Genomic DNA, 57671 nt, shown 5'->3' on the forward strand with positions numbered 1-57671 from the left:
CCATTTTAAATCATAAACGCTGTCAACTTCTTGGATATACATTGCTAATCTTTCTAGACCATATGTAATTTCTCCTGTTTCAAGTTCACATTCTATACCACCAACTTGTTGGAAATATGTAAATTGAGTTATTTCCATACCATCTAACCATACTTCCCAACCAAGTCCCCAAGCTCCAACTGTAGTTGATTCCCAGTTATCCTCAACAAATCTTATATCATGTTCATTTGGATCTATACCGATAGCTTTTAAGCTTCCTAAATATAATTCTTGAATGTTATCTGGAGATGGCTTTAATATAACTTGGAATTGGTGATGTTGATATAATCTATTTGGATTTTCACCATATCTACCATCAGCCGGTCTTCTAGATGGTTCTACATAGCAAACCTTCCAAGGTTCTGGCCCTAATGATCTTAAAAAAGTGTTAGGATTCATTGTTCCCGCACCTTTTTCTACATCGTAAGGTTGCATCATTATACATCCTTGTTTAGACCAATAATTTTGCAATGTAAGTATCATATCTTGAAAATTCATAATAATACCTCCTTTAATAAAATTGCTTAATATAACAAAGCCTTTCGTCTACACGAAAGGCCTTTAATAGCTATTTTCTAACTTTTAGAATATCAAATTAAACAATATTTGTCAATGTAAATGGTAATCCTATTTATTTAAATTCTCATCATCTTCATTGATAAGTTCGTCAGTTATATCTTTATCATCTTTTTTATTATCTACTACAACATCTTTTACTTCTTTGGCTGTGTTAACTAGCATTTGCTTTAACATATTAAGTTTTTCTTCATTTAGTTCACCTAAATCAACTATACTGCCATCATCTTCATTTTGTATTTTTATTCTACACTTTCCTATAACTGCTGCAGATAATCCAACTAATGTATAGATAGGAAGTAATGCTACACCTACTACACCTACTGTTAACGGTATATTCATTATAACTTTATTATTTCTATCAATTATAACTCTTATTACACTACTTCTTTTAAGTAATTCTTTTGCTTGTTCTTTCATTTCTTTAAAATCTTCACTATCTTTAGAAAACATATCCTCTACTGCTTTTTTAGCTTGTTTAGTCTTCTTTGATAAATTACTTTCTATTGTAGTTTTATTAGATTCTAGTGCTATTATAGATTCTATAACATCTCCATTATGATCTATAAGTGCTTGTTTAGCCTCTGCATATGTTGCACTAGGCACTCTTTGTATTACTGCATCAATCTTTTCTATTGTAATTTCGTTACTCACCCTTATCAGCTCCCTTAATATTTTCTATATCTTTTAAGAAGTATAACGATTTAAAGTTTACATTATCAATATAAACATTTAAATATTGCTTTAGAACTTTTTCTAGTTCATAAGTTATATACTTAGATACTTTAGCCTTGCTACATGTCAATATATCATTATTTAATATATATTCCATTAGCTTTATAGTTGTTACATCTAATTTTATATTTTCTTCAGTATTTTCACTACATAAATCACATAACAAGCCACCTTCATATATATTGAAAATTGCTGACTTTATACTCTTACTTCCACAGCTACTACATCTGTTCACAACTGGTCTAAAGCCTATATAGTCTAGAAATTTTAATTCAAAGGCCCTTGTTATAAACTTTTTATCTGTATTTTCTTGTGTATATAAGTATAGAGTCTGGGCAAGTAGTATAAATAATCTATTATTAGTTTGATTCTCGCATGTAGAACCTTCTACAAGTTTAGTAATATAGGTAGCATATGAAAATGCCTCTATATCATATGAAATATCATAAAAACTTTTTATTGTGTCACTTTGATTTACTGTATACATATTTCCTTTTCTTTTTAATGTATAGTTTGCATAAGAAAAAAGTTGCGCTGATGAAAGCAATGAACTTTTATTTCGTTTTGCTCCCTTAGCTATTGCAGATACTTTTCCTAATTTACGCGTAAATAAAGTTAATATAACATCATTTTCTTTGTACCTTACTGCTTTAAGTACTATCCCCTGGGTGTTCAGTATTATCATCGGTGTTATCTATCTCCCTTAACTCATCAGTTTCTTCATGCAAGTTTTTACAGTCACTTAAATATAGATATGCTTCTATACTACCCGTCTTTTTAAAAACTTCCCAACATAAATTGTTCATTTTTAAAAAACCCCCTTCTCACGGTTATAATTATATTCTTAGTAAGAAGAGGGTAAATAATACATTAAGTTATTAAACAATTTTTGACAATATTATAGTTGTTGTTACTAAGTATATTGTTATTCCTGTTATATCAAGCACTGTAGCTATAACTGGGGCTGATATAATTGATGGGTCTGCATCTAATTTTTTAAATAATATAGGCATAAATCCACCTATCATAGCTCCAACAATCATATTTATAAATAACGATACAGTCACAACTAATACTATATTTATATCTTTTATAAATATAAATACTATTATACTAACTATTAAGCTACATATTATACCTGTAATAATTCCTACTACAGCTTCTCTTATAACATTATTAAATTCTAGGTCTTTATTAGATAAACTCATTACAGCAAGAGCTGATGATTGAGTTCCTATATTTCCTCCCATACCTAAAACCACAGGTATAAAAAATACTAAAGATGCATATTTAGGATTCATTATAAAGTCTAAGTTTGAAAGTATTGCACTTGATAAAAGACCTGCTAATAAAGTAATTATTAGCCATGGTATTCTCGCCCTTACAGATGAAAATATTTGCTCTGCTGGTGTTTTATTTACATTTTGTGCTATATCTATTTCGTGTTCTGAAGTTCCTGCAAACTTATACATATCTTCAGTTGCTTCTTCTTCCATTACATCTATTATATCATCTACTGTAATTATACCTTTTAATCTGTGTTCTCTATCTATAACAGGTATTGCTATTAAATTATATTTTGAAACTAGTCTAACTGCTTCCTCTCTATCTTCATCTACAAAGACAGATATTATATTCTCACTCATTAAATCTTTTACTATACTACTATCTCTAGCAAGTATTAATTCTCTTAGCGATAAAACTCCTACTAATCGTTCTTCATTGTCAACTACATATACATAGTATATAGTTTCTGCATCTTCTGCATATTCTCTCATATGAGATATTGCCTCTTTAGCTGTCATATATTCATTAATTTGTATATATCCAGTCGTCATTATTCCGCCAGTTGATTCTTCTTCATATATTAATAGTTCTTTTACATCATCGGCATCTTTTTCACTTAAAAGTTCCATTATGTTTTCTCGCTCATCTTCTTCTAACTGACTTAATATATCTGCCATATCATCAAGAGACATTAATTCTAATATATTTTTTTTATTTTCTGTATCTAGTTTTGATAATATATTACTAAAAAACTCAACATCACTTTCTTCTAATATAGAAGCAGCCATATCTAAAGGAAGTACTTCAAATAGTTTTATTTTTTCATTTTCTTCTAGATTTTCCATTATCTCGAATATATCTATTATATGATATTCTTCAAGTAACTCTCTAAGTTCTAGTATTTTGTTATTTTCAATTAATATTGTTACTTCATTTAATAAATCTTTGGAAGCATCCTGTTTCCTATCCATATAATTCACCTTTATTTTTCAGTATATCCAAAATTACTTACATAATTTTGTAAGTTTCTCCAATTTTCTTTTACTTTTACCCATAATTGAAGATTTGCTTGAGATCCTAAAAGTAATTCTATATCAGCTCTTGCTGACTTTCCTATACCTTTTAATTTTCTACCATTCTTACCTATTATTATACCCTTGTGTGAGTCTCTTTCACAATATATTACAGCTGATATATCAACTATTTCTTTATCTTTTCTTGATTTCATTCTTTCTATTTCAACTGCAACTCCATGAGGTACTTCATCATGTATATAATGTAGCACTTTTTCTCTTATAAGTTCTGACACTAATACTCTTTCTGGTTGATCAGTTATCATATAATCAGGGAAGTACTGAGGTCCTTCTTCTAAATGTGATTTTATAACTTTTAAAAGCTCATTTATATTTCTTCCTTTTAATGCTGATATTGGCACTATTTGTTCAAATACACCTTCAGCATTATACATTTTCATTAAATCAAATAACTCTTCCTCATTTAATTGATCAATTTTATTTAAAACTAAAACAACTGGAGTTTTTATATTCTTTAAGTCATCTATTATTTTTCTATCTCCAGGTCCTATTTTTTTAGATTCATCTACAACGAATAATACTAAATCTACGTTTTTAAATGCATCTGTCGCAGACTTAACCATAAATTCACCTAATTTATTTTTAGGCTTATGTATTCCAGGTGTATCTAAGAACACTACTTGTGCTTCTTCATCTGTGTATACTGCTTGTATTGTATTTCTTGTAGTCTGAGGTTTATCACTCATTATTGCTATTTTTTCTCCAACTACATTATTCATTAAAGTAGATTTTCCAACGTTTGGTCTTCCTACTATACTAACAAATCCTGATTTAAACATGTTGCATTTCTCCTGTCTCAATAAATTAATTTATTTTATATCTATAAACCTATATTATAAAAAAATCATAATAAATATTCTTATATTAATATAATTTATTATTTTATTTAGTATCTTACATTATAACATAAAAAAAGAAGTCGTGAAGGCTTCTTTTTTATCTCATTAAAGTATTAAGAATAAAATATTTATTTTAGGTATTAGTCTAAGCGTTATACTAATAGTTGAATTTGGAATACTAATATAGTTATTAATGTACCTAATAATCCACCTGCAACAGTTTCCCAGAAGGTATGTATATTCCCCTCTATCCTACTTTGTGCAACTAATACTGCCATTAAATATGCTAAAGTTGAAGCTACTACTTTTTCTCCTAAAAAAGTTATAGCTGTTGCTGTAGCAAATGCAAGCGCAGTATGACCACTTGGCATCCCACCCCTTAAAGGTGTTCCTGTTGATGTCATAGCTTTTACAACTACAACAGCTATTAATACTAAAACAATACAAATTAATGTCAAATGTATTTGTGATTGTCTTATAGTATTTAGCACTGAATCAGATAACTCTGTTAACTTATTATAAAATAATAAATATCCTACTACAGCAGAGTTTAGTGCTGCTATTAAAACGCCTCCTGCAGCTACATCTTTAGCAATTTTAGCTAATACATGATACTCATCAGTTATCATATCTATAGTTTTTTCTATAGCTGTATTAAACATCTCTGCTATTACAACTAAACTTATTGCAAATACCAATAGTATCATTTCTAATCTTTTCAAACCTAAAAATAAACTTGCTGTTAATACCACTACAGCTAAAAAATAATGTATTTTCATATTTCTTTCAAATTTAAAAGTATATATTATACCTTCTATAGCTGCATTAAAAGCTTTAATTATACCTTGACGAGTTTTAGTTTTTTTCATAAAGCCTACTCCCTCGTTATGTTTAGCTTATTTAATATATATTCTTCCTTTTCTCTCATCTGTTTTGTATTTTCTTCTGTATCATGATCATACCCTAAAAGATGGAATGTACTATGGCAAACTAAAAAACATACTTCTCTTTCAAAACTATGATTATATTCTTTACTTTGCTCAAATGCTCTTTCTAAAGATATTACTATATCACCTAGTGATTCTTCCTCTAATTCTATATCAAAATCATCACTTAACATAGGAAATGATAATACATCTGTAGGTCTATCTATCCCTCTAAACTGTTTATTTAATTCATGTATTTCTTTATTATCTACAAAAGATAAACTTACCTCATAATCATCATCATATCCTTCATAATCTAGACATTCAATTATTATATCTTTTATTTTTTCTATTAATTCCTCGCTTACATTTAGCTTATCTTGTCTGTCATCTATTATAAGTTCCATTGTTTCACCTTTTTTCCTTTGTTTATTTTTTCTTAGTATTTTTTTCTTTGTGCTTAGTTTTTATTTCTTCTTGCTTTTTATCATATTTATCATAAGCTACTATAATTCTTTGAACTAAAGCATGTCTAACAACATCCCTCTCAGTTAAATTTATACTTCCTATTCCTTCTACACCTTTTAGTACATCTCTAGCATGAAGTAGACCACTTTTCTTATTATCAGGTAAATCAGTTTGAGTTAAATCTCCAGTTACCACTGCCTTAGATCCAAACCCTAATCTAGTTAAAAACATCTTCATTTGTTCTCTAGTTGTATTTTGAGCTTCATCTAATATAATAAATGCATTATCTAGGGTTCTACCTCTCATAAATGCAAGTGGAGCTACTTCTATCAATCCTCTTTCTAGATATTTATTAAATTTATCTGCGCCTAACATATCAAATAATGCGTCGTATAATGGTCTTAAATAAGGGTCTACTTTATCCTTTAAATCTCCTGGTAAAAAACCTAGGTTTTCTCCAGCTTCAACTGCTGGTCTTGTAAGTATTATTCTACTAACCTCATCTCTTTTAAATGCCTTTACAGCCATAGCTACAGCTAAATATGTTTTACCTGTACCAGCTGGACCTATACCAAAAGTTATATCATTATTTTTTATTAAGTTTATGTATTCTTTTTGACCTAAAGTTTTAGGCTGAACTGCTTTTCCCTTTTGAGTTAAAACAATTGTATCTTCTAATTCCTTTATTCTTTCTTCACTTCCTTCAAGCAATAAAGATAATGAGTAAGAAATACTTTGTTTATCTAGATTTTTACCATTTGATACACTTTGATGAAGCTCTGTCATAAGTTTCAACGCTTGATTAACATTTTTTTCCTCTCCCATTAAAACTATATTTCCTTCTCTTAAAATAACATCAATTTTTAATGTATCTTCTATTAGTTTGATATTTTCATCAAAATTGCCAAATAACTCTCTTTCAAATGTTTCTTCTTTAACTATAAAATTCTTTTGTACTATCAATTGTACAGTCCTCCTTAGTTAAAATAATAATTATCAATTCGTATTTTGATCCTTATTATCCTCTTCTTTATTATTAGTATTTTCAAATTCATTTCTAATATCATTTATAGGTCTTTTTTCTGGATTAGATGGTACCACTTCTTCGCCTTCTTTAGGAGTATTTTGCTCTCTAATCATATTCTCAGCTTCTGCTTTGCTAAGAGAATATACATTTGCTATATTTTCAGATGTTTGTACAGTTATTGTATATTCTAATATGTTTTTATTAACTTTATAATCATGTTTAGAATCTACTATTCGTGCAGATGCTGGAATTATATAATCTAACTCTTTTAAAGTTTTTTCTTTTAATTCTTTCTTTACTTGTTCTTTATCTTTTTCTATTTTTTTATCTTCAGTTTCATAGAAAGTACTTACCTTTAATTTTAATGGAAATGTATAATTTCCTAAAGATAATTTATATTCTTGATTTTCAATAACATAATCATTATACTTAATATTTCTTCTTATAGTATATTTATTATCATAAAAGCTTAGAGTATATACATTTTTTTTATTTCCTGTCTTTTCTTTTACTACTTCTTCATAACTTGCACTCTTAGAAGCTTCATAAAATGTAGTAGCCCATACCTCTGGTATTGATTTATTATTAGATCCATTTATTAAAACGTCTCCTTTTCTAACTATATCACCTTTTTGAACTACAGAATTTCCACTTCTTGCTATTACCTTTTCTATTATACCATCTTTCTTAGCAATTATATTACAATAATTTGACTGTTCTACAGATTTTAATGTTTCTGCTTTTTTAGTTACTGTTACAAATATATTTGTCCCCTTAACATTTATAGATAAATACGCCACATCATTAAACTTTAGCATTATATGGTCTCTTATTTCTTTTCTATCTATACTTTTTTTATAAACTCCTGGCTTTAATCCTACCTGATATAGCTCTTTTCTAATATCTTCTTTTTTTATTCCCTCTGGTACTTGTATATATATATCTGTTACAAATTGAGATGTCATAATAAGTAAGAATAAAGATATAACTCCACATATCCACATTCCTTTATTCTTATATATCCTCTTTAATATAAATGGTAGTCCTGTGCTTTGTTTTATTTTTACTTGAAAATTACTACCTCTATATACATTTTTAAATGCTTTAATATCTTCTCTATCTAAATTAAACTCAATCTTTGTACTACTTATTTTCTTTACATTATATACTTTTATACCATTTCTCATTAAATGATTTAAAAATCTTTCTACCGAAACACCTTCTACCGTTATAACATAGTATCCTCTTATATAACTTATCACTTGTATATCCCCCTAATCTACATACTCAATACTGTATATAACTCCTTTTATACCAATTTCACCCTCTGTAATGTACTTTAATAAAAGCTTATCTCCTAATATTTTTATTGTTTTAGCTTTTGTTTTTACTCTTATCAAATCATTTTCATACTCTAGTATTGATAAATAATTCTCTACACTTACAAATGTATTCCCTATAGTTGTTACAGTTGGTTGATTAACCTGCAAATCATTTGATATCTCTAACATCTACATACCTCCTAAATACATCTTTAATCCTTACATTAACCCTCTAACTTTTTACACATAGTATAGTATATATTTGATATATTATTTTAGTGCATAAGTTCTAAATCCATCTTATACATGCTAAATTCAGTTCCTAGACTATAAATATCCTAAAATATATATGTAAACTTCTATTCTATCTAAGAATAGAATAAATATTATAAAACTTTCAGAAAGGATGGTTATATGAAAGATGACCTAATATTTATAGTTCAAGAATGTATATGCATAGATTTCTTAATTAATGCAATAATGACATCTAATATATACAAACATCTAAATTTTTTTAGTGATCTCAAAAAAGAAAACTTAAAAAATATAAAAGTTATATGCAATTTATACAAACGTACTTATAACGATGATTTATTAATTAAAGATACCCCCAGTATAAAATTAGATAGAAACCCTCAAAATAATTTAAATACACTTTTAGAATATAGTTTAAATCTATTAACTAGAGTTGATGTACTAAAAAAACAATATTCTAATTCTTGTTATAACAAGTTATTCCAAGGATTGTATAATAGTTATTTCGATTTAATTTCTTACATTCACTGCTTTTGTCCCTTATCTTCTAATAATTCTTTTAATTTAAAAAGTGAAAAATCTGATATTTTAAGCTTAAACTCTAATAATCATTTTTCTACATTTTTCAATATCTTAAGTTCTCCTACTTTAGATTTTTCTAATAAAGAAAATAAAATTGAATTAATTAGAGATATTTGTATAGAAGCTATATATATATTCTTTGATTATTACTTAGTTGAAAACTTAATTATTGATGAATATTATGAAATATTCTTTGAAAATAATCCTGAAAACAAATTTTATCAATTCTTCTTTAAATCTAATGATAGAAGTTTTAAAGTACGTGTATATGACAAATCTTTAATTGTATTTTATATATACCAAGTTAATGAAAGTATTCTAAGTATATCTCCACCTTTAAATAAAGTAGATAGCAAACTAGCTGTTGATATGTATTTAGAAGAAAAATTTAAAGGAGAGTTTAATAATTTATTTTACGATGAAAATTATATAAATTCGTCATATTATAAAAATAATATTGAATCATATAAGTTTAAATATAATTATAATAATAGAAATATAGAAAAGTGTCTTTATGTATCTATAGATGTTAACTCAAGAATTATACAAGAGATATATTTGATTTAAGATTTTCATCATTACTATAATTAAATAAATTTGTATCACATTAATATTTAAAAATACTGAGGATTTATTCTCAGTATTTTATCTTATATAAATAAATTAAATAATCCTAATTTATTATATTTTAAATTTATCTATTTATCATCCATATAAAATAATTTAAAAATGAAGCATAAAATAGCCATATTAAATATCCTATATTAAGATACATTGCTTTTTTATCTATCTTAGAAAATTTATACATCATAATCGAAACAACTATTATTAGCAATACTATAGTAACTAAAGCCGTAAATCTTAAGTCTAGTCCAAAAAATAGTATGCTCCATACAAAGTTTAAAGCAAGTTGTAACCAGTAGTAAAACATCGCATCCTTTACTTTAGATAAATCATATCCTTTTTTTAAAATTTTATATGCAGATATACCCATAAGCACATATAATATTGTCCAAACTATAGGAAATATAAAGCTTGGTGGTGCAAAGCTTGGCTTTATTAACTGTGAGTAATATGTAGATGTTGATATACCTGATAATAAACGTGATAAAACGTTACTTAAATAACCTACTATCAAAGGTATTAATATACTTATTATAAAATTTCTAACCTCTTTAATTGATATAATCAATTCTTTCTCCCCCTCTTTTAAATCTCATTTAGTTAATAAATATGTACAAGACTATGCTATTATTACAACTTTTATTTATTATAAGTAAAAAAGCCTAGAGATATCTCTAGGCTTTTAATCTATTGTAAGTTAGCTTTAACTAACTCATTTATTAGTTTACCATCAGCTCTACCTTTTACTTTAGGTCTTATAACTGACATTATTTTTCCCATATCCTTCATTGAAGTTGCTCCAACTTCAGATATAGTAAGTTTTACTATTTCATTTAGCTCTTCTTCGCTTAACTGTTGAGGTAGGTACTCTTTTAAAACTTTGATTTCAGCCTCTGTTTCACTTATTAAGTCTTCTCTATTAGCTTTGGCGAATTCATCTAAAGCATCTCTACGTTGCTTTAATTGCTTAGATATTATATCTATAATTCCTTCGTCATCAAGTTCAACTCTATTGTCAACTTCATATTGCTTTATAGAAGCTCTTATTAAAGTTACTACAGATTTCCTTACTGTATCCTTGTTCTTCATTGAAGACTTTAAATCTTCTTGTAACTTTTCTTTAAGGGACATTCCCTTCACCTCTTTGTTATATATTACTATTTCTTAGCGTTTTTTCTTCTTGCTGCTTCTGCTTTCTTCTTACGTCTAACGCTTGGCTTATCATAGTGCTCTCTTTTTCTAACTTCAGACATGATGCCAGACATAGCACATTGACGCTTGAATCTTCTTAAAGCGCTGTCTAATGTTTCATTTTCTCTTACTCTTACTTCTGACATTTCTTTTTCCCTCCCTCCGATAGCGCGAATTATGCTTAGGACTGTAACGATTATTCTGCAAAAGATGCATTACAATCTCACACTTTGTTTATTATAAACTAATTTTATTTTTTTTTCAAGTATTTTTCACTAAGAAGGTACTATTTTTAACTAGTTTATTTTTCCATAGCTTCATATAAAGGTAATTTTTTACCTGCTAGTACATGATAATGAATATGTTTAACCTCTTGTCCTCCATCATGTCCACAGTTATTTATGATTCTAAATCCTGTTTTATCAAAACCTTTATCTCTAGCTATCTTATTCATAACATTATGAATATGTGCTATTATATCCATTTCATTTTCTGGTACATCAATTATACTTTCATAATGTTTCTTAGGTATAACTAATATATGATATGGTGCAACTGGATTTATATCATTAAAAGCTAGTACTTTATCATCTTCATAAACTTTGCTAGATGGTATCTCTCCACTTATTATTTTGCAAAATATACAACTCACTAAAATACACCTCCTTCTATATAAAATTTTTCTTCGATCTTTTTGCATCGATATATCAGTGCTTTATATATAGATACATTCATCACTTAAAAGTAGTTATTTCTACAGATTATACTAAAGTTCCTTCTACATATTCATCTTTTATATCTGTTAACTTAACTTTTAAGATTTCTCCATGTATCTCTCTGTCACTTTTAACTATAACTCTTATATAGTTAGGAGTTAATCCTTCGTAAGTATTTTCTGCTATACTTTGTTCAAATAAAACATCTATTTCTTGTCCAATAAACTTACCTGCAAATTTATTGAAGTTTTCTTTATTTAAATTTAAAAGTTTTTCACTTCTAAATTGTTTCATTTGTGGATCTATTTGATTTTCCATAGTAGCTGCTGGAGTACCTTTTCTTGGCGAATACTTAAACACATGCATTTGTGATAATTCTATTTCTTTTAAGAATTCATATGTTTTATTGAATTCATCATTAGTTTCCCCAGGGAATCCTACTATTACATCAGTAGTTATTGCTACATTAGGTATATTTTCTCTTAATCTATCTACTATTTCCTTGTATTCTTTTGTAGTATATCTTCTATTCATTCTCTTTAACGTTTCATCACATCCACTTTGTAGTGATAAATGATAATGAGGACATACCTTTTCCATTTTAGAAACTTCATTTACAAATTCATCTGTAAATAATACTGGTTCAACTGAACTTAATCTTATTCTTTCAATTCCATTTATTTCATTTATAGCTTTAATTACAGTTAATAAGTTGATATTTTCATCTCTTACATCTTTTCCGTAAGATGCAACATGTATACCTGTTAAAACAACTTCTTTGTATCCATTTAAAACTAACTTTTCAACTTCTGACACTATACTTTCTAAATCTCTACTTCTTACTTTTCCACCTCTTGCATAAGGTATTATACAATAAGTACAGAATCTATCGCATCCATCTTGAATTTTTATAAATGCTCTAGTTCTTCCATTTGTTTGACTTATTTCTATTTCTTCAAAAGCTCTAACCTTCATTATGTCATCAACTGTACTTACTTTATTAGTTGCATCAATTTTTTTGATTTCTTCTACTATTTGTCTTCTCTCATTAGTTCCCATAACTAAGTTTACTTCTTCTATATCAAGTATTTCCTCTGGTGAAACCTGAGAATAACATCCTACAACAGCTATTATAGCATTAGGATTTTTCTTTTTCATTCTTCTTATATATTGACGTGATTTTCTATCACTCATATGAGTTACTGTACAAGTATTTATTACATAAACATCTGCAAAATCTTCACTATCAACTTGAGTGTAACCTTCTTTTTTGAACATCTCAAGCATAGCCTCAGTTTCATATTGGTTTACTTTACATCCTAATGTGTAAAAAGCTACCTTTTTCATTTATTCGTCGCCTCCTAAGTCGCTTAATTCATATAATACTATAGATGAAGCTACAAGTGATGCCGTTTCAGTTCTTAAAATTCTAGGTCCTAAAGATACTGATTTTCCACCAATTTCTTCTATAGCTTCTATTTCACTTTCTTCAAATCCACCTTCTGGACCAACAAAGATACCCATAGTATTTATATTTACACCTTTTATCGCTTGTTTAATCGATTTTGTTCTCTCATTTTCATAAGGTGCTATATTTAAATCATTATTTTTCATATCTTCCAAAGCATCTTTAAAACTTAAAATACCTCTTAACTTAGGTATTTTTCCTCTTTTACTTTGTTTTGCAGCCTCGTATATTATACGTTCCCATCTTTCAAGCTTTTTATCTTCTTTTTTGTCATCTACTTTTGATACACTTCTTTTAGTTTGTACCAATACTATTTCATGTACTCCAACTTCTGTAAGTTTTTGAAGTATCATTTCCATTTTAGGACCTTTAGGAAGACCTTGATATACTTTTATTTTTAGATCTGATTCTCTTTTTATATCAACCTTTTCTAATATATTTAAGCTTACAAAAGACTTATCTATATCAGTTATCTCACATATATACTCGTTATTATCATTATCACAAATTTCTAACTCTTCTCCAATTTTGCATCTAAGTACCTTAGAAATATGCTTTACATCTTCACCTTCAATGATACAAGTATTAGTTTCTAAATTAATATTTTGTTTTTGTACGAAAAATCTATCCATAAAATCACCTACTTAATTTTAGAAACTATAGCATTCCATTCACCTAAAGATTGTACTTCTATAATCTCAAGTCCATTTTCTTCTAAAGATGCTTTAACTTCATCAACTTTAGCATGTATTATTCCTGACGATATAAATACTGCATCATCTTTCATAAAGTTTTTAATATCTTTAGCTAATATTTTTATTATATCTGCTATTATATTAGCTACAACTATATCAGCTTTATCACTTACAACTTCCATAAGGTTTCCGTGTAATGCTTTAACCTTATCTTCTACTTTATTTAATTCTATATTTTCTTTAGATACTTTAACAGCTACCTCATCTAAATCTACTGCTAATACATCATTAGCACCAAGTTTTGCTGCTGCTATAGCAAGTATACCACTACCACAACCTATATCAAATACTTTAGAATCTTGTTTAACATACTTTTCTAATTGTTGTATACACATACTAGTTGTTTCATGTGTACCTGTACCAAATGCCATACCTGGGTCTAATTCTATTATTAAGTCTCCTTCTTTAGCTTCATATTCTTCCCAAGTTGGTTTAACTACAACTTTTTCACCTACTTTTGTTGGCTTGTAGTAGTTTTTCCATTCATTTGCCCAGTCTTCTTCATCAACTTGAGATATTTCTACTATAGCGTCTCCTACGTCTATACCAAATTCTTTTAATCCATCTATTTTCTCTTTTATTAAATTTATATCTTCTGTTACATCTCTTTCTTCTGTTATGTAAGTTTTTATTATAACTCCATCATATCCACTGTTAAATATTTCTTCTTCTACAAAATCCCAATCATATTCATTTTTCTTTTGGAATTTAAAATCTTTAGGATCTTCTATTGATACTCCGCCTACATTTTGTTCATATAATATATTTGTTACAGCTTCTACAGCTTCTGTTGTCGTTTTTATTGTTATTTCTGTCCACTTCATTTACTGATACCTTCCTTTATTATAATTTCGTATTTTAAGTAAATTTTATTATATCATATTTATTATTATCTTTAGTAATATTCTTTTATACTTTTACTATCATTATTTTATAATAATAAAAATTTAGCTCTTTTAAGTTATATATTTTTTAATATATTCATAATTTTTATTATGTTAAAGTTATTATTAAATATAAAATTAAGAGGGAACTAATTGTTCCCTCTTAATTTTATATTTAATATTTATTTTATCTTAAATGTAGAACATATTGCTTCTGTATATATTTTTGCATCATTACCACTTACTTGTATAGTTTCTGCTGTACATAATTTATTATCATTGTAAGTACATTTTTCAGCAGTACATACTATACAATCACAAGGTCCATCTGCATTAGTATTATTAGTTAAAGTTGAGTAATGTTTTTTATCAAGAAAAGATCCACAACAAGTTTCACAAGCTTCAGTTGCTCCTTGTCCTCCTACATTTATACGATTTGCATAGCAAACACCATTACTATTGTGAGAACAATTATTAGCATTACAATTTATTTTATTCATATAAATACCTCCTATATTTTTATATTTATTTAGTAAAATATCTATCTAGTAAACCTTTAAAAGCTCTACCATGTCTAGCTTCATCTTTACACATTTCATGAACAGTATCATGTATTGCATCTAAATTATGTTTTTTAGCTAGTCCTGCTAATTCTTTTTTACCTGAGCAAGCACCAAACTCAGCTTCAACTCTAGCTGATAAGTTTGATTTAGTATCATGCATAACAACCTCACCTAACATTTCTGCAAATTTTGCAGCATGTTCTGCTTCTTCATATGCTATTCTTGTATAAGCTTCTGCGACTTCTGGATATCCTTCTCTGTCAGCTTGGCGAGCCATAGCTAAATACATACCAACTTCAGTACATTCTCCTACAAAGTTTGCTCTTAAGCCTTCTATTATATCTTTATCTATATCTCTTGCTACTCCAATTCTATGTTCATCTGCCCATTGCATTTCACCTTGAACTTCTTCAAACTTATCTGCTCCTACTTTACAAATTGGACAGACTTCTGGTGGTGCATCACCTTCATGTATATATCCACAAACTGTACATATGTATTTTTTCATAAAATCACCTCAAATAATATGTTTATTTATACATAGTTATTATTAGTATAAATAAAATTTCTATTCACAGTTTTTATTAAAGTAGTTTATATCTATATAATATTTATTTCTATTCATATTACATTTAATGATTAAAATACTACTAAGATTTTCATATTAAACTAAATATTTATTACATTTATCGAATAATTTATACTATTATTATTAGTAAGTACAATAAAGCATAAGGGGGAAATTATTATGTCTAGAGTTGAATCATTAAAATTATTTGGTGATATTAGTAAAATATCTGATAAATATAAATCTTGGCATCTTAAGGATGATGAGAATGAAATAAAGGATAATAGAAAATTAAAAACACTATTAAACTACCATAATTCTAGGTTTGATCATATAAAAGAAAAATATGATTTTTTATCTTATCAAACTAAAAATGAACTAAAAAATAAAAGTAAAGATGAGTTACATAAAATATTAAATGAGTTTAATAATTTTTCTTATAAGAAGTTTTCATCTCTAAAAAATAGTAATATTGAGTCTACTACAGTTAAAGCTGTTATGTTTGCAACAATAGATGAGCTATCTCTTATAAATGAATCTATAAGAAAAAAAGACTATTTAGAAAATAAGAATTTATATTTTAATATATATGAAAATGTAGCTTTAAATGCATTTATAACATTTTTATCATTAAGAGATATGAATATAATAAAACAAGAAGATTTAAACGATTTATCACAGGCTATATTTACCCAAATTCAATCCATAGCTATTTCTTCTATATAAAAAATTCGCTTCGCTCATGTCGCCAACGACTTCGTCCGTTGCTCAAAATCTTTTTTACGCTCAAAACCAGTTGATTGATATTACTTACATTCAGAAGTTATCCACATTTTTAAAATATTATAATATCCTTAAGCGTAAAAAAGTTCTAGGATAATCTCCTAGAACTTTTCTTTACTTTTTCTTAAATAGATTTTCTATCTTTTTTCCAAAAGAGCTCTTTTTTTCATGAACTTCTTCACCACATTCTGCAGCAAATTGTCTTAAAAGGTCTTTTTGCTTTTCATTTAGTTTCTTAGGAGTATCAACTATAACTTTTACATATTGATCTCCTCTAGAGTTTCCTCTAAGTTTTGGAATTCCTTTTTCTCTTAATCTAAATACAGTTCCTGTTTGAGTTCCTTCTGGAATAGTATATTTAACCTTACCATCTAAAGTTGGAACTTCTATTTCATCACCTAGTGCAGCTTGACTAAATGTTATAGGCATTTCAAAGTATATGTCAAATCCATCTCTAGTAAATAATGAATGAGGTTTTACATTTACAACTATATATAAATCTCCTCTTGGACCACCCTTACTTCCAACTTCACCTTGTCCTCCTAGTTTGATCATTTGACCATCATCAATACCTGCTGGTATATCTACTTCTATAGTTTTTACCTTTCTAACGCTTCCTTTACCTGAACACTTAGGACATGGGGTTTCTAAAACTTCTCCATCTCCACCACAAGTTGAACAAGTTCTTGAACTTGCTATATTACCAAATGGAGTTCTTTGTACTGTTCTAACTTCCCCTTGACCATGACATGTAGGACAAGTTTTTTTAGATGTTCCAGGTTTTGCTCCACTACCATGACATTCACTACATTCTTCACTTCTATTTACTTTTATAGATGCTTTTTTACCAAATGCTGCTTCTTCAAAACTTATATTTACAGTTTGTCTTATATCCTCTCCACGTTCTGGACCTCTTCTTCTAGGTCTTGAGCCACCGCCAAAACCTCCTCCAAATATATCACCGAATATATCTCCAAACATATCTTCAAATCCGCCACCGCTAAAACCTTGGCCTCCGAATCCACCAAAGCCTCCTTGGCCATTTACACCTTCATGTCCAAATTGGTCATAGTTTTGTCTTTTAGTTGCATCAGATAGCACTTCATATGCTTCATTTACTTCTTTGAATTTTTCTTCTGCTTCTTTATTATCTGGATTTCTATCTGGATGGTATTTCATAGCTAGCTTTCTATATGCCTTTTTTATCGCTTGTTCATCAGCATTTTTGTCTACACCTAATACCTCATAATAATCTCTTTTAGTACTCAATTTTGTCACCACCTTAAATTTACAAAAACTCGCTTCGCTCATATCGCCAACGATATATCCTTGTTCCCACCACGGATATATCCGTTGCTTAAACAAAAACATAGCTTGTAGAATATCAATACTACAAGCTATTATCATTATTTTAAGCATTCAATTTCATTATTAATGATACAATGCTTATGAAAAGATACTCTTTTCTTATATATTAATTATATACAAATATGTCTATATTTGTAGCCTATTTTTCATCATTTACTTCTGTAAAATCAGCATCAACTATATTATCATCTTGTGGTCCAGCTTGTTCTTGACCAGCATTTGCTTGTTGCTCAGCTTGAGCTTGTTGATACATTTGCTCAGATATCTTATGGAACTTGTTCATTACTTCGTCCATAGCTTTTTTGATTTCTTCAGCAGTAGCACTTTCTTTTTCTTTAACAGCTTTTAATTCAGCTATTGCAGATTCTATTTGAGATTTATCATCAGCACTTACTTTATCACCAAGTTCATTTAATGTTTTTTCTGTTTGGTATATAGTAGAGTCAGCTTGATTTAATGCTTCTATTCTATCTTTCTTTTGTTTATCAGCTTCTGCATTCATTTCAGCTTCTTTTACTTTTCTTTCTATTTCTTCTTCACTTAAGTTAGTTCCTGAAGTTATAGTTACTTTTTGTTCTTTTCCAGTTCCTAAATCTTTAGCAGTAACGTGAACTATACCGTTAGCATCTATATCGAAAGTAACTTCTATTTGAGGTATTCCTCTTGGTGCTGGTGGTATATCAGTTAATTGGAATCTACCTAAAGTTGTATTGTCATAAGACATACTTCTTTCACCTTGAAGTACATGTATATCAACAGCAGTTTGGTTATCTGCAGCAGTTGAGAATACTTGTGATTTCTTAGTTGGTATTGTTGTATTTCTTTCTATTATCTTAGTCATTACGTTACCCATAGTTTCTATACCTAAAGATAATGGAGTAACATCAAGAAGTAATAAATCATTAACTTCTCCAGTTAAAACACCAGCTTGTATAGCAGCACCTGCAGCAACACATTCATCTGGGTTTATACCTTTGTGTGGTTCTTTTCCTATAAACTTCTTAACAGCTTCTTGAACAGCTGGTATTCTTGTTGATCCACCAACTAATAATACATCATCTATATCAGATGTAGAAAGACCAGCATCTTGTAATGCTCTTCTTGTTGGTTCCATAGTTTTTTCTACTAAATGAGCAGTTAACTCATCAAATTTAGCTCTAGTTATATCTATTGTTAAGTGTTTTGGACCTTCAGCAGTAGCTGTTATGAAAGGTAAGTTTACGTTAGTTGTCATTGTTGATGATAACTCTTTCTTAGCCTTTTCAGCAGCTTCTTTTAATCTTTGAAGAGCCATCTTATCATTTCTTAAGTCAACACCTTCAGTTTTCTTGAATTCTTCAGCTAAGTAATCTATTAATACTTGGTCAAAGTCATCTCCACCAAGTCTGTTGTTACCTGCAGTAGCTAAAACTTCAAATGTTCCATCTCCTATTTCAAGTATAGAAACGTCGAATGTTCCTCCACCTAAGTCAAATACTAATACTTTCTTTTCTTGATCTAATTTATCTAAACCATAAGCAAGAGCTGCTGCTGTTGGTTCATTTATTATTCTCTTAACATCAAGACCAGCTATTCTACCTGCATCTTTAGTTGCTTGTCTTTGAGCATCTGTAAAGTATGCTGGAACTGTTATAACAGCTTCTTTAACTGGTTGACCTAAGTAAGCTTCTGCATCAGCTTTTAATTTTTGTAAAGTTATAGCTGATATTTCTTGTGGAGTATATGCTTTACCATCTATATCAACTTTGTAATCTGTTCCCATGTGAGTTTTTATAGATATTATTGTTCTATCTGCATTTGTAACTGCTTGTCTTTTTGCAGGTTCTCCTACTATTCTATCACCATCTTTAGTGAAAGCTACTACTGATGGAGTAGTTCTCATACCTTCTGCATTTGTTATTACTTGTGGTTCTCCACCTTCAAGTACTGCAACACAAGAGTTAGTTGTTCCTAAATCTATTCCTATTACTTTTGACATAATACTTTTCCTCCTATATCTATATATAAATCTATTAATTAATTGATTTATTTGCTTTTATAAATTTTTATTACTTAATTTTTAATTAAGCAAATTTTTATATTTATTCTTCATTAAAATGAAGTTTTAGGTTTAATTAACAAGAAACCTTAACCATACTTGCTCTTAATACTTTATTTCCTAGTTTATATCCTTTTTGAAGTACCATAACAACTTTATTTGGCTCAACTCCATCTACACTCTCTTGCATTACTGCTAAATGTAAGTTAGGATCAAAATCAGCATCTTGTGCTTCAATTTCTTCCACACCAAACTTTGTTATCATATCTTTTAATTGCTTATAAACTAGCTCTACACCTTTAAACATAGTATCTTCTTTATCTGTGCAAGCTTCTAATGCTCTTTCCATACTATCTATAACAGGTATTAATTCATTTAATATTTTTTCATTAGCAAATATACCTATAGTTTCTTTTTCTTGTTGAGTTCTTCTTCTATAGTTTGCATATTCTGCTTGAAGTCTTTTATATTGATCATTAAGAGCATCCATTTCATCTCTTAATTTTTTTTCTTCAAGTTTATCTTCTATATCAACTACATTCTCTTGATTCTCTTCAGTAGTTTCTTCATTCTCAACTACTTCTTCTTGAGCATCATCTTTAACTATTTCTTCTTCTAAGACAGTATCCTTATGTTCCAATACACTGCACCCCTCAATTTATTTTTTATTAAATAATAAATTAATATAATTTACTATTGCATAAATCCTTGCATAATCCATTCTTGTTGGACCTATAAAGCTTATCTTTCCTACTAAGTCCTTATCAATATTGTATGTTGCTGTAACTATACTACAATCTTTAGCTAATTCAAGATCGTTATCACTACCTATTATTATATTTACATTATCCTTTTGTATTCCTTTTGATTTTAACATACTATCTATTGTCTCTTTTTTTTCTATCATATTTAAAAAAGATTTAGCTTTTATTATGTCATTAAATTCTGGATAATTAAATATATTAGTTGCTCCATTTAAAGAAAATACAGCTTCTTCTTCAGACATATTATAGTTAAGAGCATCTATAAGTCCATCTATTAAATTAGAATATTCACCTATTTCATACTTTATAAATGCAATTAATCTTTCATCTATCTCTACTATACTTTTACCTAATAGTTTTCTAGTTAGATTGTCAGAAATTATATTTAATTTGGATTGATCTAGATAAATATCACTAGTTAAATCTGCCTTTTTAATATCACCGTTATTAGTTACAACAATAAGTAGTATTTTATTCTCATCTATACTTACTAATTGTATGTGCTTTATAACATTTTTATGGTTTAAACTTTTAGCTACAGCTACTGTTGTATAATTAGTTAACTGAGATAATAACTTTGATGTTTCTTGAATTAAGTCTTTTATATGGCTTACATTATTTTGTATGCAATCTTGAATAAGTTTTTTTTCTTCATTACTTAATTCACTTTTACCCATAAGCATATCTACATATAACTTATATCCTTTTTCTGACGGAACTCTTCCTGCAGAAGTATGGGGCTGTATAAGATATCCTAACTCTTCCAAATCAGCCATTTCATTTCTTATAGTAGCAGCACTAATTCCTAAATCATGTTTTTTAGATATTGTTCTAGATCCTACCGCTTCGGCAGTTTCTATATAATCTTTAACTATAGCTTTGAGGATATTTAGTTTTCTTTCGTTTAGTTTCATTTCATGCCTCCTCGCTGTTAGCACTCATTAAATCCGAGTGCTAAAAAGATTATATATATTATATATCATTATTTTTTAGCATTGTCAATAGTTTTTGACTAATCTATAAATTCTATAAATACTGTATTAGATAATTCTCTTCCTCTTTGTGTTAAAGCTATATTATTATTTTGCTCTATAATTAAGTTTAAATTCTTTAATTTGTCTAAAATATTATTATATTTATGCTTAAAATTCACATTAAACTTTTCATAAAATTCATCCAAATTAATACCCTCGTTCATTCTAAGCCCCATAAATATAAATTCTTCCATTTCATCTTTTTTACTTAATACATTTTTTTCTTCTATCGGTTTTTTATTATACTCTAAACATTTATTATACTCTTTTATATCACAAATATTACTATATCTATAATTATTTATATAACCTGATGCTCCTGGCCCTAAGCCCAAATAGTTATCACATTTCCAATATACTATATTATGTTTGCATTCATATCCTTCTTTTGCATAATTAGATATTTCATATTGATGATATCCGTTCTTATATAATGTATCTATCGTATAGTTATATATACTTATATCAACTTCTTCATCATTAAGTTCAAATTCTTTATTTAGATACATATCGTAAAACTTAGTTCCCTCTTCTAATATAAGTGAGTAAGCAGATATATGTGACGGATTTAAATTTATTATTTTATTTAAAGTCTCTTTCCATTCATCAAATGATTGATTTGGAAGTGAATACATTAGGTCAACATTTATATTATCTATTCCTACCTCTATTGCATCCTTATAATTTTTTTCAAATTGTTCATATGTATGTATTCTACCTATATACTTTAAATGATGGTCTTGAGTGACTTGAAGTCCCATACTTAACCTATTTATACCTAATGATTTTATAGCCTTTAATTTTACTTTATTTAAAGTTCCTGGATTACATTCCATAGTTATTTCAGCATCTCTTTTTATATTAAAATTACTATATATATTTTCAATAAGAATAGTTAACTCCTCAGGAGTTAGGATACTAGGAGTACCTCCACCTAAAAATACACTAGTAAATTCTTTGTTTTTAAATTCTTCTTTATATAATTCCATTTCTTTTTTAATGCTTATTAAGTAGTCTTTTTTCTGATTTTTCTCTTCTATTTTGTAAGAGTTAAAATCACAATAGTTACATTTTTGAGCACAAAATGGAACATGTACATATAATCCTAACATTTATTTCTCCTTATCCATTTATTCTCTTATATTATACCAATATTTTTATTTTTTACACTTCTTATATTCTTCAAATGTATAAATTATAAGCACTATTTTAAATAATTTAATCAAAAAGTCTTTAAGTTTATGTATTAATATAAGATACTTAAACATTTAACCGCTTATATTCTTATTAGTATTCATTTATCCTATGTCTATTATTATAAAGAAAGTTAAAAAGTATTTTGAAATATAGATATCATTATAAATAGTGAACCAATATAAAATGAAAGTTACAATTTTAATATATCTGGACAGTTTATAGTAAGTTGTAAAAGTAACCATACCTTAGAGCCCAATATATTGAAATTTCTACTGTATGGTTGTTTTATGCCATATTTATAACGAAGATAGCTAAGATATCCTAATTTTTATAATAAAAATCAAGAAAAGGAATTTGCATAAATCTACAAATTCCTTTTCTTGATTTCTATTATTTTTTACTTGTAATTGAATATACTGGTATACCTATTAATGTTATTATTATACCTCCTAAAGCAATTAATGTAGCTGTTAACAATTGATTTATTATAACAAATAAACCTCCTATTATTGCTATAGCTGGTATAATTGGATATAAAGGTACTTTATATGGTCTTTGTAATTCAGGTCTATCCTTACGAAGCTTAATAACTCCTATAAATGTTAGCACATAGAATATCCAGATTGTAAAAACAGTTAAATCAGTTAGTAAGTTAAATTGTCCTGTTAAAGCATATATTGATGCTAAAACAGCTATTAACCAAATAGAATTGGCAGGCACTCCACCTTTATTTAACTTAGCTAAAGAATCACTTGCTGGTAATGTTTTTTTGACTGCTAATGTATAAGCTACCCTTGGACCTGTTAGTAAATATCCATTAAGTGCTCCAAATACTGATATTAGTATACCTACTGTTACAATTTTACCGCCTATATTACCAAAAATTCTTTGTGCAACAAGTGCAGCTGGTGCTGTGGCTTGTGCTAATTCTGAAGCTGGTGCAACCCATAGATATGCTAAGTTTATAACTATATATACTGCCATTACTATAGATATACCTCCAACTATTGCTTTTGGTAAATCTTTACCTGGATCTTTCATTTCTCCAGCTAATGCTCCAACATTTATCCAACCATCATATGCAAATAATGTTGCTATTAATACTTGTCCTAATGCTCCTGTTACTGTTGCGCCAGGTCCAACTAAAGGTTGAAGTATAGGATTTCCATTACCTTTTATAAATCCAAATATTATGATAACTATTAATGGTACAAGTTTACCAATCGTAGCTACAGTTTGTATTACTCCTCCAAAAGATGATCCTACTGTATTTAAAAATGCTATAAATAATATTGTTACTATAGCTATAACTAAAACCATCATCATATTCGAATCTGGATTATACCCTAGTAATTCAAGTATTTGTTTTGCAAATATTACTCCTAAAGCTGCTATAGTTCCTGGAAAAAATAGTACAGTTTGCATCCAACCAGTTAAGAAGCCTAGTTTCTTACCATAAATCTCTTCAATATATACCATCATACCGCCTGTCTTTGGTATTGCAGCTGATACTTCTGCTGCTGTTAAACCTGCTGTTATTGTTATAATACCTCCTATTACCCATGCTATCATTCCAAGTCCTGGACCACCATTAGTTGCTGTATATATAGCTTGAGGTTTAAAAAATACTCCTGAACCTATAACTACTCCTATTACTGTTGAAAGTGCTGCTGATAAACCTAACGTTTTTTTAAGTTCATTATTCATTAAGTTCCTCCTTATGTCATTTATATTATTTAGTACTTAACTGGTTTTATAATATTATCATTCCCACTTTCTATTTAAATATTAAAATTTACTTTTCTTATCTACTTGGTAGTATATTTTTAACAAAAAAAGACCTAAGTTTTAAACTTAAGTCTTTTCTATATTTTATTCATCTAATTTTAACACTGACATAAATGCTTTTTGAGGAACTTCAACAGATCCGATTTGTCTCATACGTTTCTTACCTTCTTTTTGCTTTTCAAGAAGCTTCTTCTTACGAGATATATCTCCTCCGTAACACTTAGCAAGAACATCTTTTCTAAGTGCACTTATAGTTTCTCTAGCTATTACCTTATTACCAACAGCTGCTTGTATAGGTACTGCAAACTGATGTCTTGGTATTTCATTTTTAAGTTTTTCACACATAGCTTTACCTCTTGAGTAAGCACGAGATTCATGAACTATAAAGCTAAGTGCATCTACTTGTTCTTTATTTATTAATATATCTAATTTAACTAGAGTTGAAGGAACATATCCCTTAACTTCATAATCTAATGATCCATATCCTCTAGTTCTTGATTTTAATGCATCAAAGAAATCATATACGACCTCATTTAAAGGTAAATCATAATGAAGCATAACTCTCTTTTCATCTATATACTCCATATTTATCATTGTTCCACGTCTTTCTTGACATAGTTCCATAACTGTACCTACGTAATCTTTAGGAACTATTATGTCTCCTTTAACTATAGGCTCTTCTATCATTCTTATTTCACTTGGTTCAGGTAAGTTAGTTGGATTTTGTATCATTACTACTTCACCATCATTTTTAGTTACTCTGTATATAACAGATGGAGCTGTTGTTACTAAGTTAAGATCATATTCTCTCTCTAATCTTTCCTGTATTATTTCCATGTGTAAAAGTCCTAAGAATCCACATCTAAATCCAAATCCTAAAGCAGCTGAAGTTTCAGCTTCAAATTCAAGTGCAGCATCATTTATTTGCATTTTTTCAAGTGCATCTCTTACATTTTCATATTTTTCACCTTCACCTGGATATATACCACAGTAAACCATTGGAGTTGCTTTTTTATATCCTGCCATAGGTTCATCAGTTGGGTTATTAGCATCTGTTATAGTATCCCCAACTTGACAACTTCTTATATCTTTTATACTTGCTGCTATGTATCCAACATCTCCAGCAGATAATTCATCAAGCTCTCTTTGTCCCGGAGCCATTACACCAACTTCTGTTACTTCAAACTTTTTGTTAGTATTCATCATTTTTATAGTCATACCTTTTTTTACGCTACCTTCAAATATTCTAACGTAAGCTACAACACCTTTATATGCATCATAATAAGAGTCAAATATTAACGCTTTTAAAGGAGCTTCTTTATCTCCTGTTGGAGCAGGTACTTTTTCTACTATAGCTTCTAGTACATCTTCTATATTTAATCCACTTTTAGCAGATATAAGTGGAGCATCACTTGCATCAAGCCCTATTATATCTTCTATTTCCGTTTTTATTTCATCAGGTCTTGCACTTGGAAGATCTATTTTATTTATAACAGGTAAAATTTCTAAGTCTTGATCTAGTGCTAAATAGACGTTAGCTAATGTTTGAGCTTCAACACCTTGAGCAGCATCAACTACTAGTAATGCCCCCTCACAAGCTGCTAAACTTCTTGATACTTCATAGTTAAAGTCTACATGACCTGGAGTATCTATAAGATTTAAGAAATACTCATTTCCATCCTTAGCCTTATATACTAATCTTATATTTTGAAGCTTTATAGTGATTCCTCTTTCTCTTTCAAGATCCATATTATCTAATAACTGATCTTTCATTTCTCTTTCACTAACAAGCCCAGTTTTTTGTATTAATCTATCAGCTAAGGTAGACTTACCGTGATCTATATGTGCTATTATACTAAAATTCCTAGTTCTACTTTGTTTATTGTCCACCTTGGTTCCTCCTTTTTTATTATCATAACTTTTATTTTATAATATATCCCCTTTTATGTAAATAACCGTTATGTTATAAAACCAAAAACTTATTTTTCTTATATAATTCTCTCCTATTTATATATTAAATATTTAAAACTTCTTAATAGTAAAAATAAGACTTAAATATTTAAGTCTTATTTTTATTATCATTATATAGTTTTATTATTTTATCCTTAGCTTTATATATTTCATTTATTTTTTCACCAATATTAACTTTAATATCATCCATATTTATATCATCTATAAAAGAATTTAAAAGATATGCATCAGTTCCTAACATATCTTTTGCACTTTTATCTATTATAAATATACATATACTTAAATTTGTAATCATAGCTAGAATAAATAAAACTTTAAATACAACCCTAATTTTTCTTCTTTTTAATTTTTTATTAATCTTTTTTTCTAGTCTACTCATACTTAATCTCCTAGACTATTATCTATTTTGCTTAAAATATTCATCTAAAATTTCTGCTACATATTTTACAGATGCTTTTGCTTCATCTGAACTAGTTCCATTACTTCCTATTTCTATAAGCATATGATTTTGGGCCATATATTGATTGAATTTACCATATTGCCTCTTTACTATAGGTAAAACCAATTCAGGGTATTTACTTTGAGCAAATTTAGTTATATCCTCAGCTAAAGCTTTTACTTCATCTACATTCGGATTTTTCATACCTACAACAAAAAAGAATTTAGCTACTTTTTCACCCTTATAAGTTGTTGACATCCTTTCATGCTCTTTTTGTATATCAGCATCAGTCTTAAGATCCCTTCCATCTCTATGTAAATCTATAGCTATATTTATACTTTTATGGTTATTTAGCATTGATTTTACAGTTTCTAAACTACTTATATAAGACTTAGTAAAATCTGGATAATCATGGTATTTTGTACTATGCACAATTCCCCAACCTTTTTTACTTAATTGTTCTGTCAATAGTGTTCCAACCTCAAGTACTGATTTATCTCTATTATTTTGTGAATGATAATTCCCTTCTGGAGAATCTGAATAAGTTTCCCCTGAATGAGAGTGATATATTAACATAGTAGGATTTTCTTTAGTTATTCTTATATCATTTTTATATTCACTAGATGCTACAGATATATTTTCTTTATTATTAGAGTTACTGTTTAATGTAGGAATATTTTCTTCTCCTATGTGAACTTTTATATAATCTTCTTCTTTATTAGCAGTTTTATCTTCTTTATCTTTTTCTTCTTTTGAATTATCATCCTTTGTACTCGACTCTGGATAAGATGACTCTATTAAAAATTTAAGAAATTCTTCCTTATCCATACTATAAGATAAAGTTGGTAAAATAAAAATTAAAGCACATAATAAACTTATAACCTTCTTAGTTTTTCTCAACATACTTTTCCTCCTTAATTGGTTATCCTACCTGGATGGAGAGATCTATTTAATCCTTCGCTTATTATTATCGATAAATTTTCTATAGTTTCATCTATGTCTTTCGGTGTTACTATTAAATTTTTATCATATGGATCTAACGACTCCTTTATAAGATGATACTTCTCATCTTCCTTAAGTTGTTTTAACATATTGTAAAAATTTTCACCTTCATTTGATTGACTAATTAAATTATCTATGGCTAAATCTAATACATCACTAGTTAATGTAGCTGCATCTACCACAGTCGGTACTCCTATAGCTATTACATCAACACCTAAATAATCTTTATTTAATGCTTTTCTTTTATTTCCAACACCTCCGCCTGGAGATATTCCAGCTGTAGATATTTGTATAGTTGAATTCACTCTTTCCATCTTTCTTGATGCTAATGCATCTATTGCAATTACCCTATCAGGTTTTATCATATCTACTATTGATTTTACAGTCTCACTAGTTTCTAAACCTGTAATTCCCATAACACCTGGACTTAAAGCTGATACTTCAGTAAAATCATCATCATAATCTTTATTGTAGTTTTTAAATATGTGTCTTGTAACTAATGTTTTAGATACACTTTTAGGTCCTAATGCATCTGATGTTATATTCCAGTTACCAAGTCCTATTACTAAAGTTTTTTTAGTTTTATCACTTCCTAGTATTTCTACTAATTCATCTTTTAAATATGTAATCATTTCTTCTCTAGATTCATCATCATCAAATTTCATAAGATTACTTTCTAATGTAACATATTTTCCTATACCCTTGTTCATTATTTTAGACCCTTGTTCATCTATAACCTCAACTATCGATACTTTACAGTTTTCTAAATCTTTATTTTTTACCTTTACTCCAGGTATCTCTGTGGATTTTTGGTCGTTTTCATATATTTCTTTTGCTTCTAATGCTAAGTCAGTTCTTATATTAAACATATTTACCCTCCATGTATTAATTAAATACTATTTATAATTCTTAACAAATTTTAGTATTTTATAACAGTAATAAATAAATTTGTAAGTTATTGAATATTTGACACTCACATTGTATATTATCTTTATGTAATATATAACTTAAAATAAAAAAAGAAATAATAATAAAACTTATAAATATTTATCCTTGATTTTTGATTTTATTTCTGTTAAAATCTAATATGTTGACGATGAATATAATAAAATAAACGAGGGGGTGAACCGCGTGGCAAACATAAAATCAGCTAAGAAAAGAATAAGAGTTATCGAAAAGAAAACTGCTTTAAATAGAGCTAGAAAATCTCAATTAAAAACTGCAATAAGAAGATTCGAAGAAGCTGTTGCAGCTGGAAACAGAGAAGAGGCTGTTGCTAAGTTCCAATTTGCTCAAAAGAAGATATACCAAGTAGCTTCTAAAGGAACTATACACAAGAATGCAGCATCTAGAAAAGTTGCTAAATTAGCTCAAAAGTTAAACGGAATGAACGCTTAATTATCCGTTTCTTATGAATAGATACTAACCCTTGATAATATCAAGGGTTTTTATTTTATATATATTAATTAAATTAAAAAATCTTAGTATTTACTTACTAAGATTTTTTAATTTCCTTTTTTGCAGTATTTACTTATTAACATTTCTATTGATAAGGTATCTCTTACTAATCCATTTTTTATTTTAAAATCACTTTCCAGTATAGAATTTAGTATATCTATTATAATTTCATCGGAAAAGTTTTTAGTTTGTTTTAATGCTTTTCCTACAACAAAAGGATGTAATTTAAGCCTTTCTGCTATACCCTTAGAGCTATGACCTTGTATTTGTAATTGTCTAACTTGCATAATAACTTTAAACTGTCTTGCTATCATAGAAAAGATCCCAAATACAGACTCTCCTTCATAAAGCATATCATTTAAAATTTTCATAGCATCAGATGAATTTTTCTGTCCTATATAATCAATAAGTTTAAATATATCATTTTCTACCTTTTTCTGAGAAAGTTGATCTATTATTTCATTTGTTACTTTATTTTCTTTACCTACAAATGAACTAATTTTATTTATTTCATTTTCTAAGTCAGACAAAGTCTTTTCACTACTTTTATCTAAGTAACCTTCTTGGTTTATAAAGTACATAATTTGAGCATTATCTATTAAAACATTCTTATTATCAAATTTTTTCTTTACCCATTTAAATAGATCCATATCTGATAATTTATCACAATTAAATACTATTCCATTTTTACTTATCTTTTTAACTAATGATTTTCGTTTGTCTATATCTCCATATACAATAAACACCAAAGTAGTAGTTTGAGGTATATTATCTATATATTCTGTAAAGTATTTTTCATCTTCATCACTAAAGTTTTTCTTTTTACCTTTTAATAATTCAAAATCTTTTAATATAACAATCTTTCTATCATCCATAAATGGAAGTGTCTCTATAGAACTTATAAGTTGGTCTAAAGCTATTTCTCTCCCATCTATAATATCTAAGTTAAAATCTATCATTCCATCATTTAAAGTTAATTTAATCTCTTTTATAGCATTCTCTATTAAATAATATTCTTTCCCATAAAAAAGGTAAGTATTTTTTATATTTCTATTTTTTATATCATTTATAATATCCTTGTAGTTCATGTGATTGCTCCTTTATAGTTTTTGCTTCTTTATAAATCATATATAAAAATACTACTATATAATAAATAATTACATAGTATAATTTAGGTTCTTCTATAACAATATAAGCAAAATCTAAATTACTTATTCTTTCTAATAATACATATATAGTTTCTAAGATAAATCTATTAATATGCACCACTATACTTGATATATATATATTTATATTGAACAATATTAAACTTAACATAGCTAAATATATAATAATACCTACAAATGGAACTATAATTATGTTACCCAAAATAGAAACTAAAGGTATACCTTCAAAATTATAGTATATTATTGGTATTGTTAATATATTTGCAGACAAAGTTAATGAAATTATTTTTATATTCAATTTATTATTTATATAACCATAGAAATATATTATAGACAATGTTGCAAGAAAAGACAATTGAAAACTTATATTATATATTATGTATGGATTATTTATTACAAATAATATACCTATAAAGGATAGTGTTGATATTTTATCCATCTTCCTATCTAAGAAAAAACTTAAATACAGTGATATCATAAACATTATAGCTCTTATTATTGAAGGTGAATTACCAACCATAGCTGAGTAAATAAACATCATAGTAGATAAAACTATTAATTTATAAATCTTATTAATTTTTCCCATCATAAATATTATCAATCCTGAAAGTATGCCTGTATGAAGCCCTGAAATTGCTATAATATGGCTGGTACCAGTTCTAGTAAACATTAGTTTTTCATTTTGTGATAAATCATCTTTCTGCCCTAACATCATAGAATTTATAAAATCTGAGTTTGTTTTATATAAATACCTTATTGTATTGCTTATATAAGATTTTGCTTTATAAATATACTCATACATTAAATTATTTCCTACAATACTATAATCTTTTAAATATATTAAACCTTTATATCCCATACTCCTTAGATATCTGCCATAATCAAAACTTTCATATGACATTTTATTTAAATCTTTAAACTTTCCTGTTAGCTTTATTTCACTACCAACTTTAATTTTTTTATATTTGGTATAATCTCTAACAACAAATTTTCCAACTATGTATTCATTATATCTTTCTTTTTCTTTTTTATATTTTACTATACCTATAATCTCTATATCTTCATTGCCATAATCTGTATTAATTGCATTAGTATTAGTGTATATAAAAGATACTATTAATAATATAATAAAAATTATTAAAAATGGTCTTCTCATAATTCCTCCAAAAACAATTTACTTTAAGTATCTTCAAAACTATCACTTCTTAAACAAAATAAAGGATATCAAAATTGATATCCTTTAAACATACTCATTTATATAGTTTTCTTTTTTATTAAACAATATTTCAAATAAATCTATTGCTCCTTTATTTTTTTCATTTTTATTTATATTATTTAAAATCATAGCTTCTTTTATATCTATATAAGAAAATGCCAACTGAGTAAACGTATTAATACTCAAATGTAAATCACATTCCCCTTTTATTTTTTTAGCTTCAACTTTTTTATCTTTTATCTTTATATTGAAAGTGCCATTATTTTCTTTTATAAATTTATCTTCTATAAATACATTCGCGCTTATCTCTATATCATCATTGATTGTTAATCTATTAAGGTATTCTTCTACATTTATAACTCTACCCATAATAAATGGCTTTACTTTAATATCTATAGTTTTAGGATTTTCTAAAACAAATCTTATTTTATCATTTACAGGGGCTGATATAATTACTTTCTTACATTGGGTATTGTGATTATAAATAAACTTTAATATAGATTTTAATGAGTCTAAATCTTTATAAAATAGTTCTCTAACAAACATACTGTCTCCATTTAAGAAATATATTATATACCCTTTATATGAACCATCTTTATAAACATATATATGACCATTTTCGCTTTCAACTTCTTTGAATAAATTTATATAATATTCTTTGTCTCTAACTGTATTACCATTTACATCTGATAAAAATAAATTATTTATATCAATTAAATCATCGATATGTTTTTCACTTGCTTTGTATAGCCTACCTAATAAATTAAAGTTCTTTAAATCTTCTATATTTATAGAGTATTCTAATTGATCATAACAATGCTCATACCCATATTTTCTATACAATCTATAATCGATAGGCATAAGTATTGATACTAATTGATTTCTTTTATAAAGTTCATTAAGAGAGTATTCCATAATTTTTTTCATATACCCTCTTCCTCTTACTTGAGGAAATGTAGATACACCTACAACATATGATGTTTCATATTCTTTACCATCTAACTTTATTTTATATTGGTTTAATTGAAGAGAAGATACAATATCTTTATCTTCACATGCTACAATGGTATTATTATTGTCATACTTATTATTGAAGTAATAATTAACAAAGCTTTCTTCATCATTAAAACAATAATTCCAGATTTCTTTAATATCATCTATTTCTTCTTCTTTAGCATATCTCATATTCATATTAGTTCTCCCTAACAGTGTATTTCTCAACAAATTTAACAGGATGATAAGAAAGTTTAGCTTTTCTAAGTCCAGGTATTCCTAAGTCTTCTTCTCTATTTACAAACTCTACATTTTCAAATTCATTTAATATAAATTGTTGATTTATGTAAGGATATAATCCTCTTATATTCGGATTAGCTTTTTCTATATGAATTAATGCCATATTAGAATTTATAAGTTCACCCATAGTAAAGGCTTCTAATTTACCATCTACATATATACCCGCTATCTTTAATCTATCTTTTAAGTAGTCATAATTATTAAATATTTTCTTGATTCCTACAGATTCATCATCCATACCTTCATCAAATTCATTATTTTCTTCTTTATTTACAGTCCATTCTTTTAGTAAATTTAAGCAATCTTCAAAGTCTTCCTCATCAAGAATTCTATACTTATATCTGCCTTCATAGTCTTTTAAAAATGCATTTATATGATTTCTCTTCTTCTGATTTTTTCTTCCACCTAAGACTCTTAAACTTTCACCATCATATACATAATCAAATAAATCTCTTTCCTCTATGTATTCAAATTTACCTGGATAATTCTCTTGTAAAATATCTACTACTTCTTTTGTTATCCCTCTAAAACATATTTTTTTGTTACTATCTTTGAAGTATCTTATAATAAAGTCCATAGCTTGTGGTAACTTTTCTTTTTTAGCTAAAGGTAATATAGAAAAACTATTCCCCTCATATTCTGCCATTATAACTGCGAAATCATCACATATAACATATCCTGTTTTATATACATGTTGCCACATATATAATGTAGTAAAACAGTATTCACAAGCTTCGTAATCTACTAAATCAAAATATGGTTGTAGCTCTTTTATTGAATCTATGGTTATTTCTTTAAATTTCATATATACTCTTAAACCCTTTCTTAAATTTATTTCTTAATAATTTAATATATAAAAACGATACTATAATCTTAAAAGTTTCAATATTATTGTTATCTATTGAATTATCTTACATCTTATTGCTTAGAATATAAGATAGTTTACATTACTAATTTATGTTACCCATATTATTTATTTATAAACATATAATGAACGGAGGTAATTTATTGAAAAAGTTATTTTTAACTTATATTCTAATAATTATTATAATATCACTTTTAATTCCATCTGGCAAAAATAACTATTTGTCTATACATACGATAGATGTAGGACAAGGAGACAGCATCTTAATACAAACCCCTAACTCCAAAAATATATTAATTGATGGTGGTGATGATAATAGCCATAATATAGTATCTAGCTATTTAAAAAAGCAAAATGTAAAAAGAATAGATTATATAATAGCTACACACTTTGACTCTGATCATATTGGTGGGCTAGATAATATAATAGATAAATTTAATGTATCAAATATATATGCTCCTAACTATGAATCAGATACCGTATCCTATCAAAATTTAATTAGCTCTTGCGTAAATAAAAACTTAAACTTACAATATCTAAAAGAAGGAGATTTTATTAATATAGAAGATAATATAAATTTAACAGTACTTGCTCCTTCTTATATCCAAGAAGAAAATAACCTTAATTCTATAGTATTTAGAATAGATTATAAAAATAAATCCTTTTTATTCACTGGAGATGCTGAAGCTAGTAATGAAATGAGTATTATAAATTCTTATGAGCTTAATGATATAGATTTTCTTAAGGTAGGGCATCATGGAAGTAGTTCTTCTACTACTTCTGAATTTATAGAAGAAGTAAGTCCAGATGTAGCAGTCATATCCTGTGGATATAAAAATCAATATGGCCACCCACATAGAAGTACTTTAGATACTCTAGAAAAAAACAATGTCTTAACTTATAGAACAGATATTTTAGGTCATGTTGTATTTTACAGCGATGGTGATACTATTTTTACAACTAAAGACTACAAATTAAATAAGAAGTAGAATAATTCTACTTCTTATTTAATAAATCATTTATAACAACTGATGCTATTATAAGCCCTCCAACAGAAGGAACAAAAGATACACTACCAGGTGTTACTTTTTTACCATTTAGTATTTTCTTTTTTAACTCTTTAGGTTGTTCTGTAGAATAAACAACTTTTAATTTTTTTATTTTTCTATCCTTTAATTCTTTTCTCATAACTCTTGCTAACGGACATATTGTAGTTTTATGTATATCTGTAACTTCTATTTTAGTAGGATCTAATTTATTCCCCATACCCATAGAACTTATTATTTCTAAACCTTTATTTTTACAAGTCTCTATTAAGTGTATCTTAGATGTTACCATATCTATAGCATCTACTACATAGTCGTAGTTTTCACATAGGATACTTTCACTTGTATCTTTATTATATACTTCTCTTATAGCTTTTATATTTATATCTGGATTAATATCTAATATTCTATCTTTCATAACCTCAACTTTATACTTTCCAACTGTTGAGTGTAATGCTGGTAATTGTCTATTGATATTAGTTATATCCACATCATCAAAGTCAACTATTGTTAGGTTACCTACTCCAGCTCTTGCTATAGCTTCTGCTGCAAAACTACCTACTCCTCCAACTCCAAATACTATTACATTAGAATTTTTAAGTTTATTTATACCTTCATCACCTATTATTAAGCCAGTTCTTGTCGTGAAGTTTTTTTCCATTATCATCGCTCCTAAAATCATATTTATCTTAACTTATATTTTCCTATTTAAGTCTATTTTATATTTTTATATAAAAAATTTAAAATTATTTAACACTTTATTTTTTATATTACATTCTTATATGTAAAAAAAGAACTCAATTGAGTTCTTATAACTGGCGGGAATGCGTGGGAATCGAACCCACCCAAGAAGCTATTAACTCCTCATACTAGTTTTGAAGACTAGAGGACACACCAGCACCCATCCACTCCCATATGTAATCTTATGTTTTTATATAATATCATATATATTTTCTAATTTCAACTATTTTATAAAATTAAAAGGACTAATCTCATTTTAGAGAAAGTCCTTTACTCTATCCAACTATATAAATATCTATTGTTTTTCTTCCCCAATTTTTAACCGCTCCTTCATCATTCATATATATATCTATTTTATTACCTTTTATTGCACTACCACAATCTTCTGCTATAAATGTTTTACCAAATTGAGGTATATAAACCTTTGTTCCATAAGGTATAACACTAGGATCTACTGCTATAGTTCCCCACTTAGGCGTTGTTCCTGTTGATGTTGTAGAGTGACCAGTATATGCTGTTGCAACAACAGAAATATGCTTTCTATTTGAATTAGAACTTGATGAATTACCCTTTGATGAGTTATTACTATGAGAAGTATATTTAGTTCTTGTACTCTCACCTCTCGATGAAGCAACTTGAAGTTCTACTTTAGTTCCTTTTTTTATAACCTTATCTACAGGTTTTGTTACAACAACTTCTTCTATAAATTTCTTTTCTACTTGTTTACCATTATGATAAGTAATCTTATATAATAGTTCATTGTTTCCTGGCTGACCTTCTACTTCAACTTTAGTATCACCCTTTAGTAGATCTTTATCTTCTACAATATTGACTTCAAAAGGAACTTCTTTATTTTCCTTTATAGTCTTCTCTGTAACTTTTATAACCTCTATTTTGTCACCATCTGAAATCTTTTGATCTAAAGGTAAACTTATTATATCATTTTTATCGTATTTAACATTTTGTTCAGCTAGTACATCTTCAACATTTGATTTTAAAGTTGATATTTCCGTTTCCTTTCCCTTAACTACTAATGTTATATTTTTATTTGCTAATGTATAACCTGCTGATAATAATCCTATAGACAATATGGTGGCTATGGCCGAGACTTTTAGTATCTTATTATTTTTTATAATCATAATTCTCTCCTTCTTTAATTTATATATATTAATTCGTTGTATTTTATATTATGTTCAAATTGTAACTTTTTTGATACCCTTTGTCAACTTGACAATTTTTAAGTATTATGCTTATCTAGTGTTTAACTGCTTTTCATTGATTTTTCATAGAGTATAAATTTATTAATTTTATTATAAAATAAATACAAAAAAGCATAGCTTAAGCTATGCTTTTTGTGTTTGTTTTATTTATATATTCTTAATTTGCCAATCAATAGGCTTTTTACCTAATTCAATTAATATTTCATTTATTTTAGAGAAATGCTTACATCCAAAAAACCCTCTTCTTGCCGATAATGGACTTGGATGAGGAGCTTCTAAAATATAGTGCTTACTAGTATCTATAAGTGATGTTTTCTTCCTTGCGTTTGCTCCCCATAAAACAAATATAACAGGGTCTGTTCTTTCACTCAACAATTCTATAATTCTGTCAGTAAAAGTTTCCCATCCTATTCCTTTATGAGAATTAGCTTCATGAGCTCTTACTGTTAATGCAGTATTAAGAAGCAATACACCTTGATCAGACCAAGGTATCAAATATCCATTATTAGGTATAAAACAACCAATATCACTTTGTAGCTCTTTATATATATTTAGTAACGATGGCGGTATCGCTACATTTGGTTGTACCGAAAATGCCAATCCATGAGCTTGATTTTCTCCATGGTATGGATCTTGTCCTAATATTAATACTTTTGTATCTTTATAAGACGTACGCTTTAAGGCTTCAAATATATTATTCATATTTGGATATATGGTTTTAGTCCTATACTCTTTCTTTAGAAATTCTCTTAATTCTAAGTAGTATGGCTTTTCAAATTCATCAGATAAAATCTCATCCCAATCATTACCTAGCTTGACCATAATATCACCTTCCTTTTATTTATTATATAAAGTTCTTTTATTATCATCTCTTTTTGTTATTTTATTTCTATCAAAATTTTCTAATATAATCATACAATTCTTTCTACTTGAATTTAACATATCTCTATATTGACCTAGTGTTATCTCTCCAAATTCTTCTAAGTACTTTATTAAATTTATCTTTATTTCTTCATAAATTTCTTTATCCATTATATATGTATCATCTAATTTTTCTATATCTTTTCCTATCATATACTCTAAGACTTCTTCATAATATTTATTTTCACATATATCCTTTATATTTAGTATAGTTAATACTTCAGGCAATTTTAATTTTTTTTGTATGTTATCCTTTATTTCTTTTTGCTTATCATTTAATACTACTTCAAAATCATAAATTGATACTAAATTTTCATTTATCTTTATAACTTTTTCATTTTGTAATTTCTCAAGTAGTATATCCACTTCTTTTGTTTTAAATTTGCTTTCAACCTTAGATCTTACTTCTTCCTTTAATACACCACTTCTAAGTCTATACTTTTTATGATATGTAGTTAAAAGCTCTACTATTAATTTTTTTAAATTTTCATATTGATTTGTATGTACATATATATTATTTATATTTACAACTTTATTTTCTTTTATTAACTTATCTATAGTATTTATAACAAGCTCTTCATTTTCTCCAGTATAACTCATTATATCTTTTAATGTTTTATATGATTTCAAATTATTTTTAAGATACTGTTCTAATATATCTTCAAGTTCTCCTTTTTCTTTTATTTTAAGAGAACTTATAACATTTTCATCAAACTTTTTATGTTTCTTAGGCTTCGTATCTATAATAATTCCCCCACCTATAGTTTCAAGTGGTGAGTAATTTCTAAGTACGAAATTATCTAATTTTTTAGCTACTATACTCTCTTCTAATCTAAGTTGTGCATAACAGCTTTCTCCAGATTTAGTAATCTCTTTATCTAGCGGAACCACCCTACACAATATTTCTCTAGCTCCATGATAAAGCCTTAATCTATCCCAATGTTTTAAATTTTTATTAGTGTGTTTAACTAAAGATAATTTAACATCTAACATCATAGATTCTTCTAAAGAGTTTGGTGCCGCTAAAACATCTCCTCTTTTTAATTCTTCAACTTTTATATTAGATATATTTATAGCTGTTCTTTGACCTGCATATGCAGTTTCAACACTTTGTCCATGAACTTGTATACTTCTTATCTTTGTTTTTAAGTTATTAGGATAAATAACTAAGTCATCATCTATGCTTATTTTTCCTTCTAGTAATGTTCCTGTAACAACTGTACCAAATCCTTTTACAGAAAATACTCTATCTATATTAAGTCTAGCTGGTGAGTTTTCATTTTTATCATCTATATCATTACTCATATCATCTATTTTTTTAACAAGATTATTTATTCCATTTCTTGATATTGAGTCTACTTCTACAATTTCTGCATTATCTAAAAAAGTGCCTTTAGTTTTTTCTCTAATATCATCCTTAACAAGTTCTATAAACTCATTGTCAACCACATCACATTTTGTAAGTACTATAATTCCTTTTTTCACATTTAAAAAAGATAATATATCTAAATGCTCAATAGTCTGTGGCATAACACCTTCATCACCAGCTACTACAAATAGTACAATATCTATTCCAGCTGCTCCTGCTAACATATTTTTTATAAACTTTTCATGACCTGGTACATCAACTATACCTGCCCTTTTATTGCTTGGTAAATCAAAATATGTAAATCCAAGATTTATAGATATACCCCTTCTTTTTTCTTCTTCTAGGGTATCTGTTTCTCTTCCTGTAAGCGCTTTTATTAACGTTGTCTTTCCATGGTCTATATGACCTGCTGTTCCTATTATTACATTTTTCATATGCTGCCCCCTAGTTAAAGTTATTAATTTAACACCTTTTTTAACTCATTAGCTATAATTTCAAATTCTTCTTCAAATATAGTTCTTACATCTAATATATATTTATTGTCATATATTCTCGCTATTATATGTGAATTGCTTAATCTCAATTTCTTTTCTAAAGATGACACACTCATATTTTTAGGGGTTATAGCTACTACTTTTGTTTTTATTGTTTCTAATGGCATAGAGCCTCCACCTACTTGAGATAGTCCATCTTCTATAAAAATATTAGCATCTATATTTTTGTCAATTATTTTATCATATAAACACTTAGTTTTTTCCTCTAGTTCTGATATCTTATAAGTTAACATTCTAAGGGTAGGTATTTCCTTTATTGCTTTTTCTTCATCTAAATACATTCTAAGAGTAGCTTCAAGTGCACAAATAGTAAGTTTATCAACTCTTAAAGCTCTTGTAAGCTGATTTTTTTTCATTTTATCTATGTACTCTTTTTTACCAACAATTATACCAGCTTGAGGTCCTCCAAGCATTTTGTCCCCACTAAATGTAACTATATCTGCTCCATTTTTTAAAGAGTCTAATACTGTTGGTTCATAAGACAATCCATATTTAGACAAATCTATAAATACCCCACTACCTAAATCTTCTATAACAGGTAAATTATATTTTTCACCTAGCTTTTTTAATTCTCTTATCTCTACACTTTCTGTAAATCCTAATATTTTATAGTTGCTAGTGTGAACCTTCATTAAAACACCTGTTTCTTCATTTATAGCCTCCTCATAGTCATTTAAATGAGTTTTATTTGTAGCTCCTACATCTACTAGCTTAGCTCCACTAAGTTCCATTATACTTGGTATTCTAAAAGAACCTCCAACTTCAACAAGTTCTCCTCTTGAAACTATCGCTTCCTTACTTTTAGCTAAAGTACTTAAAACAAGAAGAACTGCTGCTGCGTTGTTATTAACTACTAAAACATCTTCTGCATTTGTAATTCTTTTTATAGTTTCGGTTAGATGAGAATATCTAGAGCCTCTTTCTCCTTTATCTATATCATACTCTAAATTAGAATATCTAAATGCTGTATTTAGTACTTCATTTTTTATGCTTTCACTAAGTAAAGACCTACCTAAATTAGTATGTATAACTACACCTGTAGCATTTATAACTTTTTTTAACGATAATTCATATTTTAACCGAACTCTGCATATTGTATCATTTACTATGTCATCAATAGAAATATCAAAATCATGTATATTTTCTTTTAAGTTTATTATACTTTTTCTATTAACATCTATAGCTTCTCTAATACCTTCTATTACTAAATCTCTCGGGTATTCAGATATAATATTTACTATTTTACTATCTCCTAAAACCTCATCTACTGAAGGTAATTTAGAAAATAACTTTCTCTTATCCAATATAATCACTCTTTCTATGTTTGTTTGTATTTATCATCTATATTTTATAATTTACCTATATAGTTAATGAGTTAAACTAAATTTAATATATTAAGTTTAATTTAACTTATTTTTTATTTATAAAATATATTATCTTAGTATATAAAAATACGGTTATTATATAACCGTAATATATTTCTCTTCTTTCTTTTTTACACTTCCTATTATTTTTGCTTCTATAGATCCATTTAATTTCATATCTTCAACTAATTTATCTGCTAATTCTTCTTTTACTGATATTAAAAGTCCTCCTGATGTTTGCGGGTCATATAAAATATCTTCTATTGCTGTATCCACATCTATGATATTTACATCTCTAGAAATGTATTCTTTATTTCTATACATTCCAGCGGGAATAATACCCATATTCGCCATATCAATAGCTCCATCTAATATAGGAACATCTTTTGAATTTATTTCTATACTTACATTTGACGCCTTAGCCATTTCTAAAGCATGACCAAGTAAACCAAATCCCGTTATATCTGTTACAGAATTTACTTTTATATAGTCAAAACTCTTAGCTGCATATTTATTTAAATGTACCATAACTTCTATAACCTTATCAGAAATTTCTTTTGAAACAAGATTTTCTTTCATAGCTGTATTTAATATACCTACACCTATAGGCTTTGTTAGAATTAATTTATCACCAACTCTAGCTGTTGCATTTGACAATACTTTTTCAGGATGAACGATTCCTGATATAGAAAGACCGTATTTAGGCTCTTTATCATCTACAGTATGACCTCCTACTAAAAGAGCGCCACTTTCTTTAACTTTATCAAATCCACCTTTTAAAATTTCTGCTAATATATTCATATCATGACATGATGGAAAACATACTATATTCATTGCAACTATAGGCTTTCCTCCCATAGCATATACATCTGATAATGAATTAGCAGCTGCTATCTGCCCAAATATATAAGGATCATCTATCATTGGAGTAAAAAAGTCTAAAGTTTGAATTAATGCTGTTTCATCATTTAGTTTATAAACCGCTGCATCATCTGCAGTATCTAAACCAACTAGCAAATTATTATTATTTTCATTTTTAGGAAGTTGTGATAATACTGAAGCCAGAACCTCTGGCCCAATTTTGGCTGCTCAACCACCTGATGTCGTCATTTCTGTTAGTCTTTTTAATTTTTCCACTATTACCTCTCCTCTCCCTAATTTATACATTACTTATAATAACATATTTTTTATACTTTATTAGAAATATTTCTTATCATTATAATCTATTACTCTATGCTTATTAGAGTTTTTAGTTCTTCATATTTTTTATCACCTATACCATTTACATTTTTTATCTCCTCTATTGAGTTAAACTTTCCTTTTTCTTCTCTATAATTTACAATTTTATTAGCAGTAGCCTCTCCAATGCCTGGAAGTGTATCTAACTCTTGTATACTTGCTGTATTTATATTTATTAAATTATTTTTATTATTTAAATCATTCTCTATATCATTTTCAAATGTTTCACTATTATAACTTTCTAAATTATCACCTATTTTAGGTATTATATAATGAGATTCGTCTTTGAGCTTCATTGCTAAATTAACTTTGTTTAAATCTGCATTTTCTGTGGTTCCTCCTAATTCATTAACTGCATCAGATAACCTTTTTTCAGCATCTATAGTAACAACTCCAGGATTTTTTACTTCTCCACTAATAAATACAGTTATAGTTTTTTTATTTATATTTTCTATTTTTATCTTTTCTTTCTCTTGGTTATCATTTTCATCAGATATATTATTAGATATAGATTCCTTTTCATGAACATCACTTTGACTAACAATATAAACATTATCTTTTATATCTAAATTTTTGCTATCTATTACTTTATATATACTAAATAGTAATATCAGCACGAATATTATTATTTTCCATTTTTTCATTTCATCACCTCTCTATGTTTTGATTATTGACCAAAGTATGTTATACTAAAATATAATATTTTATTTTGGAGGTTATTTTATGAAAAAATTTTTTTCATTTATACTTACACTTCTTATAACCTTCTTGCCCGTTTTTAATATAAATAATTTATCATTTGCGGATAGTAAACCAAACTTAACTGCTGAGTATGCAGTATTAATGGACTACGAAACAGGACAAGTTTTGTATAATAAAAATGGTTATAACAAGCTTTATCCAGCTTCGACTACTAAAGCATGGACAGCTTATGTCGTTTTAAAACATGTTAGTGATTTAAATCAAGTAGTTGAGATAAAAGATTTACCTATTGTTGATGGGTCAAGTATGTACCTAAAAGAAGGTGAAGCATTTACAGTAAAAGAATTATTAGATGCATTGTTAATTCACTCATCTAATGACGTAGCTATGGTTTTAGCTAAATATGTAGGTGGTTCTGTAGAAAACTTTGTAAATATGATGAATAATGAAGCTAAAGCTATAGGTGCTAAAAATACTCATTTTAACAATCCTCATGGATTACCAGATGAAAACCACTATACTACAGCTTACGATATGGCTCTTATGGCTAGAAAGGCTATGGATAATGATATATTTAGAGATATAGTTAAAACTAAATCTGTTAAATATCCTGCTACAGAAGCTTATCCTTATGAAAGATACTTTGAAAATACTAATCAATTTTTAACATCAAGATCTAAAATGGACTATAAAGGCCAACAAATAGATATTAAATATGATGTTGTGGATGGTATAAAAACAGGATATACCGATGCAGCTGGAAAATGTCTTTTATCTACTGGTATTAAAAATAATATAAGAGTTATTTCTGCCGTTTTTAAGTCTACTGTTAATGATTTATATCTTGACTCTAGAACTTTGCTAGACTATGGTTTTGATAATTTCTATGTTGAGACAATTGTCGACAAAAATGAGTTTATAAAAGATAAAAAAGTATTTTTAAGTAAAGAAAAAAAATTAACTTATCAACCAGAAACTAATTATAGTGTTGTATTGCCTAACAATAGCAAAGCTGATGACTATTCAATAAAAACTAAATTAGATAATGTTAAGTTACCTATAAATAAGGGTGATAAGGTAGGTACTTTAGAAGTTTATAAAAATAATAAACTAGAGAAAAGTATTGATTTAGTTGCTAAAAATGATGTAACTAGTGTATTTTCATCTTTGGCAAAAAATAAATTTTTATATAATGTATTAAAAGTACTTTTACTTATAGCTATATTAATTTTTATAGTATTATTTATACGTAAAGGTAAAAAAAGAAATAAAAAGAAAAATATTTACTCTAAAAATAGAAGACGTAGAAAGTATTAAAAGCTATTGATTAATCAATAGCTTTTAATATTTTTTATCTATAGATTTTTTCAACATTTTATTTAATATAAATAAAATGTTGATTTATCCATCTTTAACTAGCTTTACTTATATTTATAAGTTTTGTATTTCTAATATACTTTATCCCCTTCATAATAACATATGTACCTATCACAATATAAATAAATTTAAATATTAAACTTTCTGGAACTGGCACAAATGTAATTAAATTATTTATAAAATGTGCAAAAATAGACAATTTCATAGATTTAGTATAACAGTAAATAAACCCTAAAATTATTCCTCCTATAAATGCATTAATTCCTTGAGGTATATTTAAATGCACTAATCCAAATACCATAGCTGAGTATATAATTGCTTTCTTTGAACTATTTTTATATTTATTTAATAAGCCATTTAATATAATTCCTCTAAATAGTAACTCCTCAAATATAGGCGCCGTTATAAGAGTTTGAAAATACATTAAGAAACCAAATATAACGACTTCTATTGTCTCCGCATTATCAATAAAAAAATCTATATCATCTTCAGATATAGGTCCTTCAAATTGTGATAATACATCAAATAAAATAGCTTCTCTAATTAAAATATAGCCTATTATAATTAAAAATACATATAAAAAATCTTTATTATTAATTTTTACTTTTTTATCATTTATTTTAATTATATCTTTTTGTGTGTACTTTTTTCCTACCATTATTATAATAATCATATGTACAGGTATTAGTATTATCCCAGCTATTATCATCACAGAACCAATAGAAGTATTTTCATCTATAAGAATCATAATAAATGTTAATAAAAAATTTATTATCCCTGGAATTAAAGTAAACATTATTATAATAAATAGAGATCTTAATACTGATATTTCCTTTACTTCTACTTCATTTTCATATATTGATTTTAATATTTTCATATATCTCCCCTTAAGTTTTACATTGTATAAATTGATTTGTATATTCTTTAGCAGTTTAATTATATCAGAAGTATTATAATAAAAATATATCAATATTACTTTAGTTAATAACCTATCTATATATTTTTAGTTAATATAATTTAATTATAATTAAAAAGCTAGTAATGTAATCATTACCAGCTATATAATATTATCCAAATATTTTATTAGTTAAAGAACATCCTGTGCAAGTTGCAGCAACTCCACCTAATGCAGTTTCTCTTAATTCCATTGGAAGAGTCTTACCTACTTTATACATAGCAGCTACAGTCTCATCAAATGGTATTATGTTTAATATACCAGCTAAACATAATTCTGCTGATATTAAAGCATTTGCAACACCTATAGCATTTCTTCCTTGGCAAGGTACTTCAACAAGTCCAGCTATTGGGTCACATACTAATCCCATAACATTTTGTAAACAATGAGATGCAGCATGTACTGCTTGTTCTGGGCTTCCACCCATCATTTCAACTACACCAGCTGATGCCATTGCAGCAGCAGCTCCAGTTTCAGCTTGACATCCACCTTCTGCTCCTGAAACAGTTGCATTTCTAGTTATTATAGCTCCTATAGCTGAAGCTGTAAATAATGCATCTATCATAGTTTCATCATCTATACCGTATTCTTTACCTATTGTAACTATAGCTCCTGGAAGTATACCACAAGAACCTGCTGTTGGTGCAGCAACTATAAGCCCCATAGAAGCATTAACTTCCATAGTTCCCATTGCAGCAGCCATAGCTTTATTCATTAAATCTCCACAAACAGTCTTTGCAGATGAATTTCTGAAGTTAGTTAACTTCTTAGCTTCTCCACCTATAAGACCACCCATAGATTTTATATCTTCTTGAACTGCTTTTTCAACAGCTTCTTTCATTATATTTAAACTTACTCTCATTTTATCTCTTACTTCTTCTTTTGATATTCCTGTAAGTTCTGCTTCTCTTTCTACACATAATTCATGTATAGTCATGTTTAATTCTTTACATTTTTCTAATAATTCTGCTCCACTTGTGAAATTATATTTCATTTTTGTCTCTCCTTCATTTATTAGAATTTATCTAAAACTACTACCTTAGCTACTACTTCAAATTTTCTTAATTGATCTATTAAGCTTGACTCTAATTCATCCTCTGTTTCTATTGTCAAGAATGTGTATTCTGACTTAGCCGGCTTATTAGTAGATATCATCGATATATTTTTATTGTTATGACCAAGTATTCCTGTTATAAATGCTATTGCACCAGGTATATCTTTTATTTCTAATACTACAGCACTTCTAGAACCATTAAAGTCAAGTGCTAAACCATCCATTTCAGTAAGCTTTATGTTTCCTCCACCTATAGAAGCACCCATTACTGTTGATTTAGAGCCATCTTCTAATATCATTTCCATTTTTACTGTATTAGGATGAACGTTTTCTCCTAAGTTAGTTTTTATGAATTCAAACTTAACCCCTTGTTCTTTTGCTAATTCAAAAGAATACTTGATTCTAGCATCATCTGGATCGAACCCTAATATACCACCAACTAATGCCTTATCTGTACCATGACCTTTATAAGTTTCTGCAAATGATCCGTGAAGTAAAAAGTTTACTTCTTTTACTGGTTTTCCTGCTATTTTAGAAGCGCTCTTTCCAAGTCTTGCAGCTCCTGCAGTATGAGAACTTGATGGACCTATCATGTTAGGACCTACTATATCAAATACACTATAATCTTTAGCCATTATATTACCTCTTTCTTGTCTAGTTGTATATAGAATTAAACTTAAAATTTTATTTAAGTATTCTTTGCTATTATATATACCCATATAAATATATCTATAAAATGGTTTTCATTACATGTAATTAAAACTTAATTTTAAGATATATTTATATTCATTTCATACATATCATTATATACTAAAATTCGACTTTGTGAAGTCTTATTTTAAAAAAATATATATTTTTTAATTTACTTTTTTGTATTATTATGTATAAATCTTAATAAAAATATTTATACATTATTAAAAAATGGCCAGTATATAACTGACCATTTTTTATAAAACTATCCTATAGCTATTACTTCTATTTCTACTTTAACATCTTTTGGAAGTCTTGCAACTTCTACACAAGCTCTAGCTGGTTTATTTTCACCGAAGAACTCAGCATATACTTCATTTATTTGAGCAAATTCATTCATATCTTTTATAAATACTGTAGATTTTACTACATGAGAAAAGTCAAGCCCAGCTTCAGCTAATATAGCTTGAACATTTTTTAAAGATTGAGCAGTTTGAGCTTTTACATCTCCTTCTACTATTTCCATAGTTTCAGGTACAAATGGAACTTGTCCTGATACGAATAACATATTTCCAGCTTTAACAGCTTGAGAGTATGGTCCTATAGCTTTAGGTGCATTATCTGTATGTATTACTTGATGTTTCATATTAAAATTCCTCCTATGAATATAAATATATATGTATATTACACATTTTCATTTATCATTATACTATTATATAAGTTTTGTTGTATATATTTTTTTATATTAATCAGAAATAAAAGTTAACTTTATAATTTAAAGTTAACCTTTATTTGTATTTTATTTATATTATATTTCTACTATTTCAAATCCAGCTTCTGTTATAGCAACTTTTAATTTATCTATGTGATCATGGTTGAATGTTTCAAGCACCATTTCTGCAGTAAGACTACCTAATGCTCCACCCATAGATGATCTTGATAAATTAGCGCTTAGTATATTAGCATCATATTCACTTATTATTTTAGTTAATTCAGCAAGTCCGCCTGGCTTATCTTGTATTACTGTATTAAATGAATATCTTCTAGCTTCTTTAGTTAAAGCAGTTCCTATAACTCTGTATAATGTATTAACATCTACATTTCCTCCAGATATTACACAAACTACATTTTCATCTTTTTTAGGTACATATTTTCCACTTAATAATGCAGCAGTAGTTACAGCTCCAGCTCCTTCAGCTACAACTTTTTGATTTTCCATTAAGAATAACATACCTTGAGCTATTTCATCTTCTTCAACAACTACTACTTCATCAACTAATTCATTTATTATTTCAAAAGTTACATCACCAGGTGTTTTAACAGCTATACCATCAGCTATTGTAGTAGATTTAAATGCTGTTGTAACTTCACCATTTTTCATAGATTCCTGCATTGAAGGTATATTCGCAGTTTGAACACCTACTATTTTTATGTTAGGGTTTATTCCTTTAGCTGCTACTGCTATACCAGCTATTATTCCCCCTCCACCTATTGGACAAAGTATAGTATCAACTTTTCCATCTAATTGCTCAAGTATTTCAAGACCTATAGTTCCTTGTCCTGCTATTACATATTTATCATTAAATGGATGCAAGAAAGTTGCTCCAGTTTCTTTTTGTAGTTCAACTGCTTTTGCGTAAGCATCATCATAAACTAAACCATTTAATACTACTTCTGCTCCGTATCCTTTAGTTGCTGTAACTTTTGCTAAAGGTGCAGTAGCTGGCATTACTATTGTAGCATTTATTCCTGTCATTTTAGCACCTAATGCAACACCTTGTGCATGATTTCCTGCACTTGATGCTATAACACCATTTGCCTTTTCTTCCTCAGTTAAGTTTGCTATTTTGTTACAAGCTCCTCTTACTTTAAAAGAACCTGTTTTTTGAAGGTTTTCACATTTGTAGAAAACATTTGCCCCAGTCATAGCACTAAGTTTTGCACTTTCTAATATATCAGTTTGCTTTACTATATCTTTTATAGTTTCTTTTGCATTCTTTATGTCTTGTAAAGTAACCTTTGTCATTTCATACACTCCCGTAAACGTTTTTTTATTATCAATAATTAGATTTTATACCTTTTTTTTTCAAAAATCAACATTAATTTTTACATTTTATAATATTTTTTTCACTTTTATATTTTAAATTTTATAATATTTCAATTAACTCTTATTTTTCAAACAAAAAACTCTTTGTATTTAAATATACAAAGAGCTTTTTATTAATTTATTATTTTACAACTATATTAACTAATTTCTTAGGTACTGCAACTACTTTAACTATAGTTTTACCTTCAACTAGTGCATTTATTTTTTCATCTTCCATTGCTACTTTTTCCATTTCTTCTCTAGAAATATTAGCAGCAACACTTAATTTTCCTCTTACTTTTCCATTTATTTGAACAACTATCTCAACTTCATCTTTAACTAAAGCAGTTTCATCGTATTTTGGCCAAGATATATTAAATATACTTCCTTCTTTTCCTATCATAGCCCATAGTTCTTCACCTATATGAGGTGCAAATGGAGCAAGTATAGTTACTATAGTTTCTACACCTTCTTTTATAACTGCTTCATTTCTAGAATCTAATTCTTTGTACTTATACATTTCATTTATTAATTCCATTAATGCTGATATAGCAGTATTAAATCCAAACTTTTCATTTAAATCTTCAGTAACTTTCTTTAAAGTTGCATGTATAGTATATCTCATAGCTTTATCTTCTTTAGTTAATTCTTTTGACTCAACATCAGATTTAGCTATATCAGATAATTCATCTACTAATCTATATACTCTATTTAAGAATCTAAAGCATCCTTCAACACCTTGGTCTGACCATTCTAAGTCTCTTTCTGGAGGCGCTGCAAATAATACGAATAATCTAGCTGTATCAACTCCGTATTCTTCTATTATTTCTGATGGAGCTACAACATTCCCTTTAGATTTACTCATCTTAGCACCATCTTTTAAAACCATACCTTGAGTTAATAAGTTTTTGAAAGGCTCTTTAAAATCTAACATTCCCATAGAATTAAATGCTTTTACAAAGAATCTTGAGTAAAGAAGATGTAATATAGCATGCTCTACCCCACCTATATATTGGTCAACTGGCATCCAGTTGTTAACTGCTTCTTTACTAAATGGTTCTTCAGTATTTTTAGGATCTATATATCTTAAGAAGTACCAAGAAGAATCTACGAATGTATCCATTGTATCAGCTTCTCTTCTAGCTGGTTTTCCACAACATGGACAAGTTGTATTCATAAATGTTTTAGATGTTGTAAGTGGCGATTCACCCTTTCCTGTAAACTCTACATCTGTTGGTAATAATATTGGTAAGTTTTCTTTCTTTTCTGGAACTATACCACATTCATCACAATATACTACAGGTATTGGACATCCCCAGTATCTTTGTCTAGAAAGTAACCAGTCTCTTAATCTATAATTAACTGTTTTCTTTCCTCTTCCTATTTCTTCTATCTTTTCTATTATAGCATCAAATGCTTTATCAGCGTCCATTCCATCAAATTCTGCTGAGTTTATCATTTTATTATCTTCATCTATTACAGTTACTACTTCTAAGTCATATTTAGATGCAAAATCAGCATCTCTTTCATCATGAGCCGGAACTGCCATAACTGCACCTGTTCCATAATCAACAAGTACGTAGTTAGCTATCCATAAAGGAACTTTTTTACCTGTTAATGGATTTACAACATATTTACCTATGAACATTCCTTCTTTTTCAACATCACTTGAAGTTCTCTCTATTTCTGTCATAGTATGCATTTTTTGAACAAATGCTTCTACTGCTTCTTCATATTCTGTTTTCACAACTAGTTCTTTAACTAATGAATGCTCTGGAGCTAAAACCATGTAAGAAACTCCATATACAGTATCTGGTCTAGTTGTAAATACAGTTATAGATTTGTCACTTCCATCTATATCGAAAGTTATTTCAGCACCAGTACTTTTTCCTATCCAGTTTCTTTGCATAGTTTTAACTTTTTCTGGCCATCCATCTAAAGTATCTATATCTTGTAATAATTCCTCTGCAAAATGAGTAGTTTTGAAATACCATTGTTCTAAGTCTTTCTTTACTACTACAGAATCACATCTTTCACATGCACCTTGTACAACTTGCTCATTAGCAAGAACTGTTTCACAAGATGGACACCAGTTTACAAAAGATTTTTTCTTATATGCTAGTCCATGTTCTAACATTTTTAGGAATATTTGTTGAGTAAACTTATAGTATTCTGGTGTAGATGTAGCTATTTCTCTATCCCAGTCAAAGCTAAGACCTAAAGTTTTTAATTGTTCTCTCATGTCAGCTATATTTTCCATAGTCCATTTGTCTGGATGTATTCCATGCTTTATAGCTGCATTTTCTGCTGGAAGTCCAAATGAATCCCATCCCATTGGATGTAGAACATTGTACCCTTGCATTTTCTTAAATCTAGCAACTACGTCACCTATAGAGTAGTTTCTAACATGTCCCATATGTAATTTTCCTGATGGATAAGGGAACATTTCTAATGCATAATACTTAGGCTTTGTATTATCATTAGTATCTGTTTTATATTGTCCATTTTCTTCCCAAGTTTTTTGCCATTTTGACTCAATTTCATTTGGTTTATAAACGTTCATCAAAATTTCCTCCTATGTTAATAATATTAAAAAAATCCTCAATCACTAAACACAATGTTTAGGGACGAGGATTATCTTCGCGGTACCACCCTAATTAGCCTAATAAGGCTCTCTTAGATAGTTTTTATGCCAACTACGGCTAAATAGATTTTACCTAGCAAGTTCAAAGGTACATTTTACTAGTTCACAGCACCACTAGCTCTCTGAAAAAATATATTCTTTTACTACTCTAGTCTATTTAATAATTTAAAATTTTAATTATAATGTTAACATCATTAAGCTAAGTTGTCAACATCCACATATGGAGCATCTTTCCATAGCTTTTCTAAGTTATAGAAATCTCTGTTTTCTTCATTAAATATATGAACCATAACATCGCCATAATCAAGTAAAACCCAAACTTGGCTATCATATCCTTCTTTTCCTCTAGCTTCTATACCAAGTTTAGTTAATTCATCTTCTACATTGTCAGCTATAGCTTTTACTTGTCTTTGAGAAGATGCTGTAGCTATTACAAAGTAATCACATAAGCTAGATACAGCTCCTATATTTAATATTGCTATATCTTTACCTAGTTTATCATCTATTGCATCATATATAACTTTTGTAATGTTTTCTACTGTCATATTATTTCCTTCCTTTCATGATTATAAACATATTTAATTATTATACCATAAATAATACGTAAATAAACCATTGTATTTTATTATATAATGTATTAAATTTATTTTTATGATATGCTTTTATAAAATTTTATTTTTTATAAGGTAATTTCTTGCATCTACTGTTCTATTATGTATTAACTGATTGTTGTCTATTACAAATTTTATTGTATTATTAAATGAAATAAGTAAGGCTTTATCTAATTCTTTATTATAAACTAAATCTCTTAATTCTTCCACTCCAGGAAAATCTCTATCTTCCTCTATTAAGTCTGCAATATAAATTATTTTTTCTATTATGTCCATGTCTTCTTTACCTGTAGTATGGTACTTTATAGCATTTATTATATCTTTATCATTTATTCCAAATTCATATTTTGCTATGTATGAACCTATTAAGCTATGAGATAATGCTAAGTTGTCTTTTTCTATTTCATCTAAAACTATTTTATATTTATCTACATAATATTTTACTTCATCTTTGTTTAAATACTTAGCACAGTCATGCGCTATTCCTGCTATATAAGCTTTTTCTTTATCACACCCATAAATTTCACTTAACTTTACAGCACAATTTGCCACATTTAATGAATGTTTATACCTCTTTTCCGGTAACATTTCTTGTATCTTATTATTAATTAATTCTAAATTCATATATTATTCTCCACTACTATATAATTTTTTGTTATATATATATTCTTGTACTAATTCAGGTACTAAATATCTAATTGTTTTATGTTTATTTAATTGTTCCCTTATATATGTTGATGATATATCTAAAGATGGCACATATACACTTTCAATATTTGCATTGTACTTATCTTTTAGCTCTTTTATTTTTTCATTAGCTCTTAATAAACTTATTCCTGGTCTTGTTGCTGCTATAAAGTTTGCTAATTTAAAGTTCCCCTCAACATCCTTCCAAGTTTCTATATCACATATAGCATCCGCTCCAGTTATAAAATATATCTCTGCATTTTTATATATTTGTTTTAAAACTTTTAATGTATCTATTGTATAAGTACTTTTTTCTCTTTTTATTTCTATATCAGAAACTATAAAGTCATCATTATTAACTGTAGATAATAATACCATATTATACCTATCATATTTATCAGTTATATTCCCCTTTTTATGAGGAGGATTTCCGGATGGTATAAATAATATTTTGTCTAATTTATAATTATCTCTTATAAATTCAGCTGTCGCTAAATGTGCGTAATGTATAGGGTCAAACGTCCCACCCATTATACCTATCTTTACATTACTACACTTATCCCCAAATTGCTTTAACTTCTTTTGATTAATTATAAAAGACTCATCAACTATATTGTTAATTGCCATAGTTTATCTCCTTTGTTAAATTATATTATTATTGTATCATTATTTTTTATTTATTAAATATATTAAATTACTTTTTAGTGTATAATCATATTATTATGTATAATTAAGGAGAAATATAATGGCTATAATTACAAAAATAGAAGCACAAAAGAAAAATACAGATAGAGTAAATATTTATATTAATGATGAATTTTTTATGTCTGTATTTACTGAGCTTGTTTATACATTTAATCTAAAAAAAGGTATGGAGATAAATAAAGAAAATTTAAAAACTTTACTCGATGATGATATGTACATTAAAGCTAAAAATAAAGCCTTAAATATATTATCTAAAGCTGACCAATCAGAGAAAAAAATAAAAGAAAAATTATCTTCTGAATTTGAAGAACACACTATTGAAAAAGTATTAGATTTTTTAAGGAATAATAAGTTTATTGATGATAAATTATTAGCTCAAAAAATAGTAAATACTAATATTAACTTAAATAAATGTGGTAAAAATAAAATAAAACAAAATCTTTACAATAAAGGAATAGATTCTGAAGATATATCTCATGCTATATCTAATATTGATTCTAATGTTGAATTTGAAAATGCAATGTATCTAGCTAAAAAGCGTTATGAGAGAATAAAAAACGAAGATAAAATAAAAATATACCAAAAGCTTTCTCAGCATCTCGCTTATAAAGGATTTGGTTATGATACGATCAAATCTGTTTTAAATAAAATTTTAAATTTTGATGAATATGAATATTAAGTATGGAGGTAATAAATGAAACTAATTGTCGGTATCTTAAGTTTTTTACTTGGTATATATAATGTAACTAAACTTTACAAACAAGATAGTCTTAAATAAAAGGAGTCTTTTTATGATAGATTTAGTTTTGCTAGGTTGTGGAGGCAATATGCCAATGCCAAATAGATTTCTCTCTTCTTTGTTTATAAATTATAAAGGAAGAAAAATACTTATTGATTGTGGTGAAGGTACTCAAGTTTCTATGAGAATGAAAAATTGTGGTTTTAAAAATATAGATTTAATATGTATAACTCACCTTCACGGCGATCATTTTTACGGTCTTATGGGACTTTTATCTACTATAGGAAATAGCTCTAGAATTGATGATTTAACTATAGTTGGTCCTAAAGGTATTGGTAAAATGATAAATGCGCTTAAAACTTTAATAGAATACTTACCATATAAAATAATTGTTGTTGAAAATCCTAAAGGTACATTCTCTTTGGTTAATGATATATTAAAAGATATAGAGATTTCGACTTTAGAGCTAGATCATTCAAGCGAGTGCCTAGGATATAGCTTGTACTTTAAGAGAACACCTAAGTTTAATATAGAAAAAGCTATCAAAAACAATGTTCCTAAATTATTATGGCAAAAACTTCAACGTGGAAAAAATATATTTTTTGAAAATATTGAGTACTCTCCAGATATGGTTTTAGGAGATAATCGAAAAGGAATAAAAATTAGCTTTATTACAGATACAAGACCAATATTATCAATTCCTGAGTTTATAAATAACAGTGATTTATTCATATGTGAAGCTATGTATGGAGATGATTTAGATATATCTAAAGCTGTTAAAAATAAGCATATGACATTTAGAGAGGCTGCTAATTTAGCAAGACTCGGTAATGTTAAGACATTACTTTTAACTCACTTTAGCCCTTCTCTAGAAGATCCTAATCTATATATAAAAAATGCAACTGGTGTATTTGAAAATACTATAGTTGGAAAAGATAGATATGATATTAATTTAAATTTTGAAAATTAACTATATAAAAAGGATGTAACTTAATTTTATAAAACTAAGATACATCCTTTTATTTTAATTAATATTTAATATTAATTATTTACATACATTTCCAGCTACATTTAATACATCCCATGTTCTAGCAAATGGTGGTGCATAACATAAATCTAACATTCCTAATTGATTAGTTGTTAATTTTCCAAATATAGCTGCTGCTATTACATTACATCTTTGAACTGAGTCTTTAAATCCAGCAACTTGTCCACCTAATATAACCTTAGTATCCGCATCATAAACAAGCTTTACATATATTTTATCTCTACCTGGATAGTAATTTGTTTGGTTAAAGTCTGATATAAATTTAGCCTTATAGTTTATACCTAGCTTTTGAGCTTGTATTTCTGTCATACCAGTTGAAGCTGCTTCCATATCCATAACTTTTATACAGCTTGAACCTAATGATCCTTGGAATGAGTTATTTGCTCCTGCTAAATTTTCACCAACTATTCTACCTAATTTATTAGCTCCTGTTGCAAGAGGTACATATGAATCTTGACCTGTTACTATATTTTGTATAGTAGCACAATCTCCAGCTGCATATATATCTTCAACTGAAGTTCTACCAAATTCATCAACTATTATAGCTCCATTTGGTAACATTTCTATAGATGTATCTTTTAAGAATGACGTATTTGGTCTTACTCCTGTTGCTATAATAACTACATCAGCTTCATATTCACCTTTGTTTGTTATAATTTTTTCTACCTTAGTTTCTCCAACTAATTCAGATACAAGTTCTTCTAATCTTAAATCTACATCGTGTTTTTTAATCTCTTCTTCTAATACGTCAGTTATTTCTTTGTCAAAAACTTGCGCAAGAACTCTTGATTCTGATTGGAATACTCTTACTTCTTTACCTAACTGATTAGCAGCTTCAACAGCTTCAAGACCTATAAATCCTGCACCTATTATAGCTACCTTTTGATTTTCTTCTTTATTTAATAATTCTTTTACTTTTATTCCATCTTCCATAGTCTTTAATGTTGAAACATTCTCTAACTTAACATTTTTTATAGGAGGTATTATACTACTTGCTCCTGTTGCTATCATTAACTTATCATAAGAATCTTCAAATTCAACATTAGTTTCTAAATTTCTTACTGTAACTTTTTTAGCTTCTGTATCAACCTTAACAACTTCATGGAATACATTTAAATCTATTCCTGTTTCTCTAAATTTTTCTGGACTCCTTGCTATCATATTATTAGCATCATCGAAGAACCCTCCAACAAAGTATGGAAGCCCACATGCTCCAAATGATACTACATCTGTTTTTTCATATACTACGACATCATATTCAGGTTTCATTCTTTTTAACTTAGCTGCTGCACTCATCCCAGCTGCAACTGCACCTACTATAATTACTCTCATTATAATTCTCCCTCCCTAAATAAATCACATTATTTCTAAAAGTATTTTTTTATTTTTATTTATCTTTATAAGCTAGTTATTATATTAACACTTTTTTTTCATAAAATCTATAGTATATTAGTTTATTTTACATTATTCTACAATATTTAATAAGTAATTATTATTTACACAAAATCTACATAGCTAAAGTAATGTATCGAATAAATATTTTATTATATAAAATTTTATAAATTATTAAAAACTTTTTAATTTTATCAAATTAATTAATGTTACATATATAAGTTAA

Annotated in this window: 58 protein-coding genes, 1 tRNA gene and 1 other annotated feature (1 of these 60 cut by a window edge); of the genes, 7 read left to right on the plus strand and 52 right to left on the minus strand. The window is 27.5% G+C overall.

Translation table 11 applies throughout. The annotated features are described in order from the left end of the window. From glyQ to BN7997_RS13200, 11 genes are all read right to left on the minus strand, one after another. On the minus strand, nt 1-537 hold the 5' portion of the coding sequence (glyQ, locus tag BN7997_RS13150) for a glycine--tRNA ligase subunit alpha (protein WP_071121200.1). The gene continues 342 nt to the left of window position 1, outside the view; only the first 537 of its 879 coding nucleotides appear in the window; the start codon lies at nt 535-537; its stop codon lies beyond the left edge, outside the window. Between the two features lie 129 nt (nt 538-666). Continuing rightward, the gene (locus tag BN7997_RS13155; protein WP_071121201.1) at nt 667-1269 is read right to left on the minus strand and encodes a DUF4342 domain-containing protein; all 603 of its coding nucleotides are present in this window, start codon (nt 1267-1269) and stop codon (nt 667-669) included. Beyond that, nucleotides 1262-2035, minus strand: coding sequence for a DNA repair protein RecO (gene recO, locus BN7997_RS13160; protein ID WP_071121202.1), 774 nt, complete (start codon nt 2033-2035; stop codon nt 1262-1264). Before recO ends, BN7997_RS13155 begins: the two co-directional genes overlap by 8 nt. Next, complete coding sequence (locus BN7997_RS13165) at nt 2001-2156, minus strand: YqzL family protein (RefSeq protein ID WP_071121203.1); 156 nt, start codon at nt 2154-2156, stop codon at nt 2001-2003. The genes recO and BN7997_RS13165 overlap by 35 nt, the downstream gene beginning before the upstream one ends. A 72-nt stretch (nt 2157-2228) precedes the next feature. Then, nucleotides 2229-3608: a magnesium transporter gene (gene mgtE / locus BN7997_RS13170; RefSeq protein WP_071121204.1), complete on the minus strand. Its 1380-nt coding sequence runs from the start codon at nt 3606-3608 to the stop codon at nt 2229-2231. Nucleotides 3609-3619: 11 nt separating this feature from the next. After that, on the minus strand, nt 3620-4510 hold the full coding sequence (era, locus tag BN7997_RS13175; protein WP_071121205.1) for a GTPase Era: 891 nt from the start codon (nt 4508-4510) through the stop codon (nt 3620-3622). Between the two features lie 212 nt (nt 4511-4722). Beyond that, complete coding sequence (locus BN7997_RS13180; RefSeq protein ID WP_071121206.1) at nt 4723-5439, minus strand: diacylglycerol kinase; 717 nt, start codon at nt 5437-5439, stop codon at nt 4723-4725. 5 nt (nt 5440-5444) lie between these two features. Beyond that, a complete protein-coding gene (ybeY, locus tag BN7997_RS13185; protein ID WP_071121207.1) occupies nt 5445-5903 on the minus strand; it encodes an rRNA maturation RNase YbeY in 459 nt (152 codons plus the stop codon). Nucleotides 5904-5925: 22 nt separating this feature from the next. Beyond that, nucleotides 5926-6927 (minus strand): PhoH family protein, encoded by a 1002-nt coding sequence (locus BN7997_RS13190; protein ID WP_071121208.1) that lies wholly within the window; start codon nt 6925-6927, stop codon nt 5926-5928. A 33-nt stretch (nt 6928-6960) separates the two neighbouring features. Beyond that, entirely contained in the window at nt 6961-8253 is a 1293-nt protein-coding gene (gene yqfD, locus BN7997_RS13195; protein WP_071121209.1) for a sporulation protein YqfD, read from the minus strand. Between the two features lie 12 nt (nt 8254-8265). After that, the gene (locus tag BN7997_RS13200) at nt 8266-8502 is read right to left on the minus strand and encodes a YabP/YqfC family sporulation protein (RefSeq protein WP_071121210.1); all 237 of its coding nucleotides are present in this window, start codon (nt 8500-8502) and stop codon (nt 8266-8268) included. A gap of 225 nt (nt 8503-8727) precedes the next feature. On the opposite strand from BN7997_RS13200, the gene BN7997_RS13205 reads away from it, so the two are divergent. Next, nucleotides 8728-9717: a hypothetical protein gene (locus BN7997_RS13205; RefSeq protein WP_071121211.1), complete on the plus strand. Its 990-nt coding sequence runs from the start codon at nt 8728-8730 to the stop codon at nt 9715-9717. A 127-nt stretch (nt 9718-9844) separates the two neighbouring features. Here the strand turns inward: BN7997_RS13205 and BN7997_RS13210 are convergent, their stop codons facing one another. From BN7997_RS13210 to BN7997_RS13250, 9 genes are all read right to left on the minus strand, one after another. Continuing rightward, entirely contained in the window at nt 9845-10342 is a 498-nt protein-coding gene (locus tag BN7997_RS13210) for a TspO/MBR family protein (protein ID WP_071121212.1), read from the minus strand. Nucleotides 10343-10461: 119 nt separating this feature from the next. Continuing rightward, entirely contained in the window at nt 10462-10905 is a 444-nt protein-coding gene (locus BN7997_RS13215; RefSeq protein WP_071121213.1) for a GatB/YqeY domain-containing protein, read from the minus strand. A gap of 26 nt (nt 10906-10931) precedes the next feature. Then, entirely contained in the window at nt 10932-11111 is a 180-nt protein-coding gene (gene rpsU, locus BN7997_RS13220; RefSeq protein ID WP_071121214.1) for a 30S ribosomal protein S21, read from the minus strand. Nucleotides 11112-11266: 155 nt separating this feature from the next. Then, nucleotides 11267-11617, minus strand: a complete 351-nt coding sequence (locus BN7997_RS13225; RefSeq protein ID WP_071121215.1) for a histidine triad nucleotide-binding protein — start codon at nt 11615-11617, stop codon at nt 11267-11269. 109 nt (nt 11618-11726) lie between these two features. After that, on the minus strand, nt 11727-13028 hold the full coding sequence (gene mtaB / locus BN7997_RS13230; protein WP_071121216.1) for a tRNA (N(6)-L-threonylcarbamoyladenosine(37)-C(2))-methylthiotransferase MtaB: 1302 nt from the start codon (nt 13026-13028) through the stop codon (nt 11727-11729). After that, complete coding sequence (locus BN7997_RS13235) at nt 13029-13781, minus strand: 16S rRNA (uracil(1498)-N(3))-methyltransferase (RefSeq protein WP_071121217.1); 753 nt, start codon at nt 13779-13781, stop codon at nt 13029-13031. 8 nt (nt 13782-13789) lie between these two features. After that, nucleotides 13790-14728, minus strand: a complete 939-nt coding sequence (prmA, locus tag BN7997_RS13240; protein ID WP_071121218.1) for a 50S ribosomal protein L11 methyltransferase — start codon at nt 14726-14728, stop codon at nt 13790-13792. A 242-nt stretch (nt 14729-14970) separates the two neighbouring features. Continuing rightward, nucleotides 14971-15288 (minus strand): DUF1540 domain-containing protein, encoded by a 318-nt coding sequence (locus BN7997_RS13245; protein WP_071121219.1) that lies wholly within the window; start codon nt 15286-15288, stop codon nt 14971-14973. 25 nt (nt 15289-15313) lie between these two features. After that, a complete protein-coding gene (locus tag BN7997_RS13250; protein ID WP_071121220.1) occupies nt 15314-15859 on the minus strand; it encodes an NADH peroxidase in 546 nt (181 codons plus the stop codon). A gap of 240 nt (nt 15860-16099) precedes the next feature. On the opposite strand from BN7997_RS13250, the gene BN7997_RS13255 reads away from it, so the two are divergent. Then, nucleotides 16100-16645 (plus strand): hypothetical protein, encoded by a 546-nt coding sequence (locus BN7997_RS13255; RefSeq protein WP_071121221.1) that lies wholly within the window; start codon nt 16100-16102, stop codon nt 16643-16645. Between the two features lie 171 nt (nt 16646-16816). On the opposite strand, the gene dnaJ is transcribed toward BN7997_RS13255, so the two are convergent. The 10 genes from dnaJ to gpr form a co-directional block, all read right to left on the minus strand. Continuing rightward, nucleotides 16817-17971: a molecular chaperone DnaJ gene (gene dnaJ, locus BN7997_RS13260; protein ID WP_143023213.1), complete on the minus strand. Its 1155-nt coding sequence runs from the start codon at nt 17969-17971 to the stop codon at nt 16817-16819. 238 nt (nt 17972-18209) lie between these two features. Continuing rightward, nucleotides 18210-20048, minus strand: coding sequence for a molecular chaperone DnaK (gene dnaK / locus BN7997_RS13265; protein WP_071121223.1), 1839 nt, complete (start codon nt 20046-20048; stop codon nt 18210-18212). Between the two features lie 136 nt (nt 20049-20184). Then, complete coding sequence (grpE, locus tag BN7997_RS13270) at nt 20185-20748, minus strand: nucleotide exchange factor GrpE (RefSeq protein WP_071121224.1); 564 nt, start codon at nt 20746-20748, stop codon at nt 20185-20187. Between the two features lie 18 nt (nt 20749-20766). Next, a complete protein-coding gene (hrcA, locus tag BN7997_RS13275) occupies nt 20767-21786 on the minus strand; it encodes a heat-inducible transcriptional repressor HrcA (RefSeq protein WP_071121225.1) in 1020 nt (339 codons plus the stop codon). Between the two features lie 98 nt (nt 21787-21884). Continuing rightward, the gene (gene hemW / locus BN7997_RS13280; RefSeq protein WP_071121226.1) at nt 21885-23018 is read right to left on the minus strand and encodes a radical SAM family heme chaperone HemW; all 1134 of its coding nucleotides are present in this window, start codon (nt 23016-23018) and stop codon (nt 21885-21887) included. A 475-nt stretch (nt 23019-23493) separates the two neighbouring features. Next, nucleotides 23494-24810 carry an APC family permease gene (locus BN7997_RS13285; protein ID WP_071121227.1) on the minus strand — a complete coding sequence of 439 codons (1317 nt, stop codon included), beginning with the start codon at nt 24808-24810 and terminating at the stop codon, nt 23494-23496. Nucleotides 24811-24975: 165 nt separating this feature from the next. Then, nucleotides 24976-26781: a translation elongation factor 4 gene (lepA, locus tag BN7997_RS13290; protein WP_071121228.1), complete on the minus strand. Its 1806-nt coding sequence runs from the start codon at nt 26779-26781 to the stop codon at nt 24976-24978. 169 nt (nt 26782-26950) lie between these two features. Next, a complete protein-coding gene (locus tag BN7997_RS13295; protein ID WP_071121229.1) occupies nt 26951-27241 on the minus strand; it encodes a hypothetical protein in 291 nt (96 codons plus the stop codon). Between the two features lie 18 nt (nt 27242-27259). Next, on the minus strand, nt 27260-28204 hold the full coding sequence (spoIIP, locus tag BN7997_RS13300) for a stage II sporulation protein P (RefSeq protein ID WP_071121230.1): 945 nt from the start codon (nt 28202-28204) through the stop codon (nt 27260-27262). An 11-nt stretch (nt 28205-28215) separates the two neighbouring features. Beyond that, nucleotides 28216-29172, minus strand: a complete 957-nt coding sequence (gpr, locus tag BN7997_RS13305) for a GPR endopeptidase (protein WP_071121231.1) — start codon at nt 29170-29172, stop codon at nt 28216-28218. 262 nt (nt 29173-29434) lie between these two features. Here gpr and rpsT point away from each other — a divergent pair, with 262 nt between their 5' ends. Continuing rightward, nucleotides 29435-29701, plus strand: coding sequence for a 30S ribosomal protein S20 (gene rpsT, locus BN7997_RS13310; RefSeq protein WP_071121232.1), 267 nt, complete (start codon nt 29435-29437; stop codon nt 29699-29701). A 107-nt stretch (nt 29702-29808) separates the two neighbouring features. On the opposite strand, the gene holA is transcribed toward rpsT, so the two are convergent. The 4 genes from holA to BN7997_RS13330 form a co-directional block, all read right to left on the minus strand. Then, nucleotides 29809-30849 (minus strand): DNA polymerase III subunit delta, encoded by a 1041-nt coding sequence (gene holA, locus BN7997_RS13315; RefSeq protein ID WP_071121233.1) that lies wholly within the window; start codon nt 30847-30849, stop codon nt 29809-29811. Next, entirely contained in the window at nt 30824-32083 is a 1260-nt protein-coding gene (locus tag BN7997_RS13320) for a ComEC/Rec2 family competence protein (protein ID WP_071121234.1), read from the minus strand. Before BN7997_RS13320 ends, holA begins: the two co-directional genes overlap by 26 nt. 84 nt (nt 32084-32167) lie before the next feature. Further along, nucleotides 32168-33334, minus strand: a complete 1167-nt coding sequence (locus tag BN7997_RS13325; protein ID WP_071121235.1) for a GNAT family N-acetyltransferase — start codon at nt 33332-33334, stop codon at nt 32168-32170. A gap of 1 nt (nt 33335) precedes the next feature. Beyond that, nucleotides 33336-34241, minus strand: a complete 906-nt coding sequence (locus BN7997_RS13330; RefSeq protein ID WP_071121236.1) for a DUF2156 domain-containing protein — start codon at nt 34239-34241, stop codon at nt 33336-33338. Nucleotides 34242-34444: 203 nt separating this feature from the next. Here BN7997_RS13330 and BN7997_RS13335 point away from each other — a divergent pair, with 203 nt between their 5' ends. Then, nucleotides 34445-35290, plus strand: a complete 846-nt coding sequence (locus BN7997_RS13335) for a ComEC/Rec2 family competence protein (RefSeq protein WP_330020245.1) — start codon at nt 34445-34447, stop codon at nt 35288-35290. Between the two features lie 7 nt (nt 35291-35297). Here the strand turns inward: BN7997_RS13335 and BN7997_RS13340 are convergent, their stop codons facing one another. The 8 genes from BN7997_RS13340 to BN7997_RS13370 form a co-directional block, all read right to left on the minus strand. Continuing rightward, nucleotides 35298-36008, minus strand: a complete 711-nt coding sequence (locus BN7997_RS13340) for a tRNA threonylcarbamoyladenosine dehydratase (RefSeq protein ID WP_071121237.1) — start codon at nt 36006-36008, stop codon at nt 35298-35300. 155 nt (nt 36009-36163) lie between these two features. Then, nucleotides 36164-36260: transfer RNA gene (locus BN7997_RS15685), tRNA-Sec, on the minus strand. A gap of 103 nt (nt 36261-36363) precedes the next feature. Next, nucleotides 36364-37227: a 3D domain-containing protein gene (locus BN7997_RS13345; protein WP_071121238.1), complete on the minus strand. Its 864-nt coding sequence runs from the start codon at nt 37225-37227 to the stop codon at nt 36364-36366. Between the two features lie 228 nt (nt 37228-37455). After that, nucleotides 37456-38130 carry a uracil-DNA glycosylase gene (locus tag BN7997_RS13350; protein ID WP_071121239.1) on the minus strand — a complete coding sequence of 225 codons (675 nt, stop codon included), beginning with the start codon at nt 38128-38130 and terminating at the stop codon, nt 37456-37458. Nucleotides 38131-38145: 15 nt separating this feature from the next. Beyond that, nucleotides 38146-40032 carry a selenocysteine-specific translation elongation factor gene (selB, locus tag BN7997_RS13355; RefSeq protein WP_071121240.1) on the minus strand — a complete coding sequence of 629 codons (1887 nt, stop codon included), beginning with the start codon at nt 40030-40032 and terminating at the stop codon, nt 38146-38148. A 23-nt stretch (nt 40033-40055) separates the two neighbouring features. Continuing rightward, on the minus strand, nt 40056-41456 hold the full coding sequence (gene selA, locus BN7997_RS13360) for an L-seryl-tRNA(Sec) selenium transferase (RefSeq protein WP_071121241.1): 1401 nt from the start codon (nt 41454-41456) through the stop codon (nt 40056-40058). Nucleotides 41457-41612: 156 nt separating this feature from the next. Beyond that, nucleotides 41613-42626: a selenide, water dikinase SelD gene (gene selD, locus BN7997_RS13365; RefSeq protein WP_408638353.1), complete on the minus strand. Its 1014-nt coding sequence runs from the start codon at nt 42624-42626 to the stop codon at nt 41613-41615. 116 nt (nt 42627-42742) lie between these two features. Next, nucleotides 42743-43399, minus strand: a complete 657-nt coding sequence (locus BN7997_RS13370; RefSeq protein WP_071121243.1) for a helix-hairpin-helix domain-containing protein — start codon at nt 43397-43399, stop codon at nt 42743-42745. A 79-nt stretch (nt 43400-43478) separates the two neighbouring features. Here BN7997_RS13370 and BN7997_RS13375 point away from each other — a divergent pair, with 79 nt between their 5' ends. Next, nucleotides 43479-44774, plus strand: coding sequence for a D-alanyl-D-alanine carboxypeptidase family protein (locus tag BN7997_RS13375; RefSeq protein ID WP_071121244.1), 1296 nt, complete (start codon nt 43479-43481; stop codon nt 44772-44774). Between the two features lie 94 nt (nt 44775-44868). Here BN7997_RS13375 and BN7997_RS13380 read toward each other — a convergent pair whose 3' ends face one another. From BN7997_RS13380 to nadD, 9 genes are all read right to left on the minus strand, one after another. Then, nucleotides 44869-45711 carry a CPBP family intramembrane glutamic endopeptidase gene (locus BN7997_RS13380; RefSeq protein ID WP_071121245.1) on the minus strand — a complete coding sequence of 281 codons (843 nt, stop codon included), beginning with the start codon at nt 45709-45711 and terminating at the stop codon, nt 44869-44871. Nucleotides 45712-45901: 190 nt separating this feature from the next. Further along, nucleotides 45902-46783 carry an L-serine ammonia-lyase, iron-sulfur-dependent, subunit alpha gene (sdaAA, locus tag BN7997_RS13385; RefSeq protein WP_071121246.1) on the minus strand — a complete coding sequence of 294 codons (882 nt, stop codon included), beginning with the start codon at nt 46781-46783 and terminating at the stop codon, nt 45902-45904. Between the two features lie 20 nt (nt 46784-46803). Then, nucleotides 46804-47478, minus strand: a complete 675-nt coding sequence (gene sdaAB, locus BN7997_RS13390; RefSeq protein ID WP_071121441.1) for an L-serine ammonia-lyase, iron-sulfur-dependent subunit beta — start codon at nt 47476-47478, stop codon at nt 46804-46806. Between the two features lie 320 nt (nt 47479-47798). Continuing rightward, a complete protein-coding gene (locus BN7997_RS13395; RefSeq protein WP_071121247.1) occupies nt 47799-48179 on the minus strand; it encodes a RidA family protein in 381 nt (126 codons plus the stop codon). A 162-nt stretch (nt 48180-48341) separates the two neighbouring features. Next, nucleotides 48342-49559, minus strand: a complete 1218-nt coding sequence (gene ilvA / locus BN7997_RS13400; protein ID WP_071121248.1) for a threonine ammonia-lyase — start codon at nt 49557-49559, stop codon at nt 48342-48344. 202 nt (nt 49560-49761) lie between these two features. After that, nucleotides 49762-52182 (minus strand): leucine--tRNA ligase, encoded by a 2421-nt coding sequence (leuS, locus tag BN7997_RS13405; protein WP_071121249.1) that lies wholly within the window; start codon nt 52180-52182, stop codon nt 49762-49764. A gap of 57 nt (nt 52183-52239) precedes the next feature. Continuing rightward, nucleotides 52240-52430: a binding site (T-box leader), on the minus strand. A gap of 27 nt (nt 52431-52457) precedes the next feature. Further along, nucleotides 52458-52808, minus strand: a complete 351-nt coding sequence (gene rsfS, locus BN7997_RS13410) for a ribosome silencing factor (RefSeq protein ID WP_071121250.1) — start codon at nt 52806-52808, stop codon at nt 52458-52460. Between the two features lie 117 nt (nt 52809-52925). Beyond that, nucleotides 52926-53498 (minus strand): bis(5'-nucleosyl)-tetraphosphatase (symmetrical) YqeK, encoded by a 573-nt coding sequence (gene yqeK, locus BN7997_RS13415; protein ID WP_071121251.1) that lies wholly within the window; start codon nt 53496-53498, stop codon nt 52926-52928. A 3-nt stretch (nt 53499-53501) separates the two neighbouring features. After that, nucleotides 53502-54188: a nicotinate-nucleotide adenylyltransferase gene (nadD, locus tag BN7997_RS13420; RefSeq protein WP_074010985.1), complete on the minus strand. Its 687-nt coding sequence runs from the start codon at nt 54186-54188 to the stop codon at nt 53502-53504. A gap of 118 nt (nt 54189-54306) precedes the next feature. On the opposite strand from nadD, the gene recX reads away from it, so the two are divergent. Then, entirely contained in the window at nt 54307-54945 is a 639-nt protein-coding gene (gene recX, locus BN7997_RS13425; RefSeq protein WP_071121252.1) for a recombination regulator RecX, read from the plus strand. 112 nt (nt 54946-55057) lie between these two features. Continuing rightward, complete coding sequence (locus BN7997_RS13430) at nt 55058-55975, plus strand: ribonuclease Z (protein ID WP_071121253.1); 918 nt, start codon at nt 55058-55060, stop codon at nt 55973-55975. Nucleotides 55976-56050: 75 nt separating this feature from the next. Here BN7997_RS13430 and BN7997_RS13435 read toward each other — a convergent pair whose 3' ends face one another. Further along, nucleotides 56051-57385 carry a CoA-disulfide reductase gene (locus BN7997_RS13435; RefSeq protein WP_071121254.1) on the minus strand — a complete coding sequence of 445 codons (1335 nt, stop codon included), beginning with the start codon at nt 57383-57385 and terminating at the stop codon, nt 56051-56053. Nucleotides 57386-57671 lie beyond the last annotated feature (286 nt).

It is taken from the genome of Romboutsia timonensis (assembly GCF_900106845.1).
Taxonomy (GTDB): Bacteria; Bacillota; Clostridia; order Peptostreptococcales; family Peptostreptococcaceae; genus Romboutsia; species Romboutsia timonensis.

Excerpts from the sequence above, each read along its gene's own strand:
- recO (WP_071121202.1), bottom strand. The coding sequence starts at position 2,035 with ATGATAATACTGAACACCCAGGGGATAGTACTTAAAGCAGTAAGGTAC.
- BN7997_RS13165 (WP_071121203.1), bottom strand. The coding sequence starts at position 2,156 with ATGAACAATTTATGTTGGGAAGTTTTTAAAAAGACGGGTAGTATAGAA.
- mgtE (WP_071121204.1), bottom strand. The coding sequence starts at position 3,608 with ATGGATAGGAAACAGGATGCTTCCAAAGATTTATTAAATGAAGTAACA.
- era (WP_071121205.1), bottom strand. The coding sequence starts at position 4,510 with ATGTTTAAATCAGGATTTGTTAGTATAGTAGGAAGACCAAACGTTGGA.
- BN7997_RS13180 (WP_071121206.1), bottom strand. The coding sequence starts at position 5,439 with ATGAAAAAAACTAAAACTCGTCAAGGTATAATTAAAGCTTTTAATGCA.
- ybeY (WP_071121207.1), bottom strand. The coding sequence starts at position 5,903 with ATGGAACTTATAATAGATGACAGACAAGATAAGCTAAATGTAAGCGAG.
- BN7997_RS13200 (WP_071121210.1), bottom strand. The coding sequence starts at position 8,502 with ATGTTAGAGATATCAAATGATTTGCAGGTTAATCAACCAACTGTAACA.
- BN7997_RS13205 (WP_071121211.1), top strand. The coding sequence starts at position 8,728 with ATGAAAGATGACCTAATATTTATAGTTCAAGAATGTATATGCATAGAT.
- BN7997_RS13215 (WP_071121213.1), bottom strand. The coding sequence starts at position 10,905 with ATGTCCCTTAAAGAAAAGTTACAAGAAGATTTAAAGTCTTCAATGAAG.
- rpsU (WP_071121214.1), bottom strand. The coding sequence starts at position 11,111 with ATGTCAGAAGTAAGAGTAAGAGAAAATGAAACATTAGACAGCGCTTTA.
- mtaB (WP_071121216.1), bottom strand. The coding sequence starts at position 13,028 with ATGAAAAAGGTAGCTTTTTACACATTAGGATGTAAAGTAAACCAATAT.
- BN7997_RS13235 (WP_071121217.1), bottom strand. The coding sequence starts at position 13,781 with ATGGATAGATTTTTCGTACAAAAACAAAATATTAATTTAGAAACTAAT.
- prmA (WP_071121218.1), bottom strand. The coding sequence starts at position 14,728 with ATGAAGTGGACAGAAATAACAATAAAAACGACAACAGAAGCTGTAGAA.
- BN7997_RS13245 (WP_071121219.1), bottom strand. The coding sequence starts at position 15,288 with ATGAATAAAATAAATTGTAATGCTAATAATTGTTCTCACAATAGTAAT.
- BN7997_RS13250 (WP_071121220.1), bottom strand. The coding sequence starts at position 15,859 with ATGAAAAAATACATATGTACAGTTTGTGGATATATACATGAAGGTGAT.
- BN7997_RS13255 (WP_071121221.1), top strand. The coding sequence starts at position 16,100 with ATGTCTAGAGTTGAATCATTAAAATTATTTGGTGATATTAGTAAAATA.
- dnaK (WP_071121223.1), bottom strand. The coding sequence starts at position 20,048 with ATGTCAAAAGTAATAGGAATAGATTTAGGAACAACTAACTCTTGTGTT.
- hrcA (WP_071121225.1), bottom strand. The coding sequence starts at position 21,786 with ATGAAACTAAACGAAAGAAAACTAAATATCCTCAAAGCTATAGTTAAA.
- hemW (WP_071121226.1), bottom strand. The coding sequence starts at position 23,018 with ATGTTAGGATTATATGTACATGTTCCATTTTGTGCTCAAAAATGTAAC.
- BN7997_RS13285 (WP_071121227.1), bottom strand. The coding sequence starts at position 24,810 with ATGAATAATGAACTTAAAAAAACGTTAGGTTTATCAGCAGCACTTTCA.
- BN7997_RS13295 (WP_071121229.1), bottom strand. The coding sequence starts at position 27,241 with ATGAGTAGACTAGAAAAAAAGATTAATAAAAAATTAAAAAGAAGAAAA.
- spoIIP (WP_071121230.1), bottom strand. The coding sequence starts at position 28,204 with ATGTTGAGAAAAACTAAGAAGGTTATAAGTTTATTATGTGCTTTAATT.
- gpr (WP_071121231.1), bottom strand. The coding sequence starts at position 29,172 with ATGTTTAATATAAGAACTGACTTAGCATTAGAAGCAAAAGAAATATAT.
- holA (WP_071121233.1), bottom strand. The coding sequence starts at position 30,849 with ATGAACTACAAGGATATTATAAATGATATAAAAAATAGAAATATAAAA.
- BN7997_RS13320 (WP_071121234.1), bottom strand. The coding sequence starts at position 32,083 with ATGAGAAGACCATTTTTAATAATTTTTATTATATTATTAATAGTATCT.
- BN7997_RS13325 (WP_071121235.1), bottom strand. The coding sequence starts at position 33,334 with ATGAATATGAGATATGCTAAAGAAGAAGAAATAGATGATATTAAAGAA.
- BN7997_RS13330 (WP_071121236.1), bottom strand. The coding sequence starts at position 34,241 with ATGAAATTTAAAGAAATAACCATAGATTCAATAAAAGAGCTACAACCA.
- BN7997_RS13340 (WP_071121237.1), bottom strand. The coding sequence starts at position 36,008 with ATGGAAAAAAACTTCACGACAAGAACTGGCTTAATAATAGGTGATGAA.
- BN7997_RS13345 (WP_071121238.1), bottom strand. The coding sequence starts at position 37,227 with ATGATTATAAAAAATAATAAGATACTAAAAGTCTCGGCCATAGCCACC.
- BN7997_RS13350 (WP_071121239.1), bottom strand. The coding sequence starts at position 38,130 with ATGGTCAAGCTAGGTAATGATTGGGATGAGATTTTATCTGATGAATTT.
- selB (WP_071121240.1), bottom strand. The coding sequence starts at position 40,032 with ATGAAAAATGTAATAATAGGAACAGCAGGTCATATAGACCATGGAAAG.
- BN7997_RS13370 (WP_071121243.1), bottom strand. The coding sequence starts at position 43,399 with ATGAAAAAATGGAAAATAATAATATTCGTGCTGATATTACTATTTAGT.
- BN7997_RS13375 (WP_071121244.1), top strand. The coding sequence starts at position 43,479 with ATGAAAAAATTTTTTTCATTTATACTTACACTTCTTATAACCTTCTTG.
- BN7997_RS13380 (WP_071121245.1), bottom strand. The coding sequence starts at position 45,711 with ATGAAAATATTAAAATCAATATATGAAAATGAAGTAGAAGTAAAGGAA.
- sdaAA (WP_071121246.1), bottom strand. The coding sequence starts at position 46,783 with ATGAAATATAATTTCACAAGTGGAGCAGAATTATTAGAAAAATGTAAA.
- sdaAB (WP_071121441.1), bottom strand. The coding sequence starts at position 47,478 with ATGGCTAAAGATTATAGTGTATTTGATATAGTAGGTCCTAACATGATA.
- BN7997_RS13395 (WP_071121247.1), bottom strand. The coding sequence starts at position 48,179 with ATGAAACATCAAGTAATACATACAGATAATGCACCTAAAGCTATAGGA.
- ilvA (WP_071121248.1), bottom strand. The coding sequence starts at position 49,559 with ATGACAAAGGTTACTTTACAAGACATAAAGAATGCAAAAGAAACTATA.
- leuS (WP_071121249.1), bottom strand. The coding sequence starts at position 52,182 with ATGAACGTTTATAAACCAAATGAAATTGAGTCAAAATGGCAAAAAACT.
- rsfS (WP_071121250.1), bottom strand. The coding sequence starts at position 52,808 with ATGACAGTAGAAAACATTACAAAAGTTATATATGATGCAATAGATGAT.
- yqeK (WP_071121251.1), bottom strand. The coding sequence starts at position 53,498 with ATGAATTTAGAATTAATTAATAATAAGATACAAGAAATGTTACCGGAA.
- nadD (WP_074010985.1), bottom strand. The coding sequence starts at position 54,188 with ATGGCAATTAACAATATAGTTGATGAGTCTTTTATAATTAATCAAAAG.
- recX (WP_071121252.1), top strand. The coding sequence starts at position 54,307 with ATGGCTATAATTACAAAAATAGAAGCACAAAAGAAAAATACAGATAGA.
- BN7997_RS13430 (WP_071121253.1), top strand. The coding sequence starts at position 55,058 with ATGATAGATTTAGTTTTGCTAGGTTGTGGAGGCAATATGCCAATGCCA.
- BN7997_RS13435 (WP_071121254.1), bottom strand. The coding sequence starts at position 57,385 with ATGAGAGTAATTATAGTAGGTGCAGTTGCAGCTGGGATGAGTGCAGCA.